Annotated in this window: 42 protein-coding genes (1 of these 42 cut by a window edge); 22 read left to right on the top strand and 20 right to left on the bottom strand. The window is 69.8% G+C overall.

Annotation, left to right across the window (positions count from 1 at the left end; all coding sequences use genetic code 11):
* Positions 1 to 92: 92 nt before the first annotated feature.
* Complete coding sequence (locus J2850_RS14815) at positions 93 to 1,466, bottom strand: CocE/NonD family hydrolase (protein WP_209982904.1); 1,374 nt, start codon at positions 1,464 to 1,466, stop codon at positions 93 to 95.
* 250 nt (positions 1,467 to 1,716) lie between these two features.
* Here J2850_RS14815 and J2850_RS14810 point away from each other — a divergent pair, with 250 nt between their 5' ends.
* Positions 1,717 to 2,355 (top strand): acyltransferase, encoded by a 639-nt coding sequence (locus J2850_RS14810; protein ID WP_209982902.1) that lies wholly within the window; start codon positions 1,717 to 1,719, stop codon positions 2,353 to 2,355.
* An 88-nt stretch (positions 2,356 to 2,443) separates the two neighbouring features.
* Here J2850_RS14810 and J2850_RS14805 read toward each other — a convergent pair whose 3' ends face one another.
* The 5 genes from J2850_RS14805 to paaX all read right to left on the bottom strand — a co-directional run bounded on the left by J2850_RS14805 (position 2,444) and on the right by paaX (position 7,194).
* Positions 2,444 to 2,998 carry a MarR family winged helix-turn-helix transcriptional regulator gene (locus tag J2850_RS14805; protein WP_209982901.1) on the bottom strand — a complete coding sequence of 185 codons (555 nt, stop codon included), beginning with the start codon at positions 2,996 to 2,998 and terminating at the stop codon, positions 2,444 to 2,446.
* A gap of 210 nt (positions 2,999 to 3,208) precedes the next feature.
* On the bottom strand, positions 3,209 to 4,267 hold the full coding sequence (locus tag J2850_RS32225) for a 2Fe-2S iron-sulfur cluster-binding protein (RefSeq protein WP_209982898.1): 1,059 nt from the start codon (positions 4,265 to 4,267) through the stop codon (positions 3,209 to 3,211).
* Between the two features lie 125 nt (positions 4,268 to 4,392).
* On the bottom strand, positions 4,393 to 5,421 hold the full coding sequence (locus J2850_RS14795; protein ID WP_209982896.1) for a hypothetical protein: 1,029 nt from the start codon (positions 5,419 to 5,421) through the stop codon (positions 4,393 to 4,395).
* 240 nt (positions 5,422 to 5,661) lie between these two features.
* Positions 5,662 to 6,147, bottom strand: coding sequence for a BLUF domain-containing protein (locus tag J2850_RS14790; RefSeq protein WP_209982894.1), 486 nt, complete (start codon positions 6,145 to 6,147; stop codon positions 5,662 to 5,664).
* A gap of 102 nt (positions 6,148 to 6,249) precedes the next feature.
* Positions 6,250 to 7,194, bottom strand: coding sequence for a phenylacetic acid degradation operon negative regulatory protein PaaX (gene paaX / locus J2850_RS14785; RefSeq protein WP_209982893.1), 945 nt, complete (start codon positions 7,192 to 7,194; stop codon positions 6,250 to 6,252).
* Between the two features lie 426 nt (positions 7,195 to 7,620).
* Between paaX and J2850_RS14780 the strand changes: the two genes are divergently transcribed.
* The 7 genes from J2850_RS14780 to J2850_RS14750 all read left to right on the top strand — a co-directional run bounded on the left by J2850_RS14780 (position 7,621) and on the right by J2850_RS14750 (position 15,692).
* Positions 7,621 to 8,784, top strand: coding sequence for an ABC transporter substrate-binding protein (locus J2850_RS14780; protein WP_209982891.1), 1,164 nt, complete (start codon positions 7,621 to 7,623; stop codon positions 8,782 to 8,784).
* Positions 8,785 to 8,865: 81 nt separating this feature from the next.
* On the top strand, positions 8,866 to 9,741 hold the full coding sequence (locus J2850_RS14775) for a branched-chain amino acid ABC transporter permease (RefSeq protein WP_209982889.1): 876 nt from the start codon (positions 8,866 to 8,868) through the stop codon (positions 9,739 to 9,741).
* A gap of 13 nt (positions 9,742 to 9,754) precedes the next feature.
* Positions 9,755 to 10,702 (top strand): branched-chain amino acid ABC transporter permease, encoded by a 948-nt coding sequence (locus J2850_RS14770; protein WP_209982888.1) that lies wholly within the window; start codon positions 9,755 to 9,757, stop codon positions 10,700 to 10,702.
* Positions 10,699 to 11,523 (top strand): ABC transporter ATP-binding protein, encoded by an 825-nt coding sequence (locus tag J2850_RS14765; RefSeq protein WP_209982887.1) that lies wholly within the window; start codon positions 10,699 to 10,701, stop codon positions 11,521 to 11,523. The genes J2850_RS14770 and J2850_RS14765 overlap by 4 nt, the downstream gene beginning before the upstream one ends.
* 13 nt (positions 11,524 to 11,536) lie before the next feature.
* Complete coding sequence (locus J2850_RS14760; protein WP_209982885.1) at positions 11,537 to 12,241, top strand: ABC transporter ATP-binding protein; 705 nt, start codon at positions 11,537 to 11,539, stop codon at positions 12,239 to 12,241.
* A 97-nt stretch (positions 12,242 to 12,338) separates the two neighbouring features.
* The gene (maiA, locus tag J2850_RS14755; RefSeq protein WP_209982884.1) at positions 12,339 to 12,989 is read left to right on the top strand and encodes a maleylacetoacetate isomerase; all 651 of its coding nucleotides are present in this window, start codon (positions 12,339 to 12,341) and stop codon (positions 12,987 to 12,989) included.
* Positions 12,990 to 13,127: 138 nt separating this feature from the next.
* The gene (locus J2850_RS14750) at positions 13,128 to 15,692 is read left to right on the top strand and encodes a hybrid sensor histidine kinase/response regulator (protein WP_209982882.1); all 2,565 of its coding nucleotides are present in this window, start codon (positions 13,128 to 13,130) and stop codon (positions 15,690 to 15,692) included.
* Positions 15,693 to 15,758: 66 nt separating this feature from the next.
* Here the strand turns inward: J2850_RS14750 and J2850_RS14745 are convergent, their stop codons facing one another.
* The gene (locus J2850_RS14745; RefSeq protein ID WP_209982881.1) at positions 15,759 to 16,673 is read right to left on the bottom strand and encodes a DMT family transporter; all 915 of its coding nucleotides are present in this window, start codon (positions 16,671 to 16,673) and stop codon (positions 15,759 to 15,761) included.
* A 232-nt stretch (positions 16,674 to 16,905) separates the two neighbouring features.
* Here J2850_RS14745 and J2850_RS14740 point away from each other — a divergent pair, with 232 nt between their 5' ends.
* The 3 genes from J2850_RS14740 to J2850_RS32080 all read left to right on the top strand — a co-directional run bounded on the left by J2850_RS14740 (position 16,906) and on the right by J2850_RS32080 (position 19,564).
* Complete coding sequence (locus J2850_RS14740) at positions 16,906 to 17,502, top strand: hypothetical protein (protein WP_209982878.1); 597 nt, start codon at positions 16,906 to 16,908, stop codon at positions 17,500 to 17,502.
* 134 nt (positions 17,503 to 17,636) lie between these two features.
* Positions 17,637 to 18,290: a hypothetical protein gene (locus J2850_RS14735; protein WP_209982877.1), complete on the top strand. Its 654-nt coding sequence runs from the start codon at positions 17,637 to 17,639 to the stop codon at positions 18,288 to 18,290.
* Positions 18,291 to 18,802: 512 nt separating this feature from the next.
* A complete protein-coding gene (locus J2850_RS32080) occupies positions 18,803 to 19,564 on the top strand; it encodes a cold-shock protein (RefSeq protein ID WP_209982875.1) in 762 nt (253 codons plus the stop codon).
* A 16-nt stretch (positions 19,565 to 19,580) separates the two neighbouring features.
* Here the strand turns inward: J2850_RS32080 and J2850_RS14725 are convergent, their stop codons facing one another.
* From J2850_RS14725 to J2850_RS14715, 3 genes are all read right to left on the bottom strand, one after another.
* Positions 19,581 to 19,835 (bottom strand): DUF2934 domain-containing protein, encoded by a 255-nt coding sequence (locus J2850_RS14725; RefSeq protein ID WP_209982874.1) that lies wholly within the window; start codon positions 19,833 to 19,835, stop codon positions 19,581 to 19,583.
* A gap of 33 nt (positions 19,836 to 19,868) precedes the next feature.
* Positions 19,869 to 20,315: a CBS domain-containing protein gene (locus tag J2850_RS14720; protein ID WP_209982871.1), complete on the bottom strand. Its 447-nt coding sequence runs from the start codon at positions 20,313 to 20,315 to the stop codon at positions 19,869 to 19,871.
* Positions 20,316 to 20,396: 81 nt separating this feature from the next.
* Entirely contained in the window at positions 20,397 to 21,068 is a 672-nt protein-coding gene (locus J2850_RS14715) for an NnrU family protein (protein ID WP_209982869.1), read from the bottom strand.
* A 79-nt stretch (positions 21,069 to 21,147) separates the two neighbouring features.
* On the opposite strand from J2850_RS14715, the gene J2850_RS14710 reads away from it, so the two are divergent.
* From J2850_RS14710 to J2850_RS14700, 3 genes are all read left to right on the top strand, one after another.
* Positions 21,148 to 21,888: a DedA family protein gene (locus J2850_RS14710; RefSeq protein WP_246513078.1), complete on the top strand. Its 741-nt coding sequence runs from the start codon at positions 21,148 to 21,150 to the stop codon at positions 21,886 to 21,888.
* Between the two features lie 146 nt (positions 21,889 to 22,034).
* Positions 22,035 to 22,613, top strand: coding sequence for a DUF4398 domain-containing protein (locus J2850_RS14705; RefSeq protein ID WP_209982867.1), 579 nt, complete (start codon positions 22,035 to 22,037; stop codon positions 22,611 to 22,613).
* Complete coding sequence (locus J2850_RS14700) at positions 22,610 to 23,416, top strand: OmpA family protein (protein ID WP_246513077.1); 807 nt, start codon at positions 22,610 to 22,612, stop codon at positions 23,414 to 23,416. Before J2850_RS14705 ends, J2850_RS14700 begins: the two co-directional genes overlap by 4 nt.
* 209 nt (positions 23,417 to 23,625) lie before the next feature.
* Here the strand turns inward: J2850_RS14700 and J2850_RS14695 are convergent, their stop codons facing one another.
* Positions 23,626 to 25,233, bottom strand: coding sequence for a phospholipase D-like domain-containing protein (locus J2850_RS14695; protein ID WP_209982865.1), 1,608 nt, complete (start codon positions 25,231 to 25,233; stop codon positions 23,626 to 23,628).
* Between the two features lie 328 nt (positions 25,234 to 25,561).
* Here J2850_RS14695 and J2850_RS14690 point away from each other — a divergent pair, with 328 nt between their 5' ends.
* Entirely contained in the window at positions 25,562 to 25,921 is a 360-nt protein-coding gene (locus J2850_RS14690; RefSeq protein ID WP_209982863.1) for a hypothetical protein, read from the top strand.
* A 253-nt stretch (positions 25,922 to 26,174) separates the two neighbouring features.
* On the opposite strand, the gene J2850_RS14685 is transcribed toward J2850_RS14690, so the two are convergent.
* On the bottom strand, positions 26,175 to 26,954 hold the full coding sequence (locus J2850_RS14685) for a gamma-glutamyl-gamma-aminobutyrate hydrolase family protein (protein ID WP_246513076.1): 780 nt from the start codon (positions 26,952 to 26,954) through the stop codon (positions 26,175 to 26,177).
* A 10-nt stretch (positions 26,955 to 26,964) separates the two neighbouring features.
* A complete protein-coding gene (locus J2850_RS14680; protein ID WP_209982861.1) occupies positions 26,965 to 28,011 on the bottom strand; it encodes an amidoligase family protein in 1,047 nt (348 codons plus the stop codon).
* Between the two features lie 391 nt (positions 28,012 to 28,402).
* Between J2850_RS14680 and J2850_RS14675 the strand changes: the two genes are divergently transcribed.
* A complete protein-coding gene (locus tag J2850_RS14675; protein ID WP_209982859.1) occupies positions 28,403 to 31,489 on the top strand; it encodes a PAS domain-containing protein in 3,087 nt (1,028 codons plus the stop codon).
* A gap of 21 nt (positions 31,490 to 31,510) precedes the next feature.
* Here J2850_RS14675 and J2850_RS14670 read toward each other — a convergent pair whose 3' ends face one another.
* The 3 genes from J2850_RS14670 to J2850_RS14660 form a co-directional block, all read right to left on the bottom strand.
* Positions 31,511 to 32,602, bottom strand: coding sequence for a GSU2403 family nucleotidyltransferase fold protein (locus tag J2850_RS14670; protein WP_209982857.1), 1,092 nt, complete (start codon positions 32,600 to 32,602; stop codon positions 31,511 to 31,513).
* A gap of 187 nt (positions 32,603 to 32,789) precedes the next feature.
* Positions 32,790 to 35,480, bottom strand: coding sequence for an aconitate hydratase AcnA (gene acnA / locus J2850_RS14665; protein WP_209982855.1), 2,691 nt, complete (start codon positions 35,478 to 35,480; stop codon positions 32,790 to 32,792).
* A gap of 306 nt (positions 35,481 to 35,786) precedes the next feature.
* On the bottom strand, positions 35,787 to 36,824 hold the full coding sequence (locus tag J2850_RS14660; protein WP_209982853.1) for a class I SAM-dependent methyltransferase: 1,038 nt from the start codon (positions 36,822 to 36,824) through the stop codon (positions 35,787 to 35,789).
* Positions 36,825 to 37,082: 258 nt separating this feature from the next.
* On the opposite strand from J2850_RS14660, the gene J2850_RS14655 reads away from it, so the two are divergent.
* The 4 genes from J2850_RS14655 to J2850_RS14640 all read left to right on the top strand — a co-directional run bounded on the left by J2850_RS14655 (position 37,083) and on the right by J2850_RS14640 (position 39,278).
* The gene (locus tag J2850_RS14655) at positions 37,083 to 37,685 is read left to right on the top strand and encodes an NUDIX domain-containing protein (RefSeq protein WP_209982852.1); all 603 of its coding nucleotides are present in this window, start codon (positions 37,083 to 37,085) and stop codon (positions 37,683 to 37,685) included.
* Positions 37,686 to 37,738: 53 nt separating this feature from the next.
* Positions 37,739 to 38,389, top strand: coding sequence for a 3'-5' exonuclease (locus J2850_RS14650; RefSeq protein ID WP_209982850.1), 651 nt, complete (start codon positions 37,739 to 37,741; stop codon positions 38,387 to 38,389).
* Between the two features lie 167 nt (positions 38,390 to 38,556).
* Entirely contained in the window at positions 38,557 to 38,841 is a 285-nt protein-coding gene (locus tag J2850_RS14645) for a YciI family protein (protein WP_209982848.1), read from the top strand.
* A gap of 17 nt (positions 38,842 to 38,858) precedes the next feature.
* A complete protein-coding gene (locus tag J2850_RS14640) occupies positions 38,859 to 39,278 on the top strand; it encodes an EVE domain-containing protein (RefSeq protein ID WP_209982846.1) in 420 nt (139 codons plus the stop codon).
* A 33-nt stretch (positions 39,279 to 39,311) separates the two neighbouring features.
* Here the strand turns inward: J2850_RS14640 and J2850_RS14635 are convergent, their stop codons facing one another.
* The gene (locus tag J2850_RS14635; protein ID WP_209982844.1) at positions 39,312 to 39,545 is read right to left on the bottom strand and encodes a hypothetical protein; all 234 of its coding nucleotides are present in this window, start codon (positions 39,543 to 39,545) and stop codon (positions 39,312 to 39,314) included.
* A 429-nt stretch (positions 39,546 to 39,974) separates the two neighbouring features.
* On the opposite strand from J2850_RS14635, the gene acs reads away from it, so the two are divergent.
* The gene (acs, locus tag J2850_RS14630; RefSeq protein WP_209982843.1) at positions 39,975 to 41,915 is read left to right on the top strand and encodes an acetate--CoA ligase; all 1,941 of its coding nucleotides are present in this window, start codon (positions 39,975 to 39,977) and stop codon (positions 41,913 to 41,915) included.
* Positions 41,916 to 42,000: 85 nt separating this feature from the next.
* Here acs and J2850_RS14625 read toward each other — a convergent pair whose 3' ends face one another.
* From J2850_RS14625 to J2850_RS14615, 3 genes are all read right to left on the bottom strand, one after another.
* Entirely contained in the window at positions 42,001 to 42,495 is a 495-nt protein-coding gene (locus J2850_RS14625) for a hypothetical protein (protein WP_209982840.1), read from the bottom strand.
* Positions 42,492 to 43,034, bottom strand: coding sequence for a hypothetical protein (locus tag J2850_RS14620; RefSeq protein WP_209982838.1), 543 nt, complete (start codon positions 43,032 to 43,034; stop codon positions 42,492 to 42,494). The genes J2850_RS14625 and J2850_RS14620 overlap by 4 nt, the downstream gene beginning before the upstream one ends.
* A gap of 221 nt (positions 43,035 to 43,255) precedes the next feature.
* Positions 43,256 to 44,293, bottom strand: a complete 1,038-nt coding sequence (locus J2850_RS14615; protein WP_209982836.1) for a DctP family TRAP transporter solute-binding subunit — start codon at positions 44,291 to 44,293, stop codon at positions 43,256 to 43,258.
* 200 nt (positions 44,294 to 44,493) lie between these two features.
* On the opposite strand from J2850_RS14615, the gene J2850_RS14610 reads away from it, so the two are divergent.
* A protein-coding gene (locus tag J2850_RS14610) for an OmpA family protein (RefSeq protein ID WP_307354409.1) crosses the window boundary here: on the top strand, positions 44,494 to 44,769 show its start. Its footprint extends 285 nt past the window's final position; the window shows 276 of its 561 coding nt (coding positions 1-276); the start codon lies at positions 44,494 to 44,496; the stop codon falls past the right edge of the window.

The following is a 44,769-nucleotide window of genomic DNA, read 5'->3' as shown; positions in this document are numbered from 1 at the left end:
GCTTGGTCACTTTGGCGAAGACATCATCAACAGCGAGCAAAGCAATCGCATTGGAAACGACGCATACAAATCGATAAAAGCCGGCTGTAGTACTAACGCACCGGCCGGTCGTCGACGATCGCCACCCGGCAGCCCTGCTTGGCGAACTTGGCGCAGGTCTCCAGCGCCGCCCGGCGCGCGGCGTCCTCGCTCGCCACGCCCGACTTCCAGCCATAGGCGCCGTCCGGCGACACCGCGAAGGCCTTGTGGCCGGGCGCCTCGACATAGGCGGCGAACTTGCCGCGGCCGGCGGCCGACAGTTCCGCCGGCGGCTCCATCCGGACGACGGTCGCCCCCTGGCGCTGCGGCGTCACGGCAGGCGCTGCCGCCGTGCCGGCCGGCCGGTCGTTGACGTAGGCGATGCGGCAGGCCTGCCGGGTGTGGCTGGCGCAGGCATCGAGCGCCTTGCGCTGCGCGTCCTCGGTGCTGCGCAGGCCGGCCTTCCAGCCATAGGCGCCGTCCGGGGCCACCGCGAAGGCCTTGTTGCCGCCGGCCTCGACATAGGCCGGGAACTTGGCGCGGTTGGCGGCCGACAGCTCGGACGGCGGCTCCAGCGCCGGCAGGGACAGCGCGATCAGGCCGTCCCGCGGCACCAGCCCGTTCCTGGCCAGAAAGGCGTCGACCGCTGGGATCCATTGCGGGATGCCGGCGCTGAAGAAGAAATGGCCGTCCTTGCCGTTGGCGGGGGCGGCGACGAACTCCGCCCGGCCGCCCTCGCGGGTGTAGGCGTCGACGAAGCGGCGGGCCAGCCCCGGCCCGAAGAACAGGTCGTTCTCGGCGTAGATCCACAGGGTCGGCAGGCGGGAGGTCCGGCCGAGCGTGCCGAAGGCGGCGACCAGCCGGTCCTCCTTGCAGACGTCGTTGTCGCCGCGCGAGCCGCGGCCGCCGGCGAAGCTGACCACCGCCTTCAGCCCCGGCGGCGGGTCGGCGGCGAGCGCCAGGCTTGCGAAGCCGCCCGCCGACACCCCGACCGCGATGACCCGGCCGGCATCGGCGAAGGGCTGCCGGGCCATGTACTGCACCGCCTGCCGCAGGTCCTCGCGGCTCTGGACGGCGGCATGCAGATAGTCGGGATTGTCGCAGCCGCCGTTGCTTTCGGCATAGGGACCGTCGGAGCCGCCATAGCCGCGCCGCATCACCGCCAGCACCGCCCAGCCGCGCCGGGCGAATTCCCGTGCCTGCTGCACGTAGCGCAACGGCGTCATCTCCGCCCGTTCAGCCGGATCGCGCGGCGCACCGTGGCTGAGGATGGCGACCGGGTAGGGGCCGGGACCGTCGGGGCGCAACAGCATCGCTTCCAGCGATGCCTTGCCGCCGTCGGGGAAGCGGGCCGGAATGGCCAGCGGCGTCTGGACCAGCCCCTCGGCCGGTGCCGGGGTGGGCCAGAGGAACAGGAGGGCCACGAAGAGAAGGCGGCGCATGGACATGGTGGACGCGTCTTCCAAAGCGAAACGATGCGACAGCTTACGCCATCGGCATGGGCCGCGTCAGCGCGGGCGTGACGGGATGAGGCTCCGGGCGGCGGCACGCCGCAGCGCGGCGGAGACGGAGGCGGAAGCGATACAGATATGATTTCGTGGGCGGACGATCGGTATCGCGTACGGCGCGTCGGCGGTGTAGCCTCACCGGAAAGGCGGATCAATCCGCCGCCGGACCAACTCCAGGGAACGCCCGTCCATGACCTTGCCGCCAACCGCACCGGCCTTGCCGCGTCCCACCGTCTACGCCATCGACGGCGTGGTTCCCGTCATCGACCCGACCGCCTTCGTGCATCCGTCCGCGGTGCTGATCGGCGACGTCGTGGTGGGGCCGGGATGCTATGTCGGCCCCTGCGCCAGCTTGCGCGGCGATTTCGGCCGCATCGTCCTGCGGCGCGGCAGCAACGTGCAGGACAACTGCACCCTGCACGCCTTTCCCGGCCATGACGCGATCGTCGAGGAGGACGGGCATGTCGGCCATGGCGCCGTCCTGCACGGCTGCGTCGTCCGCCGCAACGCGCTGGTCGGGATGAACGTCGTGGTGATGGACGGGGCGGAGATCGGCGAGGAAGCGATCGTCGCCGCCATGGCCTTCGTCAAGGCGGGCTTCGTCGTGCCGCCGCGCACGCTGGCCGCCGGCCTGCCGGCCAAGGTCGTCCGCGACCTGCGCCCCGACGAGATCGCCTGGAAGAGCGAGGGGACGGAGGAGTACCAGCGCCTCGCCCGCCGCTCGCTGGCCACCATGGTCGCCTGCGCGCCGCTGGAGGCGGAGGAGCCGGGCCGCAGCCGCGTCGATGCCGGCACCAGCCAGCCGCTGCACAAGGTGAAGGGCGCCTGAGCAGGTTTTGCAGGTTTTCCGGGTCCGCCCGTCCGCGGGCGGGGTTCGGGAAACCTGCTTCCGGCCCGGCGGCGGGGCGCCCGCGCGCCTATTCCCCGGCCGGCCGTCCTTCAGTTCCCGCCGCCGGCGTCCCGGCGGCACCGCGCGCCGCCGCAAGCTGGTCGGCGCGGAGCTGGAGCTTGCTCAGCAACTGGTCGAGCAGGGCCTGTTCCTCGATCGACAGGGCGTCCGTCACCTCCGCCTGGTAGGTCAGCGCCAGCGGCACGATCTCGCCATAGATCTCCATCGCCTTCGGCGTCAGGGTCAGCAGGGCCTTGCGCCGGTCGGTATCGCCCGACTCGCGCAGGATCAGGCCGGAGTCGAGCATGCGGCTGATGGCGCGGCTGACCTGCACCTTGTCCATCGCGGTGCGTTGGGCGATCTCCCCGGCGCTCAGCGTCTCGCCGCCGCCGAGCACGGCGATGACGCGCCATTCCGGGATGGTGATGCCGAACCGCTTCTCATACAGCTTGGCCAGGGTGTGGCTGACCGTATTGGCCAGCACCGACAGGCGGTAGGGCAGGAAGCGCGTCAGGTGCAGCACCGGCTGTCCGGCCGGGGCGGGCGTCGACGAGGAGGCGCGGGAGCGTCGGGCGGGCGGCATCGGCGGACGGCATCCGGTCAGGGTGGCGGCTGCCACCATCCTGACCGGGAATTTGCGGGTTGCAACAATTTCCGGTGAAACGGGAGCGCCGGTCCGGCGGGCGGCGGCAGGGGAGACGGCCCGTTCCCTGGTTGCGACCGCCAAGGAGCGGCGCGCTACGCGGGCCATCGGGTGGTTGCGGCCTTGTCCAGGCTGCCGGCGTGGGTCGCCTTATCCCAGGGCGCCCGCCATCAGCCGCTCCGGCGGCGGGGCTTCGGGGATGTGCTGAGAGACGTAGCCTTCGCTGTGGATCCGGTCCTCCCGCGCCCCCAGCGCACGGGCGGCCGCGACGCAGGCCGCGACGAAGGCCGGGCTGCCGGCGGCGAAGACGGCATGGCCGGACAGGTCGGGAAGGATTCCGGGCAGTATGGCCGGGATGCGGCCCTTCAGATGATCCGGGCTGTCCTCGCGGGTCAGGGTGACCCTGACCTCGACGTTGCGGTACTTCGCCTGCCAGTAGCTCAGCAGCCCCTGTTCATAGACGTCCGCCCTGGTGCTGGCGGAGACCAGCAGCGTCACCGGCGGCCGGTAGCCGCGGCGCAGGGCCGCCTCGGTCAACGCCAGGATGGGGGCGAGGCCGGAGCCGGCGGCCATGCACAGGACCGGGCTGTCGACGGACGGGTCACCGATGAAGGTCCCATAGGGTCCGGACAGCGTCACCCCGCGGCCGGGCGTCAGGTGTTCATGGATCCAGCCGCTGGTCGGTCCGCCGTCGATCCGGGTGACCTGCAGCGTGATCTCGCCGTCCGGGCGCGGGGCGTTGGCGATGGAGTAGCAGCGCGGCGGTGCGCCGGCCAGCGCGTCGCCGAGCATCACATACTGGCCCGGCCAATAGCGCAGCGGCTGTCCCAGCGGCCGCAGCCTCAGCTCCACGATGCGGGGCGTGCGCCGGATCCGGTCGGTGACCACGAACGGGACGGTCTCGCGCGGCGGGAACAGCTTGGGCTGGGCGTCGGCGGTGCCGTATTCGATCATCAGCTCGTCCGAGATCGGCTTGGCCATGCACATCAGGCCGTAGCCGTCCTTCCGCTCGGCCCGGGACAGCGCCATGTCCAGCACCATGCCCTGGTCGAACTGCCCGGCGAGCACCTTGACCTTGCACTCGCCGCAGGCGCCGGCGCGGCAGTTGTTTGGAAGGGCGTAGCCGGCCTGCTCCAGCGCCGACAGGACGGTCTCGCCGTCACGGCACTCGACCGTGCGGCCGGAGGGATGGAGGCGGATGCGGCTCACCGGCGGGATCCTTGATGGGAGGTGGCTTTATCGGAAGGCGCTTGCCCCCACCCCGACCCTCCCCCGCTGGGCGGGGGAAGGGGCAAGTGCGGGAGGGGTCGGGTGGGGGAAACCGGGCCGGTGCCTCAGAACACGGGAATGATCTCGTCCATGTCGACGTCGCGGACCTCCTCGCCGGTGATCCCGACTTCGGGGATCGCCGGGAAGGGGATGCCGTAGCGGTCGAGCACGCCCTTCAGGTTCAGCATGGCGTTGCGCCAGTTCTCCTTCTTCGCCTCGTAGTCGGGGATGTGGAAGCCGGCCTTGCGCGCGACCGCCTCCGCCTCGCGCTGGGTGGCGATGAAGTCCTCCGGCAGGTCCCAGAACTGCGGCGGCGGCTCGAACAGGACGGCCGACAGGAACAGGTAGCCGGCGCGGATCTGCTTGGTGATGATCGACCGGTCCTCCACCGCGAGGTGCGGGTAGTCGCGCTCCATCAGCGACAGGCAGATCGCCATGTGGCGGCCCTCGTCGCGGCCGATGTTGCGGAACGCCTCCTTGAACACCGGCTCGGTGCAGCCGGCGGCCATCTGGTGGAAGATGGTCGCCGCGGCGATCTCGCCCATCAGGAAGGAGCTGAACAGGACGGCCAGCGAGTATTTCGGCACCGCCTTCTTGTAGCCGTCCCAGTAGCGCCCGCCGTTGTAGTAGAGCCAGTGGGCGTTCCTCCGCAGGCGGCGGCCGAGTTCCGTCCTCGGCTCGTGGGTCAGCGGGCTGGTGGCCTCCAGCAGCCTGGTTATGGCCAGTCCGCACATCTGCTCGTGGTTCTGCTCGTCGCGGGTGACGGAGAAGAAGCAGCGGCGGACCGGATCCTCTTCATGCACCTCGTAGGTCTTGATCAGTGCATGGGCGAAGACCGGCGGGGCGGAGGCGTCGAAGACCGACAGGATCGTCCACCAGTAGGCGATGGCCTCCCGTTCCTCCCAGCGGTACCGCGACGGATCGAAGCTGTCCCAGGGCAGCTTCGCGGGATCCCAGGTCTCGCGCTGGGCGGCCGCGTAGACCTCCTCCAGCTTCCTGGTCTGCGATACCCAGGACAACGGGTAGACGTTGGGCTGCGGCGTGGCGGGGGGGAACTCCATCGTCCTGGCGATGGGGGTGTAATCCTTGGACATGGGGCGTTTCCTCCGGGTCGTTCTACCGGGCGCTCTTTGTCCATCGGCGCCCTATGGTCTTTATATGACACATAATCGTCGCTCTAACAATGAAATATGTATCATATGGGAGCGTGCGGGTTTGCCTCCAAGCTTATGATTTCACTAAGAGAGCACACGGAAGGGCCGAATTGATCCAGATCAATTCGTGCAAAAACCCGACGGTGCGGGCCTGGATTGTATCGTTTCCGCCGGCCGGCGTCAGCAGACCGGCAGCGAGGGAATGGTGCCGCGGATCAGGGTGCGGGTTCCCTCGTCGATATCGGCGAGGATGCTGGCATGCATGTAGGCACGGGAGAGGACGGTCAGGGCGAAGTCGGCATCGTGGGACCGCCGCCTGAACTCGCCCCGGCTGATCGAGCCGCCGAACACCGCCTGCCAGAAGGTCGGGGTATCGAGCGGCCCGAAATTCATCGCCCAGAACCCGAAATTCGGCTGCCCGGCCGACGCCTCGCGCAGCAGGAGTTCGACGCCGCGGTGGCGGGGATCGGCGGCGATGCGGGCATAAAGCTCGTCGGTTGCCGCCGCCTCGCCTTCAAGCACCTGCAGGAAGATGCCGTCCAGTTCCACCAGGAAGCCGGTGATGCCCAGGTCGCGGTTCTTGCGGGCACTGCGCAGGCAGATGTCGGCAAGGGCCGTGTAGGGAAGCTTCTCCACGGCATCGCTGCGATAGAGGATGGTCAGCATCGGCGGCACGTCCGGAGCGATCGGTGTAAATCGCGCCAACCTTATCGCAAATTGTATGGAACCTCTCAGTGGCTTTTGGTCAATCCGCCACTGGTCACAAGGCTAGCCCGCCGCCATGCTTTCCAGCCCGCCGAACCGCCCATGGAAGGCCGGCTGGGCGTCCGGAAGCGGTCCGTTGGCCGTCGTGGCGGCCCCCATCACGAAGGCTTCCGAGGGTGGCGCGAGGCGCCTGTAGAGGTTGCGGGTCAGCATCCGCGCCTCCTGGCCCGGCCAGTCGGCCGGCAGCAGGTCGGGCGGCAGCATCGGGTCGCGCAGCAGGATGCGGCGGAAGTCATGGATCAGCAGGGTGCGCAGGACGAAGCACAGCGCCGGCTCGGGCTGCTCGGACAGCTCGATCGCCGTCCACAGCGGACGGAAGTGATCCAGGAAGGCCGCGTAATCATGTTCGAGCTGATCGATGTCCCAGCAACCGCGCACCAGGTCGCGCAGCGCTCCGAACCCCTCCGCCCGGTTCAGGCTGGCCTTCATATGGACGATGCGGTCGGCGATCCCCAACTCGGCCAGCAGGCGGTGCATCGCCGCCTCGTCGCAGTTGGGATGGGCATAGACGGTGGCCGACGCCGCGCCGAAGCCCTGCCAGATCAACTCCCGCCGCAGGGCATCCCGCGTTTCGGCATCCAGGGCGTTCGGCGGCACCAGCAGCAGGTCCCATCCGCGGTCCCATTCCCGGGCGAGCGGCGCGTAGATCCGGCGTTCGGCGGCGGCGAAGCGCTCCTTCCCGCTGTCGGTGATGCGGTAGAAGCTGCGCCGCCCGATCTGGGTGTTGGTCAGCCAATCGTCCTTGCACAGCCGGAAGACCGAGGTGCGGACGATGCGCTCGCTCAGGCCGAACAGCGCCATCAGGTCGATCAGGCTGCCGAGCCAGAGCGAACCGCCGTGGGGAAGCACGGCGTCGCCGTAGACGGTGATGATCAGCGACTTCGCCCGCGGCGCGAGCGCATCGGTCAGTTGGGCGGCGAGGTCTTCAGGGCGGCGCGGGCGGGCCATGCGGTCGGTCTGTCCTGTGAACGGTTGGGCGGGACGGGCGCGGCTGGAGGGACTGTATACGCAACCCGGCGGGGGCGGGGCCAGTGCCGCGACCGTGCGCCGCAGCCCCGCGGGAGGGAAATGGCACGGACATTGCGCAACACGGACTTTCCGTTTGACAATCTTTAATGTGATACAATACGATCTGATCTGAAAAGAAAAACTGTGTCATAAGCCGAATAGCCGGCCGATGACGGATGGAGACGGGAGGGGTGCGGGAGCCGCGGCGTCGGTCGGCGTTCTCGGAAGTTCGTGAAAGCCGGACGGAAGTAGATCGCATCCCGATAATATTTCGTTTGAAACATTAAGCCAGACAAATCGTCTCCTCGCGCCTGGGCGGGCATTGGCCACGAACCGGCGGAAGAGGGGCCAACAGGGAGGGTTGTCATGCGCAAAAGCCTGCTTTCCACCATCGCCGCCACCGTCACAGCCGCGATCGCGGTTTCGGGCGCGTTGATGGGTCCGGCCGCCGCCGCCGAGCCGATCAAGGTCGGCGCCATCGTTTCGGCGACCGGGCCGGCCTCCTTCCTCGGCGATCCGGAAAAGAAGGTCCTGGAACTCTATGCCGACCGCATCAACAAGGCGGGCGGCGTCGACGGCCGGCCGGTTCAGCTCACCGTCTACGACGACGGCGGGGCGGCCGACAAGGCGGCCTCCTTCACCAAGCGCCTGATCGAGAGCGACGGCGTCGACGTGATCGTCGGCGGCACCACGACCGCGGCGACGATGGCGGCGGTGCCGCTGGTGGAGCGGGCAGGCGTGCCCTTCATCTCGCTGGCCGGCGCGGTGGTGATCGTCGAGCCGGTGAAGAAGTGGGTGTTCAAGACCCCGCACACCGACCGCATGGCCGCCGAGAAGGTGATGGAGGACATGAAGGCGCGCGGGCTGACCAAGCTCGCCCTGCTGTCGGAGGATTCCGGCTTCGGCAAGTCGGGCCGCGAGCAGACCGTGGCGGTCGCCAAGGAGCGCGGCATCGAGCTGGTCGCCGACGAGACCTACGGCGCCAAGGACACCGACGTCACCGCACAGCTCACCAAGATCAAGAACAACGCCGCCGCCCAGGCGGTGCTGGTGTTCGGCCTCGGCCAGGGGCCGGCGGTGGTGACCAAGAACTACCGCCAGCTCGGCATCGCGCTGCCGCTCTACCAGTCGCACGGCGTCGCCTCGAAGGAATATATCCGGCTGGCCGGCGGCGCGGCCGAGGGCGTCCGGCTGCCGGCGGCGGGCCTGGTCGTTGCCGCCCAGCTTCCGGAGAGCGATCCGCAGAAGACGGTGGTGACCGACTTCACCAAGACCTACGAGGACGCCTTCAAGTCCGAGGTCTCGACCTTTGCCGGCCATGCCTATGACGGGCTGATGATCGCGCTCGACGCGGTCAAGCGCAGCGGCGGCACCGACAAGGCCAAGCTGCGCGACGCCATCGAGCAGACCAAGGGCTATGTCGGCACCGGCGGCACGGTGACGATGGGCCCGAAGGACCACATGGGCCTGACGCTCGACGCCTTCCACATGGTCGAGGTCAAGCAGGGCGACTGGTCGCTGGTGAAGTGAGGCGCCGATCCCCTGTTATCCCCTCTCCCCGGGGGGGAGAGGGGGAGATGTGCGCGGGAGAGGAACGTCAGGAACCCAACGATGTTCGCGGAACTGCTGCAATATCTGCTGTCCGGGCTGACCATCGGCGCGATCTACGCGCTGGCTGGGCTCGGCTTCTCGATCATCTACAACGCCAGCCACGTCATCAACTTCGCCCAGGGCGAGTTCATCATGATCGGCGGCATGGCGTCGGCCACCCTGACGGCGTCCGGGGTGCCGCTGCCGCTGGCGATCCTGATCGGCTGCGGCGGCGCCATGCTGGTCGGCGTGCTGGTGGCGAAATTCGCGGTGGAGCGGGCGCGCAACGCCTCGACCGTCACCCTCATCATCATCACCATCGGCGCCTCGATCTTCCTGCGCGGCGTTGCCGAGCTGGTCTGGGGCAAGGACTTCAAGCGGCTCGACGCCTTCTCGGGCGAGACGCCGATCCAGATCCTGGGCGCCTCGATGCAGCCGCAGTCGCTGTGGGTGGTCGGCACGGCCGCGGTGCTGATCGTCGCCATCGGCCTGTTCTTCAGCCGGACCTTGACCGGCAAGGCGATCCTCGCCACCTCGCACAACCGCCTGGCCGCCCAACTGGTCGGCATCGACGTGAAGCGGGTGGTGCTCGCCTCCTTCGCGCTGTCGGCGGCGCTGGGGGCGGTCGGCGGGGCGGTGGTGGCCCCGATCACCTTCTCCTACACCGAGATGGGCATCATGCTCGGGCTGAAGGGCTTCACCGCCGCCGTGCTGGGGGGCTTGGGCCACGGGCCTGGCGCGGTGGCCGGCGGGCTGATCGTCGGCGTCGCCGAGGCGCTGGGCGCCGGCTACATCTCCTCGGCCTACAAGGACGCCGTCGCCTTCGTCATCATCCTCGCCGTCCTGCTCTTCATGCCGAACGGGCTGTTCGGCAAGCGCGGCACCGAGCGGGTTTAAGGATCCGACCCCGATGAACGCACTCCTCCACGGGCGGCTGACCGGACTTCTGGTGCTGGGCGCGGTGATCGCGATCCTGCCGGCTTTCCTGCCCAACAACTTCTACCTCGACATCGCCATCCTGGCCGGCTTCAACGCCATGGTCTGCGTCGGGCTGAACCTGCTGATCGGCTATGCCGGGCAGATCAGCCTCGGCCATGCCGGCTTCTTCGGCATCGGCGCCTACGCCTCGGCGGTGCTGGTGGGGACCTACGGCTGGCCGCCGGTGCTGGCGCTGCTGGCCGGCGCCGCCGCCGTCGGGCTGCTGGCCTTCCTGGTCGCCAAGCCGATCCTGCGGCTGAAGGGCCATTACCTCGCCATGGCGACGCTCGGCATCGGCATCATCGTGTCGATCGTGCTGCGCACCGAGAGCGGCCTGACCGGCGGCCCCGACGGCATGATGGTCGAGCCCTTCCGCATCTTCGGCGTCGAGCTGTATGGCGAGAAGGTCTGGTACTGGGTGGTCGGCGTCCTGCTGGTCGGCGTGGTCTGGCTGTCGCTGAACCTGATCGACAGCCCGATGGGCCGCGCGCTGCGCGCCGTCCACGGCTCGGAGGTGGCGGCCGAGGTGGTCGGCGTCGACACCGCGCGCTTCAAGGTGCTGGTCTTCGCGCTGTCGGCGGTGTTCGCCAGCGTCGCCGGCAGCCTGTTCGCCCATTATGCCGGGCTGATCACCCCGGCCAAGGCCGACTTCTTCAAGTCGATCGAGCTGGTGACGATGGTGGTGTTCGGCGGCATGGCCTCGACCTTCGGCGCGGTGGTCGGGGCGGTGGTGCTGACCCTGCTGCCGCAGGCGCTGACGGTTTTCCAGGACTACCAGCAGATCGTTCTCGGCGGCATCCTGATGGCGACCATGGTGTTCATGCCCAAGGGCCTGCTTCCCACCCTGGCGGCGCTGCTCCCGGCGCGGAGGCGGGCATGAAGATGCTGACCGGCACCGACATCGCCCCCGACACCAGCACCCAAGTCCGCCGGGTCGGCCGGCCGATCCTGAAGGTCGAGCATCTCAGCCGCGAGTTCGGCGGGGTGCTGGCCATCGGCGACCTCAGCTTCACGGTGGCGGCCGGCGACATCCATTCGATCATCGGGCCGAACGGGGCGGGCAAGACCACGCTGTTCAACCTGGTGACCGGCGTCTACAAGCCGTCCGGCGGACGGGTGCTGTTCGACGGCGCCGACGTGTCGGGCATGGCGCCCTACAAGCTGGCGGCGCGCGGCATGTCGCGCACCTTCCAGAACCTGCAGATCTTCTTCAACATGACGGCGCTTGAGAACGTCATGGTCGGGCGGCACCTGCACCTGAACACCCGGCTGCTGCCGGCGCTGTTCCGCTTCCCCTCGCTGGTGCGCAAGGACCGCGAGGCGCGCGACCGGGCGGCGCGGCTGATGGCCGACGTCGGGCTCTCCCGCTACGTCGACGCCGACGCCGCGGCGATGCCCTACGGCGCGCTGAAACGGCTGGAGATCGCCCGCGCGCTGGCCTCGGAGCCGAAGCTGCTGCTGCTCGACGAGCCGGCGGCCGGCCTCAACGCCACCGAAAGCCGCGAGATCGACGAGGTCATCAAGACGGTGGCGGCCGGCGGCATCACCGTCATCCTGGTGGAACACGACATGAAGATGGTGATGGGCATCTCGCACCGGATCACCGCCCTGAACCACGGCCGCAAGCTGGCCGAAGGCACGCCGGAGGAGGTGGCGACCAACCCGGAGGTCGTCGCCGCCTATCTCGGCGCCGCACCGTAAGGGAACCCCGGCGATGCTTCTGGAGATCGAGGGCCTCAACAGCCATTACGGCCGCATCCACGCCTTGAAGTCGGCCGGCCTGACGGTGCGCGAGGGGGAGCTGGTGGCGCTGGTCGGCGCCAACGGCGCCGGCAAGACGACGCTGCTGCGCACCCTGTCCGGCGTCCATCCCGCCAGCAGCGGCCGCATCACCTTCGACGGCCGCGACATCACCCGCATGAAGGCGTCGCGCCGCGTCGCCGAGGGGATCGTCCAGGTGCCGGAGGGCCGCCAGCTCTTCGGACCGCAGACGGTGGAGGACAATTTGCGCCTCGGCGCCTTCCGCCGCGGCAGCGGCCGGCCGGACGAGGACATCGGCCGGCTCTACGAGATGTTCCCGGTGCTGAAGGTCAAGCGCGACCAGCCGGCCGGCACGCTGTCGGGCGGCCAGCAGCAGATCGTCGCGTTGGCCCGCGCGCTGATGGCCAAGCCGCGCCTGCTGCTGCTGGACGAGCCGAGCATGGGCCTGGCGCCGCTGCTGGTCGCCGAGATCTTCGACGCCATCCAGCGCCTCAAGCGCGAGGGCACCACCATCCTGCTGGTCGAGCAGAACGCCCACGCAGCACTCGCCATCGCCGACCGCGGCTACGTCATCGAGACCGGCGAGATCGTGCTCAGCGACAGCGGCGCGGCACTGCTCAGCAACGAGCGGGTGCGGCAGGCGTATCTGGGGCTGTGAGGCTTTGGTAGAGTGCCGGCCGTCCCCGGCTCCCGGCGGACCCGCCGGGGACGGCGAAGGCGACGACGCGTGGCGACACTTCAACGGATATGATCCCGTGAAACTCCATACCTACTTCCGCTCCTCCGCCGCCTACCGGGTGCGCATCGCCCTGAACCTCAAGGGGCTGGCGCCCGAGCAGGCCTTCGTCCACCTGCGCCGGGGCGAGCAGGCGAAGCCGCCCTATGCCGACCTCAACCCCGAGCATCTGGTCCCGGCGCTGGAGGTCGACGGACCCGACGGCCACCATGTCCTGACCCAGTCGCTCGCCATCATCGAGTATCTCGACGAAACCCACCGCGAACCGCCGCTGCTGCCCGCCGACCCGCTGGGCCGGGCGCGGGTGCGGGCACTGGCGCTGGCGGTGGCCTGCGACATCCACCCCATCGACAATCTCCGGGTGCTGAAGCACCTGAAGGGGATGGGGCACAGCCAGGAGGAGGTGGACGGCTGGTACCGCCACTGGATCGCCGTCGGGCTGAGGGCGCTGGAGGCGCGGCTTGCCGGCGACCCGCGCACCGGCCGGTTCTGCCACGGCGACGCGCCCGGCCTCGCCGACGCCGTGCTGGTGCCGCAGATGGCGAACGCCCGCCGCTTCGGCTGTGCGCTGGAAGGCTATCCGACGCTGCTGCGCATCGACGACGCCTGCCTGGCGCTGCCGGCCTTCGCCGCCGCCGCCCCCGACCGCCAGCCCGACGCGGAGGCGTGAAGCGCCCCGGCGGCCATGCAAGGTCACACCGCCGGCCCGGGGGGCGTTAACGGTTTCCTGCTACCTTGCGGTGCTATAAGAGGGGGGATCAACGAGGCGGCACTGGGCGGCTTGGCCATGCTGGGTGATTTCTCTGCGTTGGCGTATGACCTTGCCGAGAACGTCGCGGCAAGCGCCTTCGTGGTGCTTGCCTACACGTTCGTGATCCGGCGCTCCGATGGCTGGCCCGCGATTCTCCGCCAGCTCGTGTTCGGCCTCGTGATGGCCCTGACCGTCATTTTCTCGATGATCCACCCGATCCACCTGGGACCGGGGCTCTTCATCGACGCCCGCTCGCCGCTGATCGGGCTCGCGGCGCTGTTCGGCGGGCCGATCAGCGCCGGAATGACCGCCGCGGCGGCGGCGGCCTATCGCGTCTGGATCGGCGGCGTCGGCATGGAGGCGGGGGTCGCCAACACGCTGCTGTCCTGCCTGGCCGGGGTCGCCTTCGCCCGCTGGGCCCGCCGCCGCCCGTTGGGGGCGGGATCGCTGTGCGCCTTCGGGTTGCTGCTGACCTCGATGGCCCTGCCGACGCTGTTCCTGCTGCCCGATCTCGCCCTGGCGCTGCAGGTGTTCGGCAGGACGGCGCCGCCGATGTTCCTCGCCATTCCGCTCGGCACGCTGTTCCTCGGCGGGCTGCTGCTGCGCGAGCAGCGCCACCACACCGCCGAGCAGCGCCTCGGCGAGAGCGAGGCGCGCTACCGCCTGCTGGCGGACAACGCGACCGACATGATCCTGGAGATGCGGGCGAACGGCACCGTGCGCTACCTGTCGCCGTCGGTGTGCGACATCCTGGGGCACGATCCGGCCGATATCGTCGGCGGCGCCCCCGCCGCGCTGCTGCATCCCGACGACCGCGAAAGCGCGAGCCTGGCCTTCGCCGGCATGCAGCCCGGCTCGCCGCCGGTCACCTTCACCCACCGGCTGCGCCACCGCAACGGCGGTTATCAGTGGGTGGAGTCCAGCATGCGGCCGACCGTCGGGGCCGATGGCGAGTTCGTCGTGATCGGCGTCGTCCGCGACGTGACCGAGCGCAAGCGCTACGAGGAGGAACTGTCCGACGCGCGGGCCGAGGCGGAGGCGGCGAACCGGGTGAAGTCGGAGTTCCTTGCGTCGATGAGCCACGAGATCCGCACGCCGCTGAACGGCGTCATCGGTTTCGCCGACCTGCTGCTGGGCACCGACCTCACCCCCGAACAGCGCAAGTATGTCTCGCTGCAGCGCGAGGCCGGGCGCGGGCTGCTGGCGATCATCGGCGACATCCTGGACTATTCCAAGATCGAGGCGGGAAAGCTGGAGCTGGAGGAGCGTCCCTTCGACCTCCACCGCCTGGTGCGCGACTGCCGCGACCTGATGAGCAATGCCGCCTCCCAGAAGGGCCTGCTGCTGCAGCTCTCGCTCGGCGGCAGGGTGCCGCGCTTCGTCCGCGGCGACGAGGCGCGCATCCGCCAGATCATCCTGAACCTCGTCGGCAACGCGGTGAAGTTCACCGAACGCGGGTCGGTGCTGCTGTCGGTGGCCCTGCTGTCCGCCCCGGAAGCCCCGGATGGCACCGGCGGCGATGACGGCCGCAGCGTGCCGCCGGTGCGTTTCGCGGTCAGCGACACCGGTCCCGGCATCGCCCCTGCCGAGCAGGCGAACCTGTTCCAGCGCTTCAGCCAGGGCGACCGCTCGACGACCCGCCGCTACGGCGGCACCGGCCTCGGCCTCATCATCTCCAAGCAACTGTCGGAACTGATGGGCGGGCGCATCGGCGTGGAGAGTAGCCCCGGCGTCGGCAGCACCTTCTGGTTCGAGCTGCCGCTGCCGGCGACGACCGAGACGGCCGCCGCCGGCGCGGGAAGCCCGGCCGGGCTGCCGGGTCGCCGAAGCGGCCGCATCCTGCTGGCCGAGGACGTGCCGATGAACCAGATCGTCACCTCCTCCATCCTCTGCAAGGCCGGCCACGGCGTCGAGGTGGTGGAGGACGGGGCGATGGCGGTGGAGGCGGCGCGGACCGGCGACTTCGACCTGATCCTGATGGACATGCAGATGCCGCGGATGGACGGCCTCCAGGCGACCGCGGCAATCCGTCAGCTTGGCGGGCGGCGGGGGGCCGTGCCCATCATCGCGCTGACCGCCAACGCATTGACGGATCAGTTGCAGCTCTGCCTGGACATCGGCATGAACGACCATGTGACGAAGCCGATCGAGCGGGACACCCTCCTGGCCACCGTCGACCGCTGGCTCGACCTCCGGGAGTCGGACGCCGGGACCGCTCCCGCGGACGCGGCCCCGGTTCCCGCACCGGCCCCGGCCTCAGGCCCAGGCTCCGCCATGCTGCCCGTGCTCAGCCTGACCACGCTGGCCGGCCTGTTCGAGACGCTGGGGGCGGAGGCGCTGCCCCGGTTCGTTGCCGGCACGTTGCGCGAGCTTGCTCTGCATGCCGACCGGATCTGCACCGCCGCATCCGCGCAGGAGGCCGCCGCCGACGCCCACGCGATGGTGTCGCTGGCCGGGAACGTCGGGCTTCAGGAGCTCTCGCGGCTCGCCCGGTCGGTCCAGCGTGCCTGCGAGCAGGCGGAGCCGGAGCTGCCGGCGCTGACGGCGGAACTGCGCGACGCGGTCGTCCGCGGTGCCGCGACCATGGGCACGGCCCTGCCCACCCTGGGGACGGCGGCGTAGCCGGCCCGCTGAGGCCTGTCCGGTTTCCGGCTTCCCGTTCCAGATGGCCCGATCCGGCGGGTGGCGTCACCGGTTGACGATCAGCGCGACGCCGGCGACCGCGACGGCGGCACCGATCCAGGCGCCGGCCGCGGGCCGCTGCCCGGTCAGGATCCATATCATCGGCAGGATCAGGACCGGGCTCAGCGCCGACAGGGTGGCGACCACCCCGGCGTTGCCGTTGGCCAAGCCGACCAGCAGCAATGTCATCCCCAGCCCGACGCCGATCAGGCCGTTGCCGGCGACCTGGAGCGCCAGCCTCGGCGTCAGGCCGGGCGGCAGGCGGAACAGGCCCGCCGCCGCCGCCGCGCCGCCGCTGCGTAGGGCCGAAAGGGTGCCGATGAGGGTGAACATCAGGGCCGCCGTCGTGACCCGCACCGCGGCGGATGCCACCGGATCGGCGCCGGCCGCCATCACCGGCTTGGCGATGATCGAGCCGGCGGCCTGGCCCACCGCCGCCACCAGGCAGACCGACACGCCGGCAACCAGGCTGCCCTGGACGGCCTCCCAGCTATGGGTGGAGCCGGAACGCAGGGCCACCGCAAGCATGACCCCCATCGTCACCAGGGCCACCCCGATGACGGTCCAGGGGCCGAGCGCCTCGCCCAGCAGGGCATAGGCGAGAAGCGCCGTCAGCGGCGCGTTGGCGGCATAGATCACGACGTTGCGCCGCGGCCCCAGCCGGCTGAGCGACCAGAACAGCGCCATGTCGCCCATGACGATGCCGAGAAGCCCGGACAGCGCCAGCGTCAGCACGGCGCCGGTGTCGAGCGTGTGCCATCCGCCCATCAGGGTCGCCGCGAGCAGGAGCCCGCTGCCGACGATGGTCAGCCGCAGCCGGTTGAAGGCGATGGAGCCGAGCACCCGCACTGGGCCGATGGCGATCAGGCCGCCGGCGGCCCAGCACAGCGCCGCGCCCAGCGCGGCCATGTTGGCGATCATGGTGGAGGCGGAGCCCATTGAGTGATAAGGCGGGGCCGCACTCTACCCCAGCCTGCGAATGCCCGCGAAATGTGCAGGATGCATGGCGGGAGCGAGATTTCGCCGACGCCGTTGCACAAAAGCCGGTGAATACTCGTGTATGCGAAAATATTTCAAGTAACGTTGGCTTGACGGTCAAGAACAGACGCGCTCCACTGGTCGGCGGTCAAACCGGTCGACGAGGATGGATGGCATGGGCTTGATGATGAAGGGCCTCGGAACGATGGGCACGGTCGTTCTGGTCAACAAATACAGGAACGATGCCGGATTCCGGTATGGGGTCAATTACTTTGCCCGTGACAGCTACAACAAGGTTTCGCTCGAGATGCAGCAGCATATTCTCGAGATGAAGAAGAAGTGGGAGCTGACGAAGCAAGGCGGCTGGGAAAGCCTGAAGGAGAGGGCGGAAAAGGGGCGCAAGTCGCTCCACGACATCGACATCGAGGAGGAAACCCGCAAGGCCAAGGAGGAGCTCGACCGGGTGATGATCGAGAACGCCGGCAACGTCGGCGAGAAGGGCGACATCCGCGAGATGTGGCAGGACGACATGACAGCGTTGAACCGGGTCATGTTCAACTACGTCTTCATCATGGCCATCGCCGCCGGGGACAAGACGCCGCTGCAGTCGACCCTGAACGCGCTGAACCTGCGGGTCCAGGACTTCTACCAGGGGCAGATCGACGAATCGAAGGACAAGGTGCAGGCGATCGACGCACAGAAGGTCATGCTCAAGAACCTCCAGAAACACACGGGTGGACTCTCGTCCCAGTTCCGGATGCCGCCGCAGTGACCGGCAGTCCGGCGCAGTGCGGCCGCTGAGCCCCCTCGCGGGCGTGGAAGGGCGGAACCAGCCGCCCGTCCATCCCGTTGACTCGTGAGAACGGAGCCCGGCGCGGGCACCGCCAACCGAGGAGGACGCGACCGATGCGGACCGGAACCAACTGGCGGCAGATTTCCGCCCGCCCCCTCACAGCCGTGGCGGCCGGTGCGCTCGCGGCCGGCCTGTTTGCCGCCCAGCCGGCGGCAGCCCAGTCGGCGACCCCGTCCGGTTGCGCCGCCATGGTGGAGCAGTTCGCCGCCGACCAGGGCCTGTCGATGCAGCCGCCGCCGACGGCGGTGCCCGGCACCGCCATGCCGGGCATGTCGGGCTCTACTCCCCGCGACGAGACGGGCAGTGGTGGTTCGGGTGCGAGCAGCGACCGGCTCGCCCAGTCCGGCGGCACGGTGGCGCCGCCGTCCGTCGGGGACCGTGCGGTGATCGAGCCACCGGCCACCGGCAGCAACATGCCCACCGCCCCGTCGATGGCGCCGCAGACATCCCAAGGCTCGGCGCAGGGATCGGCGCCAGGCTCGTCATCGGGCTTGTCATCGGGTTCCAGGGCCGATGCCGCCCCGGCGCCGGGCGGTGCCGGCAGCACCGGCGACCTGATGGGCAGGGCGGCCCGCAACGCCCAACTCGAATCCCTGGTCACCGCCGCCCGTGCCGCCGCCCGCGAGGGCGACGAGACCCGCTGCATGGACAGCCTGAGCGATGCCAAGCGCCTGTCCCGGACGGCCCCCGGCGGCAGCGGCGGCTGAGCTGCCCGCCACATGACCCACCACATGAAAGGAACATTCATGCGAGGGACACGCGTCATGGCAATCGTCTTCGGTCCTTATCCGCCTGCGCCGCACCATGAGCCGGGGGTGCCTTCGGACATGCCGCCGGATATGCCGGTCGACATGCCGGGCGAACCGTTGCCGGTACCGGGGGACCCCGCCCGCCCGCCGATGGGCGACCCGCCGGCCCCGATCCCGATGCCCCCGCGCGAACCGCCGCCGGTGCCTGACCGTCTGGCCGCCTGAGCGTTCCAAGGCCGAGTGTTCCAGGGCCGAGTGTTCCAGGGCCGAGTGTTTCCAGCCCTGAGCGGTCCCGGGGAGGGCCGCCCCCGGCAGCCTGCAGGCGCTTCCGCCACTGCAGGCACGGGTTCGGAGCGATCCCGACTTGCCAAGCGGCTCCGAAGAGGCGATGTCTCAGGGGTTGGTACCCGCCGCCCCGCAGCCGGCAGGCGGGCGGGTGCTGTTCTGTACGCCGGAGTTCGGGTTTTCCCATGCACAATCAGCCGCCCCGCAGTCACGTTTATCGTCAACCCAACGTCGTCGCCACCCAGGTGACGGCGACCGTCAAATGGTTCAGCCCCGAACGCGGCTACGGCTTCGTCAAGGTCGGTGACTCCGGCAAGGACGCCCTTCTGCCGGCCTCCATCGTCGTCCCCGCCGGCCATACCACGCTGCCGGACGGCGCCACGGTCGTCGTCGACATCGTCGAGGACCGCAAGGGCCAGCAGGTCAGCGTCCTGCACTCCGTCGACCTGTCGACCGCCGCGCCGGCGCGTCCGCGTGCTCCGGAGCGCCGTGATTTCGGCGGCGACCGCGGGTTTGGCGGCGACCGCGGGTTCGGGGGGCGCCGCGACGCCGCCGGTCCGCGCGATCGCGGCTTCGGCAACGACCGCGGCTTCAACAGCGATCGGGGCTTCGGCAACCGTGGCGGTGACCGGGGTTTCCAGGAGCGGGGTTTCCAGGAGCGGGGTTTCCAGGAGCGCGGTCCCCAGGATCGGGGCTTCCAGGATCGGGGGCCCCGCCGTCCCGCCGCCTCCGGCCCCACCAGCGAGATGGGCGGTACGGTCAAGTGGTTCAACGGCGGCAAGGGCTACGGGTTCGTGCAGCCTGACGATGGCGGGCGCGACGTTTTCGTGCCGGCCCGCGCGCTGGAAGGTGCCGGCCTGCGCGGCCTCGACGACGGGCAGCGCGTGCGCATGACCGTCCGCCAGGGTGAAAAGGGCATGGAAGCGGTCACCGTCACCGTGGAGTGACCGCCCCCCTCCGGCATCAGCCGCCGGACTGCCCCAGATGGTCCGCCGCTTCGCGCTGGTTGCGGGCGGCGGCGTCATCGGGCGCCTGAAGCCCGGCATCCGGGCCGTTGGCATGGGGGCCGCCGGCGTTGTGCCGGTCCTCCTCCCCGATCTCACGGGCGGCCTGCGTCCAGTGGTCGAGATGGCGGTCGTCGGGCCGCCCCTCGCGTTCCCAGATCTCGTAGGCCCGGTCACGGACCCGCGGGTCGTCGGGACCCAGTGTGTGTTCCATGGGGATCGTCTCCGCTGTTGGGGGTGGCGGCAATTACCGGCCGACCTGCTTGCGGTCCGGCTGGGAGGGGGAGGAGATGCGCTCCAGCGTGTCGTGCACCGCCCTGTCGTTCTTGGCGCCGGTGGCGAGATCGCCCAGCGAGACGATGCCGGCGAGCCGGTCGTTGCGGTCGACCACCGGGACGCGCCGGATTTGCTGGCCTGCCATCAACTCGGTCACGCTGCCGACCGGATCGTCCTCGTAGCAGTAGCGCGGGTTGGCGGTCATCACCTCCGCCACCTTGCAGCGATCCGGCTGCTTGCCGGCCGAAATGGCGCGGACGGTGATGTCGCGGTCCGTCACCACGCCGACGAGATCCCGTCCCTCGCAGACGGGAAGGATGCCGACGTTCAACTGGTCCATCAATTGTGCGGCCCGGCGGATGCTGTCGTCGGGCCGAACCGTCTGCACGTCGCGGGTCATGACGTCGCGGATCTTCATGCGGGGCTTCCTGACGCGGTTTTCGGTGAAGCGCGGTAATCCTGTCCCGCCTTCAACAGATGCGTCGGCCCGCCGTCCCGCTCAACCTATCCAGTAGAGGGGATCCACCCCGAACAGCCACGGGTGCAGCAGCAACATGGCGCCATAGGCGGCAAGGCCCCCGGCCAGCCGTGCCGCGCCCATCTCCGCCAGCCCGCGCATGCCCCCGCGCAGCCCCTGCGGCGCGGTGAAGGGCAGAAGCGCGGTTTCGGCGCGGTAGGCTCGGCCGCCGGGGCTGCGGCGGAGCACGACCTCGTTCTTGACCAGCGCGAACAGGGCGATGGCCGCCATGGTCGCGAACAGCAGCACGCGGCGCCCGTCGCCGGTGGCGTTCAGGTGGGCCATGGCCCACAGCAGCAGCGCCAGGCTGCCGGGCGCGCGGGTGAGCCGGTAGATGCCGCACGGCGGGTTGGGGGCGTCCTGGCTGCCGAAGCGGGTGGTGACGCGGGCGACCAGCAGCACGAGGACCAGCGGCATCACCGCCACCACCAGCGGGGCCGCCCAGCCGGCGGGGGTGAAGACGATCTCGCCGCCGTCGGCGGCGCGGTAGGCCAGGATGAACAGCGCCAGCGTCGCCAGCGAGCCGGCGGAGTGGAGCGTGGCGAAGCCGCCGCGGCCGAGCCGGGCGATCAGCGCGGGCCGAACCCCCGGCCAGGAGGGCACGGCGTGGCTGAGGAACAGCAGGGCGGCGGACAGGGCGAGGGACATGGTCATGATGGCGCCAGTCAACCGTAGGCGAATGATCCGGTCCTTGATGTTGGTCAAGCATGCCGGTCAAGCATGGCCGGCGCGGATGCCATCCGGTGCGAAGGAGGCGCCGGCGGCGATGACGGCGGGCGGAACGCAGGCGATGGTCCGGCGGTTCACCAGACAGGCCCCTCCCACCGTCGTGGACCAGATGACCGAGTGGATCATCCAGATCGTGCAGCAGTTCGGCTATCTCGGCATCTTCCTGATGCTGATCCTCGCACGGGTGCTGCCGCCGATCCCGGCGGAGACGGTGATCCCGCTGGCCGGGATGGGGGCGGCGACCGGCGAGTTCAACCTGCTGCTGGTGGCGCTGGCCGCCGGACTGGGGTCGGCGGTGGGGGAACTGGTCTGGTACCTGCCGTCGCACCTGATGGGGCGCGAACGCTTCGAGGCGTTCCTGCGCCGCCACGGACATTGGCTGACCGTCCGGCCCGAGCAGGTCCACCGCGCCACCGAGTGGTTCGCCAGGCGCGGCGGGATCGCGGTGCTGCTGTGCCAGCCGCTGCCCGGTCTGCGCACGCTGATCTCGGTTCCCGCCGGCGCCTGCGGCCTGCCGGTGGCGGTGTTCCTCGCCTACGCCGCGGCGGGGGCAGCCCTGTGGTCGCTGGTGCTGGCCGGCACCGGCTATCTGGTGCGGGTCGGTTTTCCCTGGATCGCCGACTGGCTGGTGCCGGGAACGCTGGTGCTGTTCGTCGCCCTGCTTTTCACCTACGTGGTCCGCTTGGTCCGCCACCGCCGCACCAGCCGTCTGACGGGCGGCGGCGTGCCGGGCAACGGCGCGTGAGGCGGCGGATGAGAAGGCGGGCGGTGGAACTTTCTCGCGGGCCTGTGCGTTTGGACGCTTGAACAACCCGAACGGGCATGGTCATCCGGCCAGGAGCGTTCGGAGCGATGCACCGTCCTTTCCGTCCTTGAGGGGAACCCGACGCGATGACCCGTACCTCCGCAACGACGATCCGGTGGCGTGCCGCCGCCGTCCTGTCGGCGGCGCTCGGCATGGCCGCCTGCGCTTCCGACGTGCCGCCGCCCACCGCCCAGCTCGGCGCCGCTTCCCAGGCGGTCCAGGAGGCCGAGCGGGCCAACGCCCTGCAATACGCGCCGGTGGCGCTGCAGAGCGCCCGCGACAAGCTGGCCGCCGCCGATTCCGCCATGCGCGCCGACGAGCGCACCCGAGCGCGCCGCCTCGCCGAGGAGGCCCGCGTCGATGCCGAGCTGGCGACCATCACCTCCCAGCGGGCGGTCACCCAGCAGGCCGCCGCCGCCGTGCGGCAGTCGGCCACCCCGAACCTTCCGCAGACGGCGATGACCCCCGGCTCCGCCACCGGCATCTACAGCGGCTCCTCTACCGGCACCACCACCGGCTCGCTCGGCACGCTGCCGGCCGACGGCACCATGCCGAGCGGTTCCAGCTATGCCGCCCCGGCTCCGTCGGTCGCCGCGCCGGCCGCCCCGGGTGCAGCCGTGCCCGGCAACAGTTGGGGCTACACCTATCCGGAGGTGCGTCGATGATCGCCAATTCCATGCGCAACGGAGCGCCCCGGACGGCCACCGCCGCCCGTGCCCTTCTCGTCCTGGCCGGCCTCGGGCTCGGCCTTGCCGGCTGCGCCAGCCAGCCGACCGACAGCGCCGCGCTGATGCAGGCCCGCCAGCAATACAGCCTCGCCTCGGCGAACCCGCAGGTCGCGGCCAACGCGCCGCTGCAGCTTCGCGACGCCGAACAGGCGCTGCGCCGGGCCGAGGCGATGCGTGACCAGGGCGCCGCCGCCTCCGAAGTCGATCACCAAGCCTATCTGGTGAGCCAGCGCGTGCGGATCGCCGAGGAGACCGCCGGCGTCAAGGGCGCCCAGACCGTGGTCGCCAACGCCGACACCTACCGGCTCCAGGCCCGCAACACCGAACTCGAACAGCAGCTCCGCGACCTGCAGGCGCAACGCACCGAGCGCGGCCTGGTCATGACGCTGGGGGACATCCTGTTCGCCACCGGCCGGGCCGAGCTGACCTCCGGCGCCTATGACCGCGTCGACCGGCTTGCCCAGTTCCTGCAGGCCCATCCGGCCCGCACCGTGCGGATCGAGGGCCACACCGACAATACCGGCAGCGACGCCACCAACCTCCGCCTGTCGGAGGCCCGCGCCCAGGCCGTCCGCGATGCCCTGACCGCCCGCGGCGTCTCGCCGTCGCGCATCGTCACCCAGGGCATGGGCGAGGCCCAGCCGGTCGCCAGTAACAGCAACGATGCCGGCCGCCAGCAGAACCGCCGGGTCGAGATCGTCATCTCCGACGACGGCACGGTCGCACAGACCCGGCCCTGATCGATCCGGTTCCGGGGGGCGCCGCAACCCGCCGCGCCCCCCTGTTCCCCACCCTGCGCTCCTTGAGCCCGGCTCCACGAAGCCGGGCTTTTTTCTTTCCGCTGGTCGTGAAGGCGGCCCCCCGGACGAGGTTCCGGCGGCCGGGCGGACAGGTCATGACGGTTCCGCCGGCCGGGCCGCCGGGCGCAGGATTAAGGGGGCGGCAGGGGTCAGGAGTTGGATGGCCGCCTGCCGTTGGCCGCCCGCGTCATCCCCCAGAGCCCGGCCGCCAGACCGACCGTCAGCAGCGCCGCGCCCGCGGCGCGAAGGGCGGAGCGGGGAGGAGCCGGCAGGCGTTTCCAGGGAGCCCAGGCCTCCTCCGGATCGTCGGGATCGGCGATGCGCAGCGCAGCGAAGGCCTGCTCGGTCAGGCTGGGGTCGTCGGCCGGCAGCGGCTCCAGCCGCCGGCCGGACGGCTTTTGCAGGCGGTCCATGGCGGCGACCAGGCTGCCGGCTTCCCGGACGGCGGCCCTCAGCCGCTCGGGGGCGATGCCCATATGCTCGGCCAGCAGCCGGTTGCGCACGCCGACGATGGCGTCGGCCACCGCCACCCGCTCCGGTCCTTCCGGCAGCGGCGCCTCGACCGTGAGGTCGCATTCGGTGTCGTACCCCATCGAGCGGTTGTTGAGGTTCGACGACCCGATGCGCAGCAGCCGGCCGTCCACCACCATCACCTTGGAGTGGACGATCACCGGCTTGCCGGCCTCGGTGACCGGGGTCATGGCCCGCAGCCGGCCATGCCGGTCGGCGTCGCGCAGGCAGCGCAGGGCGACCGAGCGCGGCGTGTCCATCGCCATGCGGTCGAACCAGCTCGGGCTTTCCATCGACACCACCAGCACCACCTCCGGCCCGTCGGGCTCCGCCAGCCGGCGGGCCAGCGCCTCGGCGACGCGGGCGGAGGCGAAATACTGGTTCTCCAGATAGATCGTCCGTTCCGCCGCCGCGATCGCCGCGAAGGTCAGCGCCTCGCCCTCGCGGACGGTCGCCAGCGTGGCGGTGGCGGGAAGGGTGCGCGACACCCCGACCATGACGTCGGTCATCACCGGATGGCTGCAGTCGGGCAGCGGACAGTCCGGCCACGGGTCGTGTTCCGGCGCCGGGCAGGGCTCCAGCGTCTCGCCGGTGGCGCAGCGCCAGCGTTCCCGCCCTAGTTCGGCCAGCGCGCGGGCGGCGTCGCCGTCGACCATCATCATCACGTCATGCCGCGGGCCGTAGGGCTCGCCATTGGGGCAGAGGCGGCGCGGGTCGTCGTCGCGGTGCTCCGAGGTGTCCCAGCGGTCGAAGGACAGGTCGATGCCGCCGCAGAAGGCCAGGGCGTCATCGACGATCAGCAGCTTCTGGTGCTGGGCGGCACCGACCGGCAGCTCGGAATCGAGACGGGCGTTCAGCCGCCGGCCGGTGCTGCGGTCCAGGCGCTCCAGCGGCTCGTGCGGATGCTCCAACTCGATGGGAAAGGGCATGTCCCATTTCAGCGCCCGGATGTGAAGCTCCGGCCGCGAGCGCATCAGGCGGGTCAGGAAACGGCCGAGCGTTTCCGGCCGGGTCGGGTCGAGCCGCATGCGCGGGTCGATGTCCCAGCCGATCAGCAGGATGGAGCGCCTCGCCCGTTCCATCGCGGCGCGGGCGGCGGTGAAATAGTCGGCGCCGTCGACCAGCACGGCCACCCGCCCGGCGCGCTCGGTCCGCCAGCAGGTGGCGCCGGGGCGCAACACGGGTTCGGCCCGCCGGTCGGCGGGGTTCGGCGAACGGCGGAAGGGGGCGGGATGGTCTGGCTTCATCGTGGTCGGGCGCCTGTCTGGGGCGGCGTTGTCATACCGGCGAACGCTGTCCGGCGGGCGGGCCTTTCGCCCCGGGCCTTGAACCCATGCGTCGCGACGTTGTTCCCGCGGCGGCGGCGGGGCGTCCGGGTCACGCCGAAGGGGACTTCCCCTCGCCAAACGCCCCTGCATGGTTTCCGCGCAATGTCAACGCTTCACACGAAACCAACTCGGGATTGCTTTGTTGAATATCGGCGAACGGGGTGCGGAGCCGGTCATCGGCATCAGATCCGTGCCGTTCGGAAAAGACGCCCATCTGCAGGCGTTGCCACCATGAAGGAGTTCGAGGATGCGTAACCTGATGATCGGCGCCGTTTCGGCCGTGATCCTGATGGCAGGTTCGGCCATGGCCCAGACCACCGGAAACACCATGGACGGCACCACCCGCGTGGGGCCGGACGGTGTCGTCCACACCGCTCCGGGCGCCACCACCTCGCCGCAGGCCGGCTCCACCGGCGGCACGACCGGCACCTACAGCGGCAGCTCGACGACCTCGCCGGTTCCGGGCGTCACCACCGCCCCGTCGGGCATGGGCAACAACACCGGCAGCAACATCCCGCGCGACAACCAGACCGCGACCGGCACCCACTGCCCGCCGGGCACCCCGAACTGCGGTGCCGACCAGGGCTCGGGCGGCGGCGGCAACTAAGCACCGCCATCGGGTCGCCGTCCTCCGTCTCCGGGTCATCGGTCCGGAGACGGAGGACGGCCGACCGCTTCAGCGAACAGGCGCCCCGGAGCCATCCCTCCGGCGGCGCCTGTCGCGTTCCGGGAGTGTGCAATGCCGTTCCCATGGCCTTCAGCCGCGATCCGCAGCCGCCGGGGGCGGGGGTCGGGGGCTGGGGGCATCGCAGCGGAGAACCGTCGTATCGGTGGCGTATCGGTGGCGTGCTCGCGGCTGTTCAGCCGGACACGCGGATGCGGTCGCGTGCCGCCTGCCCGGCGTCGTCCTCGGTAAACGCGTTGCCGAACTCGCCCCCGAACTCGTCGCCTGGGGCGGTTCCGGCGGCGGTGGCGACCAGACGGCGGAACAGGCCCTGCTGGCGCGAATCGCCGACCAGATATTCCGGATGCCATTGCACGCCGATCAGGAAGGGCTCAGCCGGGGCCTCAATGCCCTGGACGACGCCCGCCCGCTCACGCGCGACCACGCGCAGCCCCTCGCCGACCCGGTCGACCGACTGGTGGTGCAGGGCGTTCACCCGGCATTCCGCAATGCCGAGGATGTGGTAGAGGCGGCTGTCCGGCTCGATCCAGATGCGCTTGCGCGGCAGCACCGTGCGCATGTGCGGGGCTTCCTCGTAGACCTCGTGGATGTCGACGTGGAGCGAGCCGCCGCGGTGCACGTTGATCATCTGCGATCCCCGGCAGATGCCCAGCACCGGCAGCCCGAGCCGGGCGGCGCAGTCCAGCGCCCTCATCTCCAGCCGGTCGCGTTCGGGATCGATGCGGATGTGCGGCCGGGCCGATTCGCCATAGAGGGAGGCGTCGATGTCGTCGCCACCCCCGACCACCAGCGCGTCGAGCCGGTCGATCGGGAAGGGGGCCTCCGCGGTGATGCGGACGGCCGAGGCGCCGGCACGCCAGAGCGCCAGCCGGTTCGCCAGCGCGGCGATGCGGCTGCCGTGGACGGATGCGGTGATGCCGACCAGCGGCCGGGTCCTGCCGACGATGGCGGCCATGGGCGCCTCCTCAGCCGGTCCGGAGGGCCGACGCCGGGGGATGGTCCCCATCGCCGCCATGGCTGTCGCCGCCATCATAGGGCACAGGGCCATGGATGCCGGGATTGGCCGACAGGAAGGCATCGACGGCCTCGGGCCAGGTGCCCAGCGCCTGTGCTTCGACCGCCGCGCGGTAGTCGGCGCCCAGCCGGTCCAGCAGGCCGCGGTCGGCAGCCAGCCGCTCCACCGTCACCCAGCGGTTCCAGTCGGCGGCCAGCGACCAGGCCGGATCACTCAGCCGCGCGTTGGGCAGCCGGTAGTGGAAGGTGGGACGCGGCCGGATGTGCGGGTCCTGCATCGCCGCGGCCAGGCGGTCGCGGTCGAGGAAGGCGAACAGCGGGAACAGGTCGAGCTCGCGGTTTCGGGTCGGGTTGTCGGCCAGATAGTCGTCGATCAGGCCCCCGAGTTCCGGGCGGTAGCCGGGGTCGGCCACCCGCGCCGCATAGGCCGGCGGGAAGGCGGCGATGAAGCCGGACAGGCGCCGGGTCGGGTCGACGCGGATCTCGCGCCGGAGCCAGGGCGCCAGGACCAGGAACGCCTTCAGGTGATCCAGGACATAGTTGCCGTCGGTCCGCGCGACCTCGGGGTTGAAGTGCAGGCCGAAGGCGAACAGCGGGCTGGCGTCCGTGCCGGCGGCGCCGCGGGCGCGCAGCGCGGCGACCAGCGCCTCCAGATCGGGCAGCCGGTCGAAGGAGACCGGCGGCGCCGCGATCTCGAAGGGCATCACCAGGCTGCCGATGTTCCCCCACAGCGGACGCAGCGGATCGAGCACCGCCGCCCCGCCCTTGCCGGGATGGGCGGAGCGCATGTCCAGCTCGACGGTGAAATCGCCCAGCGTCGTCCCGCTCACCGTGCAGCGGTGTGGGTTCTCGCGGGTGACGGTGCCACCGAACAGCTCGTGCACGCAGGCGGCGGCCGACGGCGCGTCCAGGTCTGCGAATTCAAGCTCCACCCCGACGCGGCGCGGCGTGCCATCGGGGGCGGTGCGGAGCGGGGGGATATGGAAGGGTTCGGTCATTGCAAGCCATCAACAAGCCAGTGCCCGCCCTGTTCCCGCACGGCTGTGCCGCGATCCGTGATGCCGGGGATCGCGGCGGGCACGGGAAGGAGCTTCCATAATGATCGCGCATCACTTGCACCATCTCCCACCCTTTCGGCAGCCGAGTACCCCGTTCGAAGGAGGCGTAACCAGGGAAATATGATATAAAGCTTGGTGCAAACCCGCAGCGGTCCGCCGCAATTTCGGCTGAGACCGTGTTCTCGTCTGCTGATTATCCTCCTTGTTGTTGTCCAATTTTCAGGGTTAACCAGCGCTTAACCAAGAATGCGTTAGCCCTATGAGCGGCGACACGGTGGACGCATGCGGCGATCCATCCGGTCGGCTTGGTGATGGGAGCAGTGTCCGCATCATGACTCTTCTGGCGCGTCTCTTCATTCTGGTCCTGCTTGCCGTGCTTCCAGCGATCGGCATCCAGGTTTACAGCGTGCTCGAGCAGCGCTCGGAGCGTGAGGCCGAGGTCACCGGCCAGGCGGAGCGGCTGCTGCACCGGGTCGAGACCGAGAATGTCCGGATCATCGACAATGCGCGGCTGATGGTGACGGCGATCGCCGAAGCGCCCTTCCTGCGCGGCGGCGACGTGTCCTCCTGCCAGACCTATCTCGAGCGGCTGTCCAGCCGGTCCAGCGAATACCGCGCCCTGTCGGTCACCGATGCCGAGGGCCGCATCCTGTGCAGCGGCGACCCGTCGCGCGTCGGCGGCACGCTGGGCGCCCAGCCGCATTTCCGCCGCGCCATGGCGCAGAACCGCTTTGTGGTCGGGGAGTGGACAATCACCCGGTCCGGCGCCGCCGGCGGCGAACTGCCGGTGGCGAGCCCCTACGCGGATGCCAGCGGACGGCAGGCCGGCGTGGTGGCGCTGTCGCTGGACGTTCCATGGCTGACCGCCGCCTTCGCCGCCCAGCCGCTTCCCGCCAACGCCACCCTGACCGTGGCCGACCGGGCCGGCACCATCCTCGTCCGGCTGCCGGGAAGCAACGGCCGCGCCGGGGAGCGGCTTCCCGACGGCTACCTGCCCCTGCTCTCCGGGATGGAGGCGGGGGTGACCACGGTTCCCGGCCCCGACGGGACCTCACGCATCCTGGCCTTCTCGCCGGCCGCGACCGGCATCCGCGACCTCTTCATCAGCGTCGGCGTCGATCGCGGCGCCGCGATGGGCGCGGTCGACCGTGCCACCCGCGACGGCCTGCTGATGAGCCTGCTCGGCTTCCTGGTGGCCGCCGCCGCCGCCTGGATCGGCGGCACCCTGTTCATCCGCCGCCCGGTCGACGCCCTGGTGTCCGCCGCCCGCGACTGGAGCGAGGGGCGGACGGCCACGCGGGTCAAGCTGTCGGACCGTTCGTCCGAGATCGGCCAGCTCGGCCACGCCTTCGACACCATGGCCGACCGGCTTGAGGCGCGCGAGGCGGCTCTGCGCCAGTCGGAGCGCCACATCCGCGCGGTTCTGGACGCGCTGCCGGCCTTCGTCGGCGTGCTGACGCCGGACGGCGCGGTCTCCCAGGTCAACCGGGCCGCGGCGGACGCCGCCGGCCTGCCGCCGGCCCGCATCCTTGGCCGTCCCTTCGACGAGATCTGCTGGCTGGCGGCCAGCGAGGCCGGCGATCAGGCCGGACGGGAGCAGTTGCGCAACGCGCTGGCCGTGGGGGCCGCTGGCCGGTCCTCGCGCTTCGACGTCGACCTGCGGATGCCGGACGGGCAGGACCTGACGGTCGACGTCAACCTGACGCCGATGGTCGATCCTGACGGCCATGTCACCCACCTGATCGCGTCGGGGATCGACATCACCGAGCGCAAGCGCACCGAGGAGGCGCTGCGCGTGGCCGAGGAGCGCGTGCGCACCGGCCTGCGGAACTCCGGCGTCGTGGTGTTCAACCAGGACCGCGACCTGCGCTACACCTGGGCCCATTCCGAATGGCTCGGCGTCGCTCCGGAGGCGCTGATCGGCTGCACCGACACCGACCTGTTCGATCATGGCGAGGACACCGACGTCATGATGGCGCTGAAGCGCCGCGTGATGGAGAGCGGCATCGCCGCCCGCGAGGAGGTGTGCATCCGCTGCAAGGGCGAGGAACGCTTCTTCGACCTGACCGTCGACCCGCTGCGCGACCCGGCCGGACGGGTGGAGGGCGTCACCTGCGCCGCCGTCGACGTCACCGACCGCAAGCGCGCCGAGGCCGAACTGCGCCGGGCGCGCGAGGAGGCCGACCATGCCAACGAGGGCAAGTCGAAGTTCCTGGCGGCCGCCAGCCACGACCTGCGCCAGCCGGTCCAGTCGCTTTACCTCTTCACCGCGGCGCTGACCGACCGGCTGCAGGGGCATCAGGCGCTGCCCATCCTCGACAACATCCGCCAGGGCCTGGACACGCTGAAGGCGCTGCTGGACGGCCTGCTCGACATGTCGCGGCTGGAATCCGGCAAGATCGTCGCGGCTCCGGTCGATGTCCGGCTGAACCTGCTGCTCGGCCGGCTGGTCGCCGAATACGGGCCGCGCGCCGCCCAGAAGGGGCTGGAGCTGCGTGCCGTGCCGACCCGCGCCTGGGTGCACACCGATCCCGCCCATCTGGAGCGCATCCTGCGCAACCTCGTGGAGAACGCCCTGCGCTACACCACGAAGGGCAAGGTCCTGATCGGGTGCCGCCGCACCCCGTCCGGGCTGCGGGTGGAGGTGTGGGACACTGGCGCCGGCATCCCCGCCGACCGGCTGGAGGACATCTTCGAGGAGTTCACCCAACTCGGCGAGCGCAGCGAGCGCGGGCTGGGCCTGGGGTTGGCCATCGTCAAGCGCCTGTCGCGGCTGCTCGGCCATCCGGTGACCGTGCGCTCCTGGGAGGGCAAGGGCTCCGCCTTCGCGGTGGAACTCCCGCGGGTGATCCTGGGCGCTCCGCGGCCGGCCAACGGCACCGCCGCCGCCGCCGCATCGCTGGCCCAGCGTTCCGTCGCCAACGATCGCGGCCCGGCGGCCGGCGCCCCGGCGGTCGGTGCCGCGGTGAGCGCGGTGGTCGGCGCGCTGGCCGGCAGGACCGCGGCCAAGCCGCCCGCCCCGCCGCCGGCGGCACAGCCGGCGGCCGGCAAGGGCATGGTGCTGGTGATCGACGACGAGGCCATCGTCCTGCTCGGCCTGAAGGCGATCCTGGAGGGCTGGGGCTACGACGTGGTGACCGCCAAGTCGGGCGACCAGGCGCTGGAGCGGCTGCGCGCCGACGGGCGCTGCCCGGAGATCATGCTGGCCGACTACCAGCTCCAGCATGGCCGCACGGGGCCGGAGGCGCTGGTCGCCGTCCAGTCGATGATCGGCCGTACGGTGCCCGGCATCATCCTGACCGGCGACACCACTCCCGAACGCCAGCAGGAGGCCGAAAGCAAGGGCTTCCGCATCCTGCACAAGCCGGTCTTCCCCAACGACCTGCGCCGCATGATGGCCAGCGCCGGGGCGGCGTGAGGGGCTGCTGACGCAAGACCATCACATGGTTTTCGGGCGCAGGCGTCTGACCCGCTCCACGAAATCCGGGTGGTCGCCAGCCCATGCAAGCAGCGTCTCACGGATGTCATCGGGGAGCGTTGCGACCGACCCGGCCGCATGGCTGCGCCATTTCGGACCGCGAGAAAGCAGGTCGGAGAAAACGCTGTCCACATCGGCTGGCCGATCCTGCAGCATGACCTCGAACAGTTGCCGTGACTGGTCAAGATCCTTGCGCCTCTTCTCGGGCGCACCGGAGCCTCTAACCTGTGCCACGATCAGCTTATGGCAGGCATAGCGCGCCGGGTCCGGTACGATCACCGGAACGCCGGCGTCATGGAGCACGGTTGAGGTAACCGTTCCCTCCATTGAGAATTCCATGAACCGCAGAGGCTTCGCCATGGCGCCAAATGTCGGCTGCGGTGTCGGATCCTCCTGATCGCGCTCATCAAACGTCGTGAGCAATTCCACCAGGACCACCTGCCCATTGGCGTCCAAGCGCCAGCGGTAGGTGCCTCCCTGGCCCACCATCGATGCGATGCCTTTGAACCGTGCATCCACCGCTTTCAGAACATGGTCCAGCGGCTCGGTCCGCTCCTCGGATCCGATTGTCACGCTGACGATGTCCACATCGCCGGTAATGCCGGTTTCGGCAGGCAGGCGTACACCGAGCATCGGGCCATAGGTCCGGAATGCATGGGTGCCACCCAGAACGCCCCCCATGCGAAAGATGCCGACATCAGCTAGCTTGGCCATCACGCGCCCGGACAGAGCATCGGGAGCCGGAAGCCCTGCGGCATTCAATGCGCGCACCAGCCGCCGACGCTCATCAAGAGCTTCACGGGTCACCACCGCATCCGCCTTCATGCGCTCGATGCGCTCGGCCATGTCCGGCGTATCGGGACCCAACGACAGGTCCCGCGGCTTTCCATCTTCCACCACTCGCTGATACCAGTAGCGGCGTCCCTTCACCGTTTTCATGTGGAAAGAGCCGGGAGTGCGGGTCAATGGCACCAAGGCGTCGTCATGCGCCCGATTGTTGATCTCGCTGTAGGTAGCCTGGATCGGTGTGGCCAGCCTGGCAAAATCGGCCATCGTTATCCCCAGTCACGAAATTTTTGGGGATAACGATGGCGCTGAAAGGCAAGCACGTCAATCTCGTTATCCCCAGTTCCTTGCTTCTTGGGGATAACGAGGCGGGAAGCCCGGAACGGCTGCCGCTTCCGACGCCCTGACCCTCCCAGGTTGCCAAGCTTCGGAGGGTCAGGGCGTTGGCCGTGGCCTACTTGGCCAGGTTCCGCAGCACGAAGTTCAGGACGCCGCCGTTCCTGTAATACTCGACCTCTTCCACCGTATCGATGCGCAGCAGCAGGCTGTACTGCTCCGTCTTGCCGTCGGCGCCGGTGAGGGTGAGCTGCACGTCCTTGCGCGGGCGCAGGTCCTGCTCGATGCCGGCGATGTCGAAGCGTTCGGAGCCGTCCAGCTTCAGGTCGGCACGGGTGACGCCGTCCTTGAACTGCAGGGGCAGGATGCCCATGCCGACCAGGTTGGAGCGGTGGATGCGCTCGAAGCTCTCGGCGATCACCGCGCGGATGCCCAGCAGCTTGGTGCCCTTCGCCGCCCAGTCACGGCTCGATCCGGTGCCGTACTCCTTGCCGGCGACCACCACCAGCGGCACGCCCTCGTCGGCGTAGCGCATGGCGGCGGTGTAGATCGGCAGACGCTCGCCCGAGGGGTAATGCTTGGTTTCGCCGCCCTCGACGCCGGGGATCAGCTCGTTGCGGATGCGGATGTTGGCGAAGGTGCCGCGCATCATGACTTCATGGTTGCCGCGGCGGGCGCCGTAGCTGTTGAAGTCCTGCGGCCGCACCTGGTAGCTCAGCAGATACTCGCCGGCCGGGCTGGTCTTCTTGATCGAGCCGGCGGGGGAGATGTGGTCGGTGGTGATGGAGTCGCCGAGCACCGCAAGCGCCCGCGCGCCGCGCACGTCCGACACCGGGTCCGGCGTCTTGGTCAGGCCGCTGAAGAAGGGCGGCAGCTTCACGTAGGTGGAGCCCTCCTGCCACTGGTAGGTCTGGCCCTCGGCGGTGGCGATCGCCTGCCACTGCTGCGGTCCCTTGAAGACGTCGGAGTAGCGGCTGCGGAACATCTCGGCGGTCAGCGAGGCGTCGATGGCGTCCTGCACCTCGCGGTTGCTGGGCCAGATGTCCTTCAGGTAGACCGGCTCGCCGTCGGTGCCGGTGCCGATCGGGTCCTTGGTCAGGTCGACGTTCAGGTTGCCGGCCAGCGCATAGGCGACGCACAGCGGCGGCGAGGCCAGGTAGTTGGCGCGGGTGTGCGGGTTGACGCGGCCCTCGAAGTTGCGGTTGCCCGACAGCACGGCGCCGACCACCAGGTTGCCCTCCTCGACCGCGGCGGCGATCGGTTCGGGCAGCGGGCCGGAGTTGCCGATGCAGGTGGTGCAGCCGTAGCCGACGATGTTGAAGCCGAGCCGGTCGAGGTAGGGTTGCAGCCCGGCCTTGGCGAGGTAGTCGGTGACGACCTGGCTTCCCGGCGCCAGCGAGGTCTTGACCCAGGGCTTCTGCTTCAGGCCCTTCTCGACCGCCTTCCTGGCCAGCAGGCCGGCGGCGACCAGCACCGCCGGGTTGGAGGTGTTGGTGCACGACGTGATGGCGGCGATCACCACCGCGCCCTGCTCCAGGCTGTAGTCGGATCCCTTCACCGCGACCGCCTTCTTGGGGTCGTCGGCCTTGTAGGCGTCGGCCATGTCCTTGGCGAAGCCCTGGGCGACGCCCGACAGCGGCACGCGGTCCTGCGGGCGCTTCGGTCCGGCCAGCGACGGCTCGACCGTGGCCATGTCCAGTTCCAGCACGTCGGTGAAGACCGGATCGGGGCTGCCCGGCTCGCGCCACATGCCCTGCGCCTTGGCGTAGGCTTCCACCAGCGCCACGCGGTCGGGGTCGCGGCCGGTGAAGGTCAGGTAGCGGATGGTCTCGGCGTCGATCGGGAAGATGCCGCAGGTGGCGCCGTATTCGGGGGCCATGTTGCCGATGGTGGCGCGGTCGGGCAGCGTCATGCTGTCCAGGCCCGGCCCGAAGAACTCCACGAACTTGCCGACCACGCCCTTCTTGCGCAGCATCTGGGTGACGGTCAGCACCAGGTCGGTGGCGGTGGTGCCTTCCTTCAGCTTGCCGGTCAGCCTGAAGCCGACGACCTCCGGGATCAGCATCGAGATCGGCTGGCCGAGCATGGCGGCCTCGGCCTCGATGCCGCCGACGCCCCAGCCCAGCACCGACAGCCCGTTGACCATGGTGGTGTGGCTGTCGGTGCCGACCAGCGTGTCCGGATAGGCGACCGGCTTGCCCGACGGGTCGTTGTCGGTCCAGACGACCTGCGACAGGTATTCGGTGTTGACCTGATGGCAGATGCCGGTGCCGGGGGGCACGACGCGGAAATTGTCGAAGGCCTTCTGCCCCCAGCGCAGGAAGGCGTAGCGCTCCAGGTTGCGCTCGAACTCAAGGTCGACGTTGCGCTGGAAGGCGTCGTTGCCGCCGAAATAGTCGACCATCACCGAGTGGTCGATGACGAGGTCGACCGGTACCAGCGGGTTGATCCTGGCCGGGTCGCCGCCCAGCGACGCCATCGCCTCGCGCATCGCCGCCAGGTCGCAGACCGCCGGCACGCCGGTGAAGTCCTGCATCAGCACGCGCGCCGGGCGGTAGGCGATCTCGCGGTCGGAGCGCTTGTCGACCAGCCATTCGGCCACCGCCTTGACGTCGTCGACGGACACGGTGCGGCCATCCTCGAACCGCAGCAGGTTTTCCAGCAGCACCTTCATCGAGAACGGCAGCCGCGACAGGTCGCCCAATCCCGCCTGCTCGGCGGCCTTCAGGCTGAAATAGTCGTAGCTCTTGCCGCCCGCGCTGAGCGAACGGCGGGTCTTTAGCGAGTCCTGACCGGTGAAGGTGGTCACGGGAAGCCTCCTTGATTCCTGGCTTGGGGCTTTTGGCTCGGGCTTGCGCCTCGTGGCGCTTGGAAGAGCGCTTCGCATCGGGGTTCGGGTCCGCGGCCCGCCGGCATCCGGCAGGTCGTACTGCCAAGATGTAGGGCGCGGCGCCGGGGTATCAACGCGCCTTCGGGCACCGCGGAACGGGGCGGCGACAGTCCCGCCCCGCGGGCATCATGACGCCACCCGGCCGCTTACTGGCAGCGTGCGGCGGTATTACAGACTTTGATATTATGGCTTACAGGATATGAATGGGGCGGGACGCCCAGCTTTTCACGCCGGCTTCATCGCGACATAACGGACGAAGCGCAGGCCGCTGCCCAGAACCCGCAGCCGCGCCCACCACAGCGCAAGCTCGCGCTTCAGCGCCGCCAGCACCGGCCCGGCGGGAACGGCGGCGGCAGCCAGGGCGTCGGCCAGGCCACGGACCCGGTCGATGACGTGGCGGCGGTGGAGCTGGGTCAGGTCCTCGGAAATTCGCAGGTCGAGGTTGCGCTGGGTCAGCTCGTCGGCCATGCGGGTGGCGGTCCAGGGATAGACCTCCATCGGTTCCTCGTCCCGCCAGCCATTCCAGGCGTCCCACGAGCCGGGAGCGCCGTCGATCACATAATCGAACAGCACGATTCCGCCCTTCGGCTTGATGCACTCGCCGGCGCGGTCGAGGAACAGCTCCTTGTCGCGGACGCGGTGGACGATGCGGTCGGCCATCACCAGGTCGAAGGTGCCGGCCTGGTTGAAGTGCTCCGGGTCGTAATGCGCGACCGGCGCCTTCTTCGACATCCCCAGCGTCTTCGAGCGGTCCATCGCCAGCCTGGCCAGCAGCGGCGACGGCTCCAGCCCGGTCACCCAGGTGTCGCAGCTCTCCACCAGCGCGCGGGCGGTGCCGCCCAGCCCGGCCGACAGGTCCAGCACGCTCTTGGACGGGTTCAGGCCGAAGGAGCGCATCTGTTCGACCATCCAGTGCGGTCCGGAGGGGCCGACCATGTCCTGGCCCCAGAGGAGCTGCGCCCCCTCGCTGCGGGCCGGCGACCAGACCGGTTCGCCGTGGCGGTCCAACTGCATCAACGCCAGCCGGTCGAGGTCGGAAGCGACGGCCTCCGCCGCCACCGGCCCGGCGTCGCGCGGCGCCCCGGCGCCCACCGCTTCCACCGGGTGCGGCACGGGGCGAGCCGGTGTTCCCGGCGGGGGCGCGGCGTTCGGGATGCGGGGCAGGCGCGAGAGGTCGTAGCCTTCCCACCAGGCGGCGAGCCGGGTGCGCCAGTCGGCATTCCGCCAGCGCTCCAGTTCCTGCGGTCCGAGCTGCGCAACCACGGGGCCTGTCCTTTCCGGATCGAAAGGCATGAACGGGCCTCGCCCGTTCGAGGTGGGGCGGCGAAAAATCGTGCCGCAAATTAGAATTAAGTGTCGCGGTTTTGACTGTCAAGAAACCAATGCTTAAGGATTTCTATTTGGTTTCCGCCAATTGCCGCTAAATTTTGACCATTTCGACTCTGTGCCGGCCGGTCCGGGACCGTTGCGGGCGTCGGCCCGCCTTCCTATACTCCCTCCGCAACCGACGGAGGGCTTCGCGTGCCGATCGATACCGGTGAGTCCACCGGCAATCCCTGGACCGTGCTGACCAGCACGACGAAATACGAAAATGCCTGGATGGAGGTGATCGAGCACAAGGTCCTGACTCCGAAGGGGCTTCCCGGCATCTACGGCGTCATGCATCCGCGCAGCCTCGCCACCGGCGTCGTCCCCGTCCATGACGACGGCACCATCACCCTGGTCGGCCAGTACCGGTTCCCGCTGAAGCAGTATAGCTGGGAGATCCCGGAGGGCGGCGGGCGCAAGGACGTCGATCCCCAAATCTCCGCAGCGCGCGAACTGAAGGAGGAGGCCGGCCTGTCGGCGCGCTTCTGGATGCCGCTGGGAACGCTGCACCTGTCCAACTGCCTCACCGACGAGGTGGCGCACACCTTCGTCGCCTGGGGGCTGGAGGAGGGGGAGGCGGCGCCCGACGACACCGAGGTGCTGGCCCTGCGCCGCGTTCCCTTCGCCGAGGTCATGGACATGGTCATGGCTGGCGCCATCACCGACGCCATGGCCGTTGCCAGCCTGCTGAGGCTGCGGGTCCTGGCGGCCGAGGGGGCGCTGCCCGACGACCTCGCCCGCCTGATCCGGCTCTGACCGGCGCCCGGCCGCGGGCCCGCCCCACCGTGCCTCAAGAGTACCGAGTGCCAATGACCATGTTGCCCACGGGGTTTGCTCCCGGCGGCGAGCGCGCCGTCGCCATCGATTTCGAGACCGCCAACGAAACCCGGACCAGCGCCTGCTCGATCGGCGTGGCCTGGATCGACGACGGCCGGGTCACCGCGACGGAAGAGCACCTGATCCGGCCGCGCGACCTGCGCTTCAACCCCTTCAACAGCGCCATCCACGGCATCCGGAAGGAGGACGTGGCCGACGCGCCGGAGTTTCCGGAGGTGTGGGCGGCGCTGCGCGAGCGCCTGCAGGGACGGCTGATCCTCGCCCACAACGCCGCCTTCGACATCAGCGTGCTGCGCCATACCCTGAGCGCCTACGAACTGGACTGGCCGGCCTGCGACTATCTCTGCACGGTGGTGCTGGCGCGGCGCGCCTGGCCCGACCTTACGGGGCACCGGCTGAACCATCTGGCCGAGTTCCTCGGCATCGCGCTGGACCACCACAATGCCGGAAGCGATGCCGAGGCCTGCGGCCGCATCGCGCTGGCCGCCGCGCGCGCCCTGGGACTGGCGGCGCTGGCCGAACTGGCCGGCAGCGGCATCACCTTCGGCCGCATCGATCCCGGCGCCTACAGCCCGTGCAAGGGAGGCAAGGCCGTGCCGCGCCGCCGGCGCGCACCGGCATAGCCGGCGCGTCCGCCGGGCGGTGCGCTGCGCTGCAGCGTCGCGCGTTCAATATCAGGCGCACGACGCTGTGGCTTTTGATTGCCGATCGGACTCGCGCTTCAAATCGATTCCGATTTCACGCGATCCGATCTAGGCTCCCGCCCCACGGAACCGGAGGAGGGAAAACCATGCTGTTCATGTTCCATTGCGTCGACAAGGCGGGCGCCGCCGATGTCCGCGCCGCCAACCGCGCCGAGCATCTGGCCTATCTGGAGGCCAACGCCGCCCGCATCTTCGCCGCCGGCCCGCTGCTGTCCGACGACCAAAGCGGCATGGTGGGCAGCCTGCTGGTCGTGGAGTGCGCGGATGCCGCCGCGGCCCGGGACTTCGCCGACGGCGATCCGTACGCCAAGGCGGGCCTGTTCGAGAGCGTGACGGTCCGGCCGTGGCGCCGCGTTTATCCCAAGGCGTGAGCGGGAGAGCGTCGGCGATGGCCTACTGGCTGCTGAAGTCCGAGCCGTTCAAGTATTCGTGGGACCGCATGGTCGCCGACGGCCGGACCCATTGGGACGGCGTGCGCAATTACCAGGCGTCCAACAATCTGAAGGCCATGGTGGCGGGCGACCGCGCCTTCTTCTACCACTCCAACGAGGGGCTGGAGATCGTCGGCATCGTCGAGATCGTCCGCACCTACTATCCCGACCCCAGCGACGAGTCCGGCCGTTTCGGCATGGTCGACGTGGCGCCGGTGATGCCGGTGAAGGTGCCGGTCACCCTCAAGCAGATCAAGCTCGACCCGCTGTTGCAGGGCATGGCGCTGGTCCGCCAGTCGCGCCTGTCCGTCTGCCCCGTCGGCGACGAGGAGTGGGCAAGGGTGTGCGATCTCGCCGGCATCGCGGTGCCGGCGTAAGCGCAGGCGTGAGGCGGAGAGGGAAGGCGCGCCCTACTCCGCCGCTTCCTGCATGGCGGCGCGGACGTCGTTGGTGGCCTGCAGCATGCGCCGCGCGAGGTCGGCGACGCTGGTGACCGAGGCCTTGCTGAAGGGCAGGCCGTCACGCGGCAGGGCGCGGAGCGTGGCGTCGATGGCCATCAGGCTGGTGCGGTCGGCCAGGGCGGCGAGGCGTCCGTCGCGGTCGCCGGCGTCGGGAAGATCGTCCGCGTTGGTGGTGCTGGGCATAGCGATCCTTGCCGCCGATGATCATTGCCGGGATGCCGCAACTCTATATCGGTGTTCCGGTTAAGGCCCGGTTAAGCAAGGCGGCAGGTCAAGCAGGGGCCGGGTTGGCCGACGGATATCACGGCGCGGCGCCGTTGCGGCCACCGGGGCGCGGCGGATGGTCGCGCCGGCGGCGGTGCTGTCCTCTTGACGGCAGGTGCAAGGACCCTGCGGCATGCCCGACGCCGGCATTGCTATGCTTGGCGAAGAAACAGTTTTGCGCTGCAAGATCAGTGACACAATCCTCCTTTGGTCGGGGGGCGTGCGGGGGCCGATTTGCTTGTTCGTCCCGCAACTTGTGTGGATAATGCCGCTCAATTCCGGGCGGCGGCCCGCCGCCCTCCAATCATCTTCCGGCCAATTCGGAAGCACCACGGGGGAATCGCACTCATGACCGACAACAGCTTCTTTCCGGTGAAGCCCGAGATCGCGGCGACCGCCCACGTGAATGCGGACGCTTACGCCCGCATGTACGAGCAGTCGGTCAAGGACCCCGAGGGCTTCTGGGGCGAGCAGGGCAAGCGGCTGGACTGGATCAAGCCCTACAGCAAGGTGAAGGACGTCAACTTCCACGACGACGTCCACATCCGCTGGTTCCATGACGGCACGCTGAACGTGTCGGCCAACTGCATCGACCGCCACCTGGCGACCCGCGGCGACCAGACCGCCATCCTGTTCGAGGGCGACGACCCCGGCGTTTCCAAGGCCATCACCTACCGGGAGCTGCACGAGAAGGTCAGCCGCCTCGCCAACGTCCTGAAGAAGAACGGCGTCAAGAAGGGCGACCGCGTCACCATCTACCTGCCGATGATCCCGGAGGCGGCCTATGCGATGCTGGCCTGCACCCGCATCGGCGCCATCCATTCGATCGTCTTCGGCGGCTTCTCGCCCGACAGCCTGAAGGACCGCATCGTCGACTGCGACAGCCACTTCGTCATCACCTCCGACGAGGGCCTGCGCGGCGGCCGCAAGGTCCCACTGAAGGCCAACGCCGACAAGGCGGTGGCCGGCGCGCCGATGGTCAAGCATGTGCTGGTGGTCAAGCACACCGGCGGCGACGTCGCCTGGACCGCGGGCCGCGACCTCTGGTACCACGAGGAGATGGAGAGCGTCTCCGCCGACTGCCCGCCGGAGGAGATGAGCGCCGAGGATCCGCTGTTCATCCTCTACACCTCCGGCTCGACCGGCAAGCCGAAGGGCGTACTGCACACCACCGGCGGCTATCTTGTCTACGCGTCGATGACCCACCAGTACGTCTTCGACTACAAGGACGGCGAGGTCTATTGGTGCACCGCCGACGTGGGCTGGGTCACCGGCCACAGCTACATCGTCTACGGCCCGCTCGCCAACGGCGCCACCACGCTGATGTTCGAAGGCATCCCCACCTATCCGGACGTCTTGCGCTTCTGGCAGGTCATCGACAAGCACAAGGTCAACATCTTCTACACCGCCCCGACCGCCATCCGCTCGCTGATGCGCGAAGGCGAGGGTCCGGTGAAGAAGACCTCGCGCGCCTCGCTCCGCGTGCTGGGGTCGGTCGGCGAGCCGATCAATCCCGAAGCCTGGATGTGGTACTACAACGTGGTCGGCGATGCCCGCTGCCCGATCGTCGACACCTGGTGGCAGACCGAGACCGGCGGCATCCTGATCACCCCGCTGGTCGGCGCCATCGGCCAGAAGCCGGGCTCCGCGACCAAGCCGTTCTTCGGCGTCCAGCCGGTCGTCGTCGACAACGAGGGCCAGATCCTGGAGGGCGAAACCGAGGGCAACCTCTGCATCGCCGACGCCTGGCCCGGCATGATGCGCACGGTCTACGGCGACCACGAGCGCTTCGTGCAGACCTACTTCTCGACCTTCCCGGGCAAGTACTTCACCGGCGACGGCTGCCGCCGCGACGCCGACGGCTACTACTGGATCACCGGCCGCGTCGACGACGTCATCAACGTGTCCGGCCACCGCATGGGCACCGCCGAGGTCGAGAGCGCGCTGGTCGCCCACCCGAAGGTCGCCGAGGCCGCGGTCGTCGGTTATCCGCACGACCTGAAGGGCCAGGGCATCTACGCCTACGTCACGCTGAACGCCGGCGAGGCGCCGACTGAGGAACTGCGCAAAGAACTGGTGGCCTGGGTCCGCAAGGAGATCGGCCCGATCGCCTCGCCCGACCTGATCCAGTGGGCTCCCGGCCTGCCGAAGACCCGGTCCGGCAAGATCATGCGCCGCATCCTGCGCAAGATCGCCGCGAACGAGCATGACAGCCTGGGCGATACCTCGACGCTGGCCGATCCGGGCGTGGTCACCGACCTGATCGACAACCGCATGAACAACGCCTGAGCGGGAGAGCGGACAGGGCGCCTCGCCCGATGACGCTTCCAGGAAAAGGCCCCGGCATCCCGCCGGGGCCTTTTCCACGTCTGCCTCACCGCTCCGGCAGGACGAGGGGGGCTGCGGCGGCGATGGCGAAGGCCGTGGTCGACGGGTGCCGCTCGGTGACGCGCTTGCGCGCCTCCTCGGCACTATCGGCGGCGACCGCGTAATGGCGCACGCCCGACCAGGGGGCCGAGGCGTCGAGCGCCTCGACCGCGACGAACCACAGCGGCCCGCCGCTGCGGGCGACGCGGTCGACGCAATGGAATTCCGCGGGCAGCGATGCCGCGGCGTCCTCGGCCGCCGACCGCAGCGTCTGGATCTCGCTCTCCGCCGCGGCGATGTCGCGCTCCAGGGCCGTCAGCGTCTCTTCGGTCTCGGCACGGCGGACGGCGGCGAGCTTGCCGTAGTTGGCGTAGATTTCGAGACGCTCGGTCAGGGCCGCCAGCTTGTCGGACTGCCGCCTGGCCCGGATGCGCAGGATCCGCTCCCCCATCACTCCGGTGCCGAGACTGGCGAGTGCCGCCAGCATCCACAAGGCGCTCATGGTGCCGCGGCCTCCGCCTCGGCGGCATTGCCTGTCGGGGCCGGTGCCGTGACGCCGACGCCGACCGCTTCGTGGAAGATGCTGCGCGTCAGCATCTGGGCGGCGGCGAAATCGGCCGACCAGACCAGCGCCTCGTTCTCGAAGCGCCAGATGGCCGGATGAAGCACCGCCTTCGCCTCCGCCCGGTCGCCGTAGCCGGGCAGCATCCTCAAGCGGAAGGTGAATCGGTGACGGCCGGGTTCCGGCCGGCCGATCTCGTGGATGAAGCGGCGCGAGGCGGTGACGCGCCGGCTGCCGCGCCGCGACAGGACCAGCCTGTGCGCCGACAGTTCGGCCAGCTTCGCCCTGAGCGCCTCGATCTCGGCCTGCATCGCTTCGAGTTCGTTGGCCCGGGCCTCCAGGGCGTCGCGCTCGGCGAGCAGGGTGACGCCGGCCCGGCGGACCGCCTGCTCGGTCCGGTGGATCAGGGCGCGGCGCAGGCCCAGGAACAGCAGGGTGGCGCCGATGCAGAACAGGGCCAGCAGCAGCTCCGCCGTCATGCGCGCCCGCTCCCCCTGCTGGTCCCACCCATCGCCCGTTCCACGCTGGCAGCCGTCCGCGGTTGTGCGGGCCGGCAAGTCTCATTCGACAGTCGTACCGCGTTTCGGGCGGATGCGCATCAGGCCGCTGCGCCGGCCGGGCATGAAAAAGGCGTCCGGCCGGCAGGCCGGACGCCCGGTCGCATCGCCCGGTCACGCCCCTCGGTGCGGCAGCAGCCCCGTCACCTCCCGGCGGCGATGGCCGTCTCGGCGGACTTCACCAGGTCGGGACCGATCTGCTTGGTCCATTTGTCGAAGACCGGCTTGGTCGCGGCCTGGAAGGCCTTCTGCTGGTCCGCGGTCAGCCGGACCACGTCGACGCCCTGGTCGGCGATGCTCTTGAGCAGGCTGTCGTCGTCGGCGGTGATGCCCTTGCGCGACAGCGCCACCTCCTCGGCCGCCGCCTGCACCGCCGCGGCGCGCACCGCCTCCTGGTCCTCCTTCGACCAGCTATTCCAGACCTCCTTGCTGACCACGAAGACCAGCGGGTCGGCGACGTAGCCCCACAGGGTCAGGTGCTTCTGGCCAAGGGTGGCCAGCTTGGCGGCGACGAAGATGGTCAGCGGGTTCTCCTGCCCGTCGACGGCGCCGGTCGACAGGGCGGGCTGGGCGTCGGCCCAGCTCATCTGCGTCGGGTTGGCGCCCAGGGCCGTGAAGGTGTCGAGGTAGAGCGGCGAGCCGACGACGCGGATCTTCAAGCCCTTCAGGTCTTCCGGCGCCTTGATGGCATGCTTGGAGTTGGAGATCTCGCGGAAGCCGTTCTCGCCCCAGGCCAGCGGCACGACGTCCTTGGTCGACAGCAGGTCGAACAGCTTCTTGCCGACCTCGCCCTGGGTCAGGGCGTCCAGCGCCTTGTGGTCGGGCATCAGGAAGGGCAGGGAAAAGAGGTTCAGCTCCTTCACCTGCGGCGACCAGTTGATGGTCGACCCGATCGCCATGTCGATGGTGCCCTGGCGCAGCGCGGTGAATTCCTTGGTCTGGTCGCCGTTGACCAGGGAGGTGCCGGGATACATCTTCACGACGATCCGGCCCTGGGTCTTCTCCTTGATCAGTTCCGCCCACCGGTCCCCGCCGACCCCCCAGGGGAAGGGCTTGCCCAGAACGGTCGAAAGCTTGTACTCCGCCTTGTAGTCGGCGGCGGCGGCGGTCCCCGCCAGCAGGGCCGGGACCGCGAGCGCGGACAGCGCCAGGCCGGCGAACAGAGCTTTCAGCGATTTCATTGTTGTTTCCTCCCAAGCGCCCTACACGAAAGATGCGGACCGGGATCGTACAGATGGACGCAGGACTGTTCCACACGCAAAGCGGGCCGATTGTCGGTTTTGCGAACAATGCGGCCTTGCGGTGTGCCGCGGTCGCCGGGTCTTGCCTGTGGCTCGCCTCGGCGTCGGTGGCCGTGGCCCAAGGTGTGGGAACCCCGGCCGTGCCGCTCGGGCCGAATCCCAGCGAGTGCGAAATCCAGGCGGCACTGCTCGGCGTCACCGACCCGTCCTGCCCGCCGATGCGGCTGCAGCGCCCGCCGGCGCTGCCGCCAGGCACGGCGTCACCGGAAGCGGCACAGCCGACGCCGGCCTCAAGACCAGTTCCGGGGCCGGTCGCACTCCCCCCGCTTCCCGGCCCGGTGGCGGTGCCGGTGCCGGAACTGCGTGCCGCCTTCCGCGTGGAGTTCGACTTCAACTCCGCCCACATCCGCCCGGAA

It is taken from the genome of Azospirillum picis (assembly GCF_017876115.1).
GTDB lineage: Bacteria > Pseudomonadota > Alphaproteobacteria > Azospirillales > Azospirillaceae > Azospirillum > Azospirillum picis.
The sequence above is the reverse complement of the archived record's forward strand: the minus strand, read 5'-3'. Positions and strand labels throughout refer to the sequence as shown.

Bases quoted from the DNA above. Each gene is read 5' to 3' on its own strand.
- J2850_RS14775 (WP_209982889.1), top strand. From the start codon at position 8,866: ATGTTCGCGGAACTGCTGCAATATCTGCTGTCCGGGCTGACCATCGGC.
- J2850_RS14795 (WP_209982896.1), bottom strand. From the start codon at position 5,421: ATGTCCAAGGATTACACCCCCATCGCCAGGACGATGGAGTTCCCCCCC.
- J2850_RS14650 (WP_209982850.1), top strand. From the start codon at position 37,739: ATGACCATGTTGCCCACGGGGTTTGCTCCCGGCGGCGAGCGCGCCGTC.
- J2850_RS14675 (WP_209982859.1), top strand. From the start codon at position 28,403: ATGACTCTTCTGGCGCGTCTCTTCATTCTGGTCCTGCTTGCCGTGCTT.
- J2850_RS14620 (WP_209982838.1), bottom strand. From the start codon at position 43,034: ATGACGGCGGAGCTGCTGCTGGCCCTGTTCTGCATCGGCGCCACCCTG.
- J2850_RS14705 (WP_209982867.1), top strand. From the start codon at position 22,035: ATGACCCGTACCTCCGCAACGACGATCCGGTGGCGTGCCGCCGCCGTC.
- J2850_RS14635 (WP_209982844.1), bottom strand. From the start codon at position 39,545: ATGCCCAGCACCACCAACGCGGACGATCTTCCCGACGCCGGCGACCGC.
- J2850_RS14640 (WP_209982846.1), top strand. From the start codon at position 38,859: ATGGCCTACTGGCTGCTGAAGTCCGAGCCGTTCAAGTATTCGTGGGAC.
- J2850_RS14685 (WP_246513076.1), bottom strand. From the start codon at position 26,954: ATGGCCGCCATCGTCGGCAGGACCCGGCCGCTGGTCGGCATCACCGCA.
- J2850_RS14645 (WP_209982848.1), top strand. From the start codon at position 38,557: ATGCTGTTCATGTTCCATTGCGTCGACAAGGCGGGCGCCGCCGATGTC.
- J2850_RS14780 (WP_209982891.1), top strand. From the start codon at position 7,621: ATGCGCAAAAGCCTGCTTTCCACCATCGCCGCCACCGTCACAGCCGCG.
- J2850_RS14765 (WP_209982887.1), top strand. From the start codon at position 10,699: ATGAAGATGCTGACCGGCACCGACATCGCCCCCGACACCAGCACCCAA.
- J2850_RS14790 (WP_209982894.1), bottom strand. From the start codon at position 6,147: ATGCTGACCATCCTCTATCGCAGCGATGCCGTGGAGAAGCTTCCCTAC.
- J2850_RS14680 (WP_209982861.1), bottom strand. From the start codon at position 28,011: ATGACCGAACCCTTCCATATCCCCCCGCTCCGCACCGCCCCCGATGGC.
- J2850_RS14815 (WP_209982904.1), bottom strand. From the start codon at position 1,466: ATGTCCATGCGCCGCCTTCTCTTCGTGGCCCTCCTGTTCCTCTGGCCC.
- paaX (WP_209982893.1), bottom strand. From the start codon at position 7,194: ATGGCCCGCCCGCGCCGCCCTGAAGACCTCGCCGCCCAACTGACCGAT.
- J2850_RS14690 (WP_209982863.1), top strand. From the start codon at position 25,562: ATGCGTAACCTGATGATCGGCGCCGTTTCGGCCGTGATCCTGATGGCA.
- J2850_RS14745 (WP_209982881.1), bottom strand. From the start codon at position 16,673: ATGATCGCCAACATGGCCGCGCTGGGCGCGGCGCTGTGCTGGGCCGCC.
- J2850_RS14615 (WP_209982836.1), bottom strand. From the start codon at position 44,293: ATGAAATCGCTGAAAGCTCTGTTCGCCGGCCTGGCGCTGTCCGCGCTC.
- J2850_RS14805 (WP_209982901.1), bottom strand. From the start codon at position 2,998: ATGCCGCCCGCCCGACGCTCCCGCGCCTCCTCGTCGACGCCCGCCCCG.
- J2850_RS14760 (WP_209982885.1), top strand. From the start codon at position 11,537: ATGCTTCTGGAGATCGAGGGCCTCAACAGCCATTACGGCCGCATCCAC.
- J2850_RS14670 (WP_209982857.1), bottom strand. From the start codon at position 32,602: ATGGCCGATTTTGCCAGGCTGGCCACACCGATCCAGGCTACCTACAGC.
- J2850_RS14700 (WP_246513077.1), top strand. From the start codon at position 22,610: ATGATCGCCAATTCCATGCGCAACGGAGCGCCCCGGACGGCCACCGCC.
- J2850_RS14735 (WP_209982877.1), top strand. From the start codon at position 17,637: ATGCGGACCGGAACCAACTGGCGGCAGATTTCCGCCCGCCCCCTCACA.
- J2850_RS14810 (WP_209982902.1), top strand. From the start codon at position 1,717: ATGACCTTGCCGCCAACCGCACCGGCCTTGCCGCGTCCCACCGTCTAC.
- J2850_RS14740 (WP_209982878.1), top strand. From the start codon at position 16,906: ATGGGCTTGATGATGAAGGGCCTCGGAACGATGGGCACGGTCGTTCTG.
- J2850_RS14710 (WP_246513078.1), top strand. From the start codon at position 21,148: ATGCCATCCGGTGCGAAGGAGGCGCCGGCGGCGATGACGGCGGGCGGA.
- J2850_RS14720 (WP_209982871.1), bottom strand. From the start codon at position 20,315: ATGAAGATCCGCGACGTCATGACCCGCGACGTGCAGACGGTTCGGCCC.
- J2850_RS14725 (WP_209982874.1), bottom strand. From the start codon at position 19,835: ATGGAACACACACTGGGTCCCGACGACCCGCGGGTCCGTGACCGGGCC.
- J2850_RS32080 (WP_209982875.1), top strand. From the start codon at position 18,803: ATGCACAATCAGCCGCCCCGCAGTCACGTTTATCGTCAACCCAACGTC.
- J2850_RS14715 (WP_209982869.1), bottom strand. From the start codon at position 21,068: ATGACCATGTCCCTCGCCCTGTCCGCCGCCCTGCTGTTCCTCAGCCAC.
- J2850_RS14625 (WP_209982840.1), bottom strand. From the start codon at position 42,495: ATGAGCGCCTTGTGGATGCTGGCGGCACTCGCCAGTCTCGGCACCGGA.
- J2850_RS14770 (WP_209982888.1), top strand. From the start codon at position 9,755: ATGAACGCACTCCTCCACGGGCGGCTGACCGGACTTCTGGTGCTGGGC.
- J2850_RS14695 (WP_209982865.1), bottom strand. From the start codon at position 25,233: ATGAAGCCAGACCATCCCGCCCCCTTCCGCCGTTCGCCGAACCCCGCC.
- acs (WP_209982843.1), top strand. From the start codon at position 39,975: ATGACCGACAACAGCTTCTTTCCGGTGAAGCCCGAGATCGCGGCGACC.